This is a genomic window from Pseudoduganella rivuli, assembly GCF_009674485.1.
Taxonomy (GTDB): Bacteria; Pseudomonadota; Gammaproteobacteria; order Burkholderiales; family Burkholderiaceae_D; genus Rugamonas; species Rugamonas rivuli_B.
Genome location: NZ_WKJJ01000023.1, coordinates 1 through 57,456, shown reverse-complemented (window position 1 = coordinate 57,456; position 57,456 = coordinate 1). Strand labels below are relative to the sequence as shown.

Sequence of the window (57,456 nt, the reverse complement as noted above, 5' to 3'; positions counted from 1 at the left end):
TGATCAGTTCTGTGTCTTGAGCGGTCCCCTCCCGCTCACTTCCCGACGGCGCGCCGCCACCCGCGGCGCGCTGCCTCACAGGCGCCCCGGCTTCAAAAATGCCGGAGCGCCTTTTTTGTAGGCTATGTCACCGCAAACCGTGGAAAGTGTCCAATTGCCGCTTTAAGCAGACATTCCGGCGTATCGATGCGATGTGCATCAAGGATGCAGCGCCAGCCCAGGTAGTTCGGCAGGTAGCGCGTGGCGACGCCGTGGAAACGGTGCAGCCAGGCGCGGAAACGGCTGTGGTAGGCGTTGACGTTTTGCAAATGCAGCGCGCCGCGCGTGCGCGCACCGGCGCGCAGGTTGACCGCTTCATGGGTGATCCCGCTCTCGCGGGCAAAGGCGCGGTAGGCGGCGTTGGCATCGGTCACCAGCAGGATGTCGGGATCGAGCGCGGGCCGCAGGCACTGGTGCAAGGCGGTGCGGGTGAGCGCGCCGCGCCCGGTGACGAAGTCGAGCGTGCGGCCATTGCGGTCGCGCGCCACCAGGATGCACACCTGCTCATGTGAAATGCCGCGCCGGCGTGCGTGCCCGCCCCGGCGGCGCGGCGGCCGGTCCAGGTGGCGCGATCCTTTCTGCGATTCCAGCAAGAACATTTCGTCGGCCTCGGCAATGCCATGCAGCAGCGGTGCGCGGTCGGTGCGCGGCAGCGCCAGGAAGCGGTGGCGCCAGCGGAACGTGGTATTGCGGTGCACGCCGAGGCGGCTGGCGGCATGGCGCAGCGAATGCGACGCCAGCATGCCGTCGAGGTAGGCCAGCCACCGTTCCTTATAGTGGAGCCGGGCCAGCGGCGTGCCGGTCAGCGTATTGAAGGTTTTGCCGCACGTGCGGCAGCGGTAGCGCTGCAGGCCGCTTTCGCGGCCGTGCCGGTACCAGCCGGTGCCGGCGCAGCGCGGACAGCACAGTTTTTCCTGCGCCGCCTGGTCCAGCAGCCTGCCCACGTGCTGCCTGGCGTCGGCCTGCCCCAGCCGGACCTGCAGTTGGGCGTATTGCCGTGAAGTCAGTAACGCCAGTTGCGCCAACAGAGATGCGAATGCCTGCGTTTCCATGATCTGTCTCCAGTCCCGGGATGATATTGCTTGGACCGGGAGCGGAAAGCAGAGTTCCACGAAGTTTGCAGACAGCGCCTTTTTGTATGCCGTCTGTCCTGCCGGCTCGGTTAGAATGGGGGTTGCTATTGCCCAGACTATCAATAAAGATGATCACCACCCTGGATTCCGCCGCTGTTGCTCAGTACCTGACCGACCATCCGCACTTCTTTGAAGAACACGCCAGTTTGCTGGGTGAATTTAAACTGTCCAGCCCGCTGACTGGCCGCGCCGTCTCGCTGCAAGAGCGCCAGATGGAAGTCATGCGCGACAAATACAAGGCGCTGGAATTGCGCATGGCCGAACTGGTGCGCCATGCCAATGAAAATGCCGCCATTGCCAACCGTTTCCATGGCTGGACCCAGGCGCTGCTGCAAGTGCGCGACGACGCCGACATGCCGCGCGTGCTGGTCGACAGCCTGAAATCGAATTTCCACGTGCCGCAAGTCACGTTGCGTCTGTGGAATGTCGCTGCCGCGTTTGGCGACAGCTGGTTTACCAGCGGCGTGTCCGACGATGCCCGCATCTTTGCCAACAGCCTGCAAGCGCCGTACTGCGGCAGCAATAACGATTTCGAAGCCGTGCGCTGGCTCGACGATGCGGCGGCAATCCAGTCGACCGTCATCATCCCGCTGCGCAAGCCGGGGACCAAGACCGGCACGTTCGGCCTGCTGATCCTCGGTTCGCCGGATTCCGAACGCTTCACGTCGCTGATGGCCACCGACTTCCTCGTGCACATCGGCGAAACCGCCGGCACGGCGCTGCAACCGCTGCTGGCCTGATGTGATGGACAGCGTGCGCGGCAAGGACGGGTGGCTGGATGCTTACCTGGACTGCCTGCGCACGCAACGCCAGCTGTCGCAGCACACGGTCGACGCGTACCGCCGCGACCTGACGGAATTGCTGGCCCTGTCCGGCGACAAGGCCTGGCCGGCGCTCACGCATGCCGACGTGCGCCGCTATGCCGCGCAATTGCATTCCAAAGACCTCGATCCCCGCTCGATCGCCCGCAAACTGTCCGGCTGGCGCGGCTTTTTCACGTGGCTGAGCGGACAAATTCCGCTGGCCGCCAATCCGGTCGACGGCGTGCGCGCCCCCAAGCGCGGCAAACCGTTGCCCAAGGCGTTGTCGGTGGACGACGCCGTGCACCTGGTGGCCAGCCATGCCCGCACGGCTGCGGCCGGCGATGAGCCCGCCGAACTGTGCAACCGCGCCATGTTTGAATTGCTGTATTCCAGCGGGCTGCGCGTGTCGGAACTGGCGGGCCTGGACGCGGCGCCCTCCAGGGCAGCGCTGGGCTGGCTGGAAGCGGACAACGCCGAAGTCATCGTCACCGGCAAGGGCAACAAGCAGCGCCGCGTGCCGGTGGGCCGCGCCGCGCTCGACGCGATCGCCGCCTGGCTGGCGGTGCGCCCCGCGCCCACCGACGGCTCGAACGCCCTGTTCGTCAGCACGCGCGGCACGCGGATTTCTCCCCGCGTGGTGCAATTGCGCCTGAAAGCCCACGGCCTGAAGGCAGGAACCCCGGCCAATGTGCACCCGCACATGCTGCGCCACTCGTTCGCGTCCCACGTGCTGCAATCGTCGGGCGACTTGCGCGCCGTGCAGGATATGCTGGGCCACGCCAGCATCACATCGACCCAGGTATATACGGCGCTGGATTTCCAGCACCTGTCCAAGGTATACGATGCGGCCCATCCGCGTGCCAAACTTAAATAGTTTTCGAAATTCCGGCATAATCCCCCGATTCCCGGGCCCGCCTGGCGGGCCCCAACCCTTACCGGCACGCTGACGACCATGAACCTGATCCCGACCACCATCCTCACTGGCTTCCTCGGCGCGGGCAAAACCACGCTGTTGAACCGCATCCTGCAGGAAAACCACGGCATGAAGATTGCCGTCATCGAAAACGAATTCGGCCAGGAAAACATCGACAACGAAATCCTCGTCCAGGACAGCAAAGAGCAGATCGTTGAAATGAACAATGGCTGCATCTGCTGCACCGTGCGCGGCGACCTGATCGTCGCCCTGGACAGCCTGGCATCGAAGCGGGAAGCCGGTGAAATCGCCTTCGACCGCGTGGTGATTGAAACCACGGGCCTGGCCAATCCAGGCCCCGTCGCCCAGACTTTCTTTGTCGATGAAAAAGTCGGCGCCGCCTATATGCTGGACGCCGTCGTCACCGTGGTCGACGCGCGCCACGCCATGCAGCAACTGGACGACAATGAGGAAGCGCAGCGCCAGGTGGGCTTTGCCGACAAGCTGCTGCTGTCCAAGACCGACCTGGTGCAGCCAGACGAACTGGAAGCGCTGACGGCCCGCATCAAGCGCATCAATCCCCGCGCGCCGATCACCAAATCCGACTTCGGCAAGGTCGATATCCGGGAAGTGCTGGATTTGAAAGGCTTCAACCTCAATGAAAAGCTGGAAATCGACCCGGATTTCCTCGCCGCGGAAGAACATGAGCACGACCATGACCACGATCATGGGCACTGCGATCACGACCACGAACATGGCGAACATTGCAATCATGCGCACGACCATCACCATTCGCACCATACTGACGAGATAGCGGCATTTGTATTCAAGAGCGACCGTCCGTTCGATAGCGCCAAACTGGACGAATTCCTGGGCGGCCTGATCAACGTGTACGGTCCTCGCATGTTGCGCTACAAAGGCGTATTGTTCATGGAAGGGGCTGATCGGAAGGTAGTTTTCCAGGGCGTGCACCAGATTATGGGCAGCGACCTGGGCGCAAAATGGGGTCCAAACGACACTCGTGGCAGCAAAATGGTGTTTATTGGCAAAAATCTACCAAAAGACGTATTTGTTCGCGGTTTGGAACAATGTTTGGTATAAACTAACCGGGTTTTGTGGGGTGCCGGTTAGCAATTAACGTGCCGGTACAGTTGTTGGCAAGGCCGCATCAACTGAAATTTGAAAACTTGTCGTATCGAAGGTAAGCGAAGTGATGACTAAAACTAATAAAACCCCTGCCGCCAGCGAAGAACGTATCCTCACCGAAGAAGAAATTCTGAAGATGAGCGACGCCGACTACATGAACCCGGCGCAAATGGCGTTCTTCAAGGCCAAGTTGCAGGCATTGGAGAAAGAGTTGCTGAAGAATGCCGGCGAAACGACCGAACACTTGCGCGAAACCGTGCTGGTGCCCGATCCGGCTGACCGTGCGACCATCGAGGAAGAACATGCACTGGAATTGCGTACGCGCGACCGCGAACGCAAACTGCTGAAGAAAGTGCAACAGTCCATCGTGGCCATCGACAATAACGAGTATGGCTATTGCGAAGAAACGGGCGAGCCTATCGGCATTCCCCGCCTGATCGCACGCCCGACCGCTACCCTGTCGCTGGAAGCACAGCAGCGCCGCGAACTGAAGCAAAAGCTGTACGGCGACTGACCGCCGCCACAGCGTCACCGTTCCCCGGCCTCGCGCCGGACTGGGACCTACTCACCAAAAAAAAGCATGCGGACCGCGTGCTTTTTTTGTTTCTGCGTACGGCAAGACACAGAATAAGCTTGCTCCTGGGCTACACTAGCAGACACTAAGCGAGGGGCAAAGTGGGACTGTTTTCACTATTCAAAAAAGGCAAGGATGCCGCCACTGCCGACAGCGATGACGCTGCCGCACGGCTGGCTGCCGACAGTGAAATGCAGCGCCAGCAAGCCCATGCCAAGCTGCAGCGCGACCTGGCCCGCGCCACGGCGCTGAAGATCGACGCCATCGAAGCGGCCATGGAAGCGGATATCTTCAACGATGCCGAACCCGCCTGGGCGCCGCCACCCCGCCCCCGCCTGCCCGACACGGATACCGACAATCCCGCCACGCTGCCGCTGCTGGACGCTCCCACCACCTTGCTGCTGGCCGACGATGAAATGCCGGTCCCGGCGCCCGCCGCCGCCAGCGCGCCAGCCATCGATGAAAGCGCGATCCTGTACGCCAATGGCCAGGCCGACGTAGCCGGCCATGTGCTGGCAGGCGCCATTGCCGAGGCCGCCGGCGAAGGCGCGCAGCAAGACCGCACGGCCTGGTGGCTGCTGTTCGACCTGTACCAGGCCACGGGGCAGCAGGATGCGTTCGACAACCTGTCGATCGATTACGCCAGCTTGTTTGAAACGTCGCCGCCGCCATGGCGCGACATGCTGCCGGCCGCCGCGCACGTGGAACCCGCCTACAGTGGCGTGACGCCCACCCATATTTTCAGCGCGACGCTCGATGCGCGCAGCGAGCCTGCGCTGGCCCAGTGGCGCAGCCAGGCCGGCGACGCGCCGGTATTGCGCCTGGATTTCAGCCGCATCGCGGCCTGCGACGATGCGGGTTGCGCCGTGCTGCTGGAACACTTGCAGGCGCTGGTGGCGGCCAGACGCGAACTGATCGTGGTGGCGGCGGACGAACTGGTGAAATTGCTGCGCTCGTGCACCTGCGTGGGCCGCAAGGAAGATGGCGCCGCCACCTGGCTGCTGTTGCTGGAATTGCTGCAATTGCTGAACCGCGAAAAAGAATTCGAAGAAACCAGCATGGATTACTGCGTGACCTTCGAAGTATCGCCGCCCTCCTTCACCGCCCCGTACAAGGTGGAGACGGCGGCGCGGCAACTCCTGTCCGCCGCGTCCGACCGTTTCATGCTGCCGCCTGTCATCGAGGGCAATGTGGCGCCGCTGCTGGCCGCCGTCACCGCCTATGCGGAACAGTACGACGCGCTGGTGTTCGATTGCACGCACCTGGCGCGCATGGACTTTGCTGCCGCCGGCCAGTTGCTGTCGCACCTGCAAAGCCTGGCCCAACGCGAACCGCCGGAAGCGGGACAACAGCGGGAACGCCGGCGCGTGGAGTTTCGCGAAGTCAACCACCTGGTGGCGGCGCTGATGCGGCTGTTGGGCTACACTGGTCTGGGACGCATCTTCGCCCACAAATATTAGCTGCCGTTGTTGTTGTGCATTAAGTGTCTTGCAATTTCCTGCTTAAACCCCATTTGGGCGGCTGGCGCGCAAATCGATACGGTATTCGTGCGCCCTTACTTTGAGGTCTACAATGGAACAATTTCACGGCACCACCATCCTGAGCGTGCGCCGCGGCAATCAGGTTGCGCTGGGCGGCGATGGCCAGGTTACGCTGGGCAATATCGTCATGAAGGGCTCCGCGCGCAAAGTGCGCAAGCTGTACCAGGGCAAAGTGTTGTGCGGCTTTGCCGGCGGCACCGCCGACGCTTTCACCCTGCTGGACCGCTTCGAAGCGAAGCTGGAAAAACACCAGGGTAACTTGCTGCGCGCCTCCGTCGAACTGGCCAAGGACTGGCGCACCGACCGCGTGCTGCGCCGCCTGGAAGCCATGCTGCTGGTGGCCGACGCGCAATCGACCCTGGTCATCACGGGCAATGGCGACGTGCTGGAACCGGAAGATGGCATCGGCGCCATCGGTTCCGGCGGCACCTATGCACAATCGGCCGCCAAGGCGCTGCAGGAAAACACGGACCTGAGCCCCGCCGACATCGTGAAAAAATCGCTGACCATCGCCGGCGAACTGTGCATCTATACCAATCTGTCGCACATCATTGAAACGCTGGACGGAACCGCATCATGAACATGACCCCACAAGAAATCGTCGGCGAACTGGACAAACACGTGGTCGGCCAGGGCAAAGCCAAGCGCGCCGTCGCCATTGCCCTGCGCAACCGCTGGCGCCGCCAGCAGGTGGCCGAACCGCTGCGCCATGAAATCACGCCGAAAAACATCCTCATGATCGGCCCGACCGGCGTCGGCAAGACGGAAATCGCGCGCCGCCTGGCCAAACTGGCCGATGCGCCCTTCATCAAGATCGAAGCCACCAAATTCACCGAAGTCGGTTACGTGGGCCGCGACGTCGACACCATCATCCGCGACTTGATCGACATCGGCGTCAAGCAGACGCGCCAGTCGGAAATGGCGAAAGTGCGGGCCCGCGCGGAAGACGCCGCGGAAGACCGCGTGCTCGACATCCTGTTGCCGCCGCCGCGCGACTTCGGTTTTGCCGCCGCCAACAGCGACGACAAGCCGGACACCACGCGCCAGACGTTCCGCAAGCGCCTGCGCCAGGGCGAGCTGGACGACAAGGAAATCGAGATCGAACTGGCGGACAGCCTGCCGCAAATGGAAATCATGGCCCCGCCCGGCATGGAAGAAATGACGGAGCAGATCAAGTCGATGTTTTCCGGCATGGGCGGTGCGCGCAAGAAGTCGCGCAAGGTCAAGATCAAGGAAGCCATGAAGATCTTGCTGGACGAGGAAGCCGCCAAGCTGGTCAACGAAGACGAGATGAAGCAAAAGGCGATTCAAAACGTCGAGCAGAACGGCATCGTGTTCCTCGATGAGATCGACAAGATCGCATCCCGTTCCGAAGTGGGCGGCGCCGACGTGTCGCGCGCCGGCGTACAGCGCGACTTGCTGCCGCTGGTGGAAGGCACCACTGTCAACACCAAGTACGGCATGATCCGCACCGACCACATCCTGTTCATCGCATCGGGCGCGTTCCACCTGGCGAAACCATCGGATTTGATCCCGGAATTGCAGGGCCGCTTCCCGATCCGCGTGGAACTGGAATCGCTGTCGATCGCCGACTTCGAACGCATCCTGACCAGTACCGACGCGTGCCTGACCAAGCAATACCAGGCGCTGCTGGCAACCGAAGACATCGTGGTGGAATTCACGCCGGAAGGCATCACGCGCCTGGCGGAAATCTCTTACCAGGTCAACGAGCGCACGGAAAACATCGGTGCACGCCGCCTGTACACGGTGATGGAAAAGCTGCTGGAAGAAATTTCGTACTCGGCCACCGAGACCACGGAAAAGACGCTGACCATCGACGCGGCCTACGTCAATGCGCGCCTCGATGCGCTGGCCGTCAACGAAGACTTGTCGCGCTACGTGCTGTAAGCGGGACGACGGGGCGCAGGTCATGGCAAATAAGGCATTGGCGACGCGGCAAAAGATGCAATTCCGCGTCACGCCCTCCAAACCCCGCAATCCCTATGCGGCGCTGGCCAAGAACAGGTCGGCCGGCCCGCATGTCAAAAGCCAGTCGGCACAGCGCCAGGCCGCCAAGGTGGCGCTGAAAAAAGCCGACCCGGAAAAACCCGAAGAATAATCCCCGGAATACGGACTCATATTGCGTAGGGCGGTTTCGCGCCAGCGAAGCCGCCATTGCGCGCGGGCCTGGTACTGTAAGCGCCGGTGGCGGCGCATGCATGGCGGCTTTGCTATCGCAAAACCGCCCTACGGGACATGGCCGCTGGCCGTATCGAACGTCGTAGCCTTCCGTGTTGTTTACTGCCGCGGTGGCGGCATTGCACCGCCACCCGTCATCGGGGTTTGCGGTGGCGGCATGTTTTGCGGGACCGGCATCGGCGGCGCCGGCTGCATGGCCGGTGGCGTAGCTGGCGCTGGAGCCTGCGACGGCAGCGGCGGCAGCATGGCGGCCGCACCGCCACCGGACGATGGCGCATCCGCCGGCAAATCGATCCGTTTCGGTATGCCGCCCTCGCTGAGCATCACGTGGCGCGGCGCCACTTCCTGCACTTTCACGCCGGGCGCCACTTCCGCGCCCACCGGATACGCTTTCGGCGGCTGGCCATCGGCGGCAATGATGGCCACGCTGTGGCGGCCATTGATGGCGGCCACCACGCCCTTCAGCTGGTAATTGCTGGCCACGGCCACCGCGACGTCGCCGCCGAACAAGCCCTTGGCCGCTTCGATCGATGGGACCAAAGGCGCCTGGTGCACCACGGCGGCGATCGGTCGCTGCTGTTCTTTGAACAGCTGCATCCCCCAGTAAGCCATCGAAGCCGACAACGCGGCAATGGCGCCAAACGTGGCGGCAGTCACAGGTACAGGCAAACGCTTCATAAACTCTTCCCGGCGCGGCTCAGCGCACCAGCTGGTTGATTTCAATAATAGGCATCAGCACCGCGAGCACGATCAGCAGCACCACCACGCCCATGGCCAGGATCAGCGCCGGCTCCAGCAGGCCGGCAATGCGCAACGTGCGGCGCTCCAGGTCCGCTTCCTGCGCGCTTGCCGCCCGTTCCAGCATGGCCGGCAATTCCCCCGTGATTTCGCCCGCGCGGATCATGTGGATCAGCATGGGCGGGAACAGCTTTTGCGCCGACAGCGCCCGCGCCAGGCTCACGCCTTCGCGCACCGCATCGGCCGCCTCGTCCACCAGGTGCTGCATGGCCACGTTGTTCAGCGTATCGCGGCTGGTCTGCAGCGCGCGCAGGATCGGCACGCCGGAACCGGTGGTGATCGCCAGCGTGCTGGCAAAACGCGCCGTGTTCAGGCTGCGCTCGAAGCGTCCATACAAGGGCGCCGTCAGCAGCCACGTGTGCCAGCGGGTTTTCAGCGCCGGATTTTCCAGCGCGCGGCGCCAGGCGAACCACGCGCCGACCAGCAGTATCGCCACCACCACGCCATAGGCGCGCACAAAGTCCGACACGGCCAGCATGATGACGGTCAGCAGCGGCAGCTTTTGCTTGGTGTTGGCGAATACGGACACGATCTGCGGCACCACGTAGGTCAGCAGGAAAATCACGATGGAAAACGCCACCACCGTGACGATGGCCGGATAGGTGAACGCCAGCTTGACCTTGTCGATCAGCGCATTGCGGCGCTCGATGTAATCGGCCAGCCGCGACAGCACGCGCGACAGATGGCCGATCTGTTCACCCGACGCCACCAGTGCGCGGTAAATTTCCTGGAAGTCGCGCGGATGGCGCGACAGCACGTCCGACAGCGCGGCGCCGCCGATGATCTCGGAACGGATCGATGCGATCAGGTCGCGCACGTACGGGCGCTCGGCCTGTTCCAGCAGCGCCGTGAACGATTGCTCCAGCGGCAGCCCGGCTTCCAGCAGACTGGCCAATTGGCGCGTGAACAGCGCCAGTTCCGTCGACGACAGCTTTTCACCGAAGCCGCTCCGGCGCGTCGCCTTGCCGCTGGCGTCCACCTGCGCGGCAATCGCGTCGACTTTTAACGGCGTCAATCCCTGCGAACGCAGGTCGGCGCGGGCGGCGCGGGGACTGTCGGCATTGACCACGCCTTTTTTGGTGGAGCCGCCCGCATCGACGGCTTCATAGCGAAACGCTGGCATGCTTGGTCCTTAATCCTTGGCCACGCGCAGCAATTCCGCGCGCGTGGTGATGCCGGCCTTCAGCCAGCGCTCGCCATCTTCGCGCATGGTCACCATGCCGTCGGCCTGCGCCGCGGTGCGGATCGACGCTTCGGAAGCCTGGTCGTGGATTTGCGCATTGATTTGCGGCGTGGTCTGCAACAGCTCATAAATACCGACCCGGCCGTGGTAGCCCGTGTTGCCGCACGCTTCGCAGCCCACCGCATGCCACTCGCCCTGCTCGTCCACGCGCTTGCATTCGACGCACAGCTTGCGCACCAGCCGCTGCGCCAGCACGCCCAGCAGCGACGACGACAGCAGGAAGGGTTCGATGCCCATGTCCAGCAAACGGGTGACGGCGGCGGCCGAATCGTTGGTGTGCAAGGTCGCCAGCACCAGGTGGCCCGTCAGCGACGCCTGCACGGCGATCTGCGCGGTTTCCAGGTCGCGGATCTCGCCGATCATGATGACGTCGGGATCCTGGCGCAGGATGGCCCGCAGCGCCTTCGCAAATGTCATGTCGATCTTCGCGTTGACCTGGGTTTGGCCCACGCCGTGCAAGTCATATTCGACCGGGTCTTCCACCGTCATGATGTTGGTGGTGGACGCGTTCAGCATCGACAGCGCCGCATACAGCGTGGTGGTTTTACCGGAACCGGTGGGTCCCGTGACCAGCACGATGCCGTGCGGCTGGTTGATCAGCTTGTCGAACTGCGCCAGCATGTCGCCGCTCATGCCCAGGTGATTCAGGTCGAGGCGGCCCGCTTCCTTGTCCAGCAAACGCAGCACGGCCCGCTCGCCATGGCCGGTCGGCAGGGTCGACACCCGCACGTCGACCGGCTTGCCGCCCACGCGCAACGTGATGCGGCCATCCTGCGGCAATCGCTTTTCCGCGATGTCCAGCTGCGCCATGATCTTGATACGGGAAATCAGCGAACCGTGGATCGCCTTGCGGGGACGCACGATGTCGCGCAGCGCGCCGTCGACGCGGAAGCGCACCACGGACGTCTGCTCGAACGGTTCGATGTGGATGTCCGATGCGCCTTCGCGCAGCGCCTGCGTCAGCAGCGCATTGATCATGCGGATCACGGGCGCGTCGTCGGACGATTCCAGCAAGTCTTCAATGGCCGGGACATCCTGCAGCAACTTGGTCAAATCCAGGTCCGCATCGAATTCATCGGCCACCTGCGACGCATCGTTGCCGCCACCCGCATAGGCCGCCGCAATCGCTTCTTCCAGGTCGGCGCGGCCCATGTGCTTCAGGTTGATGCGGCCAAAGCGCCGCGACACTTCCGCTATCGCGGCCGGCGTCGTTGCGCCGGACACGAACACATCGACCGCCGGGCCATCCGATGGCTTGGCCAGCACCGCGTAATCGCGGGCGAAAGCGTAGGGCAACAGGTTGCTCATTGCTTTTCCGCCGGAGCAGGTGCGATCGGCGTCACGGGACGCGCCAGCTGGCCCACGCCCGGCGCCGGCTGGCCATTGATCAGCTGTGGCAGCATCGGCTGGCCCAGGTCCTTCAACAGGATCGTGTCGTCGGGCTTGACGGCTTGCTGGGTGGCGCGCATGTAGTCATAGCGGTCGGCCGCCAGTTCGTTGTTCTGGTCGCGGCTGCGCATCACCACCGGACGCAGGAACACCATCAGGTTGGTTTTCTTGCGCTGGCGCTTCTGGTACTTGAACAGGTTGCCCAACACGGGAATGTCGGCCAGGCCGCGCACCTTGTCCGCGCTGTCGTTGGCATCGTCGGAAATCAGGCCGCCCAGCACGATCACCTGGCCATCGTCGGCAATCACGTTGGTTTCAATCACGCGCGTCTTCAGGATGATGCCGGAAGTCGAGCTGACGGAATCGTCGATGCTGGAACTCTCGTTATAAATCGCCAGCTTGATGGTGCCGCCTTCGGAAATCTGCGGACGCACTTTCAGGGTCAGGCCCACGTCCTTGCGGTCGATGGTCTGGAATGGATTCGAGTTGGTGCCGGACGTGGTGGTGAACTGGCCGGTCAGGATCGGCACGTTCTGGCCGACGCGGATCTGCGCGACTTCATTGTCCAGGGTGACCATGTTCGGCGTCGACAGGATGTTGGTGCCGCCATCGGTTTCCAGCGCATGCGCCACGGCGCCCAGGCCCAGCGCGCCGCTGGCCAGTTGCTTGAACACGCCGATCGTCAGGCCGTTACCCACCGACGGGGTGCCGGCCGCCATGCCCTTGTAAATATTGGCGAGGTTGTTGGAACCGTTGCTCAGCGATTGCAGGCCGCCCACGCGGTACGTGCTGTTTTCATTGCCGGTCGCGCCCACCCACTGCACGCCGAATTCCGACACCTTGTCGGACGCCACTTCGACCACCAGCGATTCGATGTACACCTGCGCGCGGCGCACGTCGAGCTGGTCGATGACGGCGCGCAGGTTGCGGTAGACGGATTCCGGCGCCGTGATGATCAGCGTGTTGGTCGATGCGTCGGCCTGGATAAAGCCGCCCGCGCCGCCCGCGTTCAATTGCTGGCCGCTGCTGCTGCCGGCATTGAGCAGCGGGTTGGTCGAGCCCGTGCCGGCCGGGTTCATACCGCCCTGCTGTTGCTGGCCGCCCGCCAGGCTGCCGCCGCTCTGGCCCTGGCCCAGGCTCGAGTTCGAGCCGGAACCGCCCAGCGCCGCGCCGGTGACCGAGCTGTCGCCCGACACCACGGCGCGCAGGGTTTGCGCCAGCTTGGTGGCTTCCGCGTTTTTCAGGTACACCACGTGCACATTGCCCAGTTGCTGCGTGGGCTGATCCAGCTTGGCAATCAGCGACTTGGCCAGGTTGGCGCGCGCTGCCGACGGTGCGCGCAGCACCAGCGAATTGGTGCGGGGATCGGCCAGCACGGAGACGCGGCCAGAATCACCGCCACCGCCCGCGCCGGGTTCCAGCAGCTTGTTCATCATCGTGGCCAGGTCGCTGGCGATCGCGTAACGCACCGGGATAACGTCCACGTCCACGTGCGACGGCGCATCCAGCGCGGCCACGATCTTGCCCAGGCGTTTCAGGTTGTCCGCGTAATCCGTCACCACCAGCGTGTTGTTGCCGGGGTTGGCGTTGATGGTGTTGTTCGGCGTGATCAGCGGGCGCAGCACCGTCACCAGGTTGGCGGCCGATTCGTAATTGAGCTGGAATACCTGCGTGGCGATCTGGTCGCCCTTCAGCGTCGAGCCGCCCACCTGGGTCGGCGTGGCTTGCAGCTTCGCTTCCGCTTCCGGCACCACTTTCGCGTAACCGTCGCCGCTGACGATGGCGAAGCCTTGCAGGCGCAGCGCGGACGTCAGCAGGGCAAAGGCCTGGCTCTTGGTCAGCGGACCTTCCGACACGAGGGTCAGCTGGCCCTTGACGCGCGGGTCGATCAGGAACGTGATGTTGGTGTAGTGGCCGACCGCCTTGATGACGGCTTCGATATCGGCGCCGACAAAATTCAGGACGGTGTCATCGCCGGCGGCCGCCCATGCCGGGGGTTGACTGGTCACCATCGCGCAGCACAGCAAAGCTGCAGCACCGATGCGGCGCAACTGGAAATTCGATTTGTTCACAGACTGTTTTTTCATTATCTGAACTCTAAAGCGATGATGTTTTTGCCGTCATTGGTAGGACGGCGCTGGCCCAGCAAATTCAACAAATTGCCCAGCGACTGCTCGTAGCCGTCGGCGGCCTGGGCTTGCCCTGAAAACTGCAGGCGGCCGTTGTTCAGGCTGCCTTTCCCGCTCAACAGCAGCGGGCCCTTCACGGAATTCAAATCCAGTTGCGCCTGCTGGCCGCGCCAGTCCAGCGCCAGCTGGTAACTGCCAAGCGGCTTGATGGGCGACAGCTTGGACGACATGTCCGTCATTTCCAGCGTGGTGCGGCCATTGATCGCGACGGTCTGGTCTTGCGCGGCCAGTTCCAGCGCGCTCCACGACAGGCGCATCACACCGGATGGCGCCAGGGTATTCAACGGTGCGCCCAGCCCGGCCAGGCCATCGGCAGGCAACAGCAGCGCGGACGGGCTCAATTGCCACTGCTTCCAACTGCCCCGGAAATTCACCGGTTGCGCCAGCGCTTCCGGATTGCCCAACTCCAGGTCGACCATGCCGAACACCACCAGCGGCGACAGCTTCCACGTGAAGCGCCCCGGCAGCAACGGCGTCACGGCGCCGCCGCTGCTGGCCGCGCCGCCAATGAAGGCGGAACCGCGCCACAGCGTACCCTGCGCATCGCCCAAGGTCAAACGGCCGCCAGTCTGCTTTTCCACCATCCCCGCCATCCACGTGGCGGGGAAGAACAGCAATACCGTGACCAGCGCGCCCAGCAGCGCGGCCAGCAGCCATAAGCCCAGACGTTTCACTGCGCCGCTCCCGCTGCGCGCTGCTGCAACGTGAAGGTCGCATCAACCATACCCGGCGTCGCCGTGGCCGTGATGTTGGCGTCCTGCACGGCAATCGCGTCCGTCCGGCGCTGCGTATCGAGCCAGGTGGCGATGGCGGCAAACGGCGCGCCTTTCAATTCCAGTTTGACATAGTCGCCCGTGATGGCCAGCGATTGCGCCTTCAAGCCGGTGGCGGCCAGGCTGGCGTTCAACGTGTCGTTACTGAGGCGGTTGGGCTGAATCGGCGTACGCGCCTTGTATTCCATCGCGGTGCGGCCCAGCGCCTGCAATTCGGCAGCCTGCTGTCGCTGCACCGGCAAGTCCTTGCGCAATTTCGCGCGGCCTTCCAGTGCCGGGTCGATCAATACGCCATAAAACAGGCCCAGGCCCACCACCACGCCGCCAATGGTCAGCATGCGGCGCTCCTGCTCCGTGCGCTCTTGCCAGAACGCTTGCGCAGTCGCCTGCAGCTTCTGCATTTTTGCAGTGAATTCGCTCACGATTTACCTCCAGCCATGCGAATTTGCCAGGCCCCGCCGTCCACTTCCGACAGCGCCAGGTTGCGCTGCGCCAGCAGCGTTTTCACCTGGCCCACCGCGCCGGCGTCGACCGTATTGGGTTTGAGTTTGACGGTCAGCACGCGGTCCTTGTAGCCGAGCCCCGCGACCACGTCGCGCTTGCCGGTGGCGGCCAGTACTTCGCCCAGCGCGGCCGCCAGCGCCGTGAATTCGTCCGCCACCATTTCACCGCTGCTGGCTTTGGCCTGCGCGATATTCCTGCGCATTTGCGCCACCGGATCGAGCATGGCTTCCTGTGGATACGCGGCGCGGAACGTCTGTTCCATGCCCTTGCGGATATCGGCCGACTCGCGCTTCAGGCGCAGCCATTCGATATTCAGCCCCGCGACGTTGACGGCCACGGCCAGCACCGCCAGCACGGCAGGCCAGCGCCAGCGGCGCCATGCGCGCGCCTGCGTGCCTGTCGCCATGCCGGCGGCCAGGTCCGGCCCCGCCGTGCGGGCGGCTGCCACCCAGTGCGTCCAATTGTCGTGCTCCACCGAGACGCCCACCATGTTGGCGGCCACCGGCTGGTATTGCGGCGCCAGCGCGGCCGGCAGGTACACGGTCAGCGGCGCTTCGCCCGCCAGCGCGCGCAGCGTATGCAGCGCCGCTTCCGGTTCCGGCGCCACCGTCAGGCCCAGGCCCGCATGGTGGCCCGTGCGCAGGGTCAGTTCCAGGCCCGCATCGTCCAGCGCAATGGCGGCCGACGCGCCGCCCGGTTGCAGCGGCAGGCACAGTTGCGCCGGCACGGCCGACACCGAATGCGCGCCCTGCGCCACCAGCGCCTTGACCAGCACTTCCAGCCACGCACGCTGCACCACGGCCACCGTGCGTTCGCCTTCCGGTTCGTCCGGGCCCGGCAATGCCAGCGCCAGGATGCAGTCGGCGGGATCGCCCAGCAACTGGTCTTCCACCAGCGCCGGCAAGGCTGCTTTAAGGCGCGCGGCGGACAGCGGCGGCGTTTTCACGCGCAGCAGGGTGACGTCGGCGGCGGCCAGCAACAGCACCACGCGGCGCGCGGAAGCCACCAGCTCGGCCATGTTGCCCAGCGCGGAAGCGCCCTGCTGCATGACATTGCCGCTGTCGCCCAGCAGCGCGAAGTGGCACTGCTGGATGGCGCCACTGTCGGCCGCGGCCCGGGCAGGATACCGGATGTATAGCGTCGTCAAAGCATCTCTCTTTCGTTATTTCTTTTCAGTTTTCCCTGATCCACACCACATTGGCGCTCTTGCCGCCGCGCTTGACCAGCGCTTCCGCATCCAGCGCCGCCCTGCCCAGGCGGATGTGGCTCTCCACCAGGAAGTAGTTGCTCATGACGCCGTAGGGGACTTTGACACCGCGGCCGGCGCCGATGTAAGTCGTGAAACCCTGCTTGTCGTAGAACGGCGTGCGCTTGCGGTACTGCACCAGATTGGCCGCTTCCGACACGGAAAAATTGTCGATCATGGCCGCCAGCAATTCCGGCGCCGCCATGTTGACATTGATTTCCGTGTATTCCTGCTCCGGCGGCAGCACGATCACGAAGGGGCGCAGCTTTTCCACCGCATCCTGCGAAAAACCCGCCACGGCCAGCAAGTCTTCCACCCGCTGCGGCGGCAGCGGTTCGCGTCCATCCATCGCGAGCGCCGTCGACGGCGGCTTTTGTCCGCCACCACCGCCCGGCGGGTTGGCCGGCGGCGCTTCGACTTTCGGCGCCTGGCCGCGCGCCACTTCTTCCGCCACGCCCTTGGCCAGCGTACCGTTCAGGCGCAAGCCTTCCAGCAAGCGCTGGAATACCCGCAACTGGTCCGGATTGATGTCGCGGTTCCTGGCCAAATTGCCAAGATTGTATCGCGACTGCGCATCCATAATCCGCCCCGACAGGGTGGCATCGTATTTTTCGTTGTCATTGCGCTCGCGCTCCACGTAATCGTCGAGCCGCGTTTCCGCCAGCGCCGTGGCCCACACGCTGGTTTCCGCCGTCACCTTGCTGTCGACCGCATCTTGCTGCAGGATCAGCCGCGCCCAATCCAGCGCGCCGCGCAAGATCCAGCGCGTCTGCAAGTGCATACGCTGGTTTTCAATCGAACGCACCTGCACCTGCTGTTGCCAGAACAGGCTGGCCACGATGGTGACTGCCAGTGTCGTCAACAGCAGCGCCGTGACGATGGCCACGCCGCGCTGGCGCACCCGCGAACGTAATGGTGCATGGCGGCGTGTCACTGCGCCCCCACCATGAAGAATTTCACGAGGCTTTGCTGCGGGCTTTCACCCTGGCTTTGCAATTGCAGCGTCCACTCGATGCCCGTAAAACCCGTCTGTTGCAGCGGCGCCTGCGGCGCGGCCACGGCGCCGGGGCCGCCGGTGAGGCCTGCGCCGGTGCCGGCATTGGCCGGCACCGGCGCAGGCTGCCAGCCGCCCGCTTCCCACACGCGCGACGTCATTTTCGCCACGCCGTTTTGCAGCGCCACGGCCGGCGCGGGCCCGGTATCGGCCAGCGCCGCCTGCCACAACATGTCGAGCTGGCGCAGGTCGCGCGTGGCGACGGATTCCTTGCGGATCAACACGCTGTCGCGGATGCGGTACGACACGGTTTGCACCCGGCTCGGTTCTCCTTCGGCCAGCACATTGCGGATGAACACCATGCTGGTTTCGTCGGCCACCAGGCGCGGACGATCGCCGATCACGGTCTTGTCGGATAATTGTTCGAGGTCGTTTTGCAGCTGGGCGAACGCCAGCTGCGCGCCGCGGGTCTGGTCCATCTGCGCCGTCAGCGCCTGGCGCGAACGGACGATGCCATCCAATCCCCGCCAGCTCATCACGGCAATAAAGGCCAGGATGGTAATCGCCACCAGCAATTCCACCAGCGTGAAGCCATGCGGCCTGTCCTGTACTGGCCGCATCATCATTCCTGCAGCACCAGCTGGACCAGCTTGATGATCAGCCGCTCCGGCTGGTTCTGGTCATAGACACTGACTTCCACGCGGCGCAGGCGCGGGTTCGGCGTGGCGATGACGTCTTCCATGCAGGTCAGCTTCAAGTCTCCCTGCGGACAGTCGAAATTGCTTTTCCCCAGCGGCGGGAAGCGCTTGGCCAGCCGCACTTCGACCAGCCGGTTTTCCGCCGACCACGTTGCCATCATGGTGGCGCGCAAGCCATCGCTGTTTTGCGTCAGGCTGCCGATCGCGCGCAGCGACGCGCCCAGCGCGGTGCCGACGATCATCAGCGCAACCAGCACTTCCAGCAGGGTGAAGCCAGGGGAACGATGGGATTGAATGCGGCGCATGGCTTATTCCACCGTGAAATGGCCGATGCCATCGGCATGGATGGCGACGGAGACGTCGCCGTTGACCATGGTCAGCGTGAACGGACGGTCGACCGGTTCGCGGCCGAAGACCACGCGCAGCTTGTCGCCGGGAACCGTCGAGGCGGGGTCCAGCAACAGGGACACGGGAGCGTTCTTGAAAGGGCGCTCGCGCAGCAAATCGTCCTGCGTTACCGGTTCCCACACGCGCTGTTCGCCGCGCACGAAGAAACGGTACGCCTCGGAGTCTGCTTCGAACGCCACCGGACGGTTGCGCACGATGGCTTCGTCGCGCGCCAGTTGCAGCAGCATAGCGATGCGCTGCGCTTCCTGCTGCATGCCCTGGCGCCGGCTGGGCGCCATGTTGACCGAGACCACCCCCAGCAAGATGCCGAGGATGACCAGCACTACCAGCAGCTCGATCAGCGTGAAGCCGCGCTGGCGGCTGGCAGCAAACATGGCAGCCCGGTCCGGAACAGCTTAGTTGTCCCAGGAACCGATGTCGGCGTCGTCGCCCGTGCCGCCAGCCTGGCCATCGGCGCCAAACGAGAACACGTCGATTTCACCGCGCACGCCCGGCGCCAGGTACTGGTAAGGGTTGCCCCACGGGTCTTTCGGCATCTTTTCCAGGTAGCCGCCGGCTTTCCAGCCATTGGCTGCCGGACCGGTGGTCGGCTTTTCCATCAGCGCCTTCAGGCCCTGCTCCGTGGTCGGATAGCGCTGGTTGTCCAGCTTGTACAGCTTCAGCGACTGCACGATGTTGGCGATGTCGACCTTGGCGGCCGCGACTTTCGCCTCGCCGGTACGGTTAAGCAGCTTGGGCACCACCAGCGCAGCCAGCACGCCCATGATGACGACCACCACCATGATTTCAATCAGGGTGAAACCGCGTGCGCGGCGTTGGGAAATCACTTTCTGCATGAAAACCTGTCCAAATAGCTAATTTAACAATGGGGTCCTGAAGTATAAGCGCTAAGCGCCTGCCAGCATAGCTGCATTGCAGCGGAAGTGCCATGGTCTGTAACACTTGGACATCCTTGTTAAGACCATGGGCACCCGTGCGCGTGACGTTAGTCGCGTTCGCGGGCGCTCAACCCCACGCGCTGCAACACACCGTCATTGCTGCCCGCGATATTCGACGACACCGGTTCCAGCGCCTTCACCTGTGGCGCGGCAGACACAAACGGCTTCACGCCCAGCGCCTGGTCCACTTCGTGCGGGTAGACCAGGTAGCCGCGCGTGATCACGGCCGCCACTTTGCGAATGTCAGCGATATTGTTCGTCGGGTCGCCGTCGACCAGCACCAGGTCGGCCAGTTTGCCCGGTGTGATGCTGCCCCGCTCGTGGGCGGTGCGGGTATACAGTGCGCCGTTGCGGGTCGCCACCTGGATCGCCTGGGCCGGGGTCAAGCCCGCCTGCACCAGCAATTCCAGTTCCGCCTGCAAGGTAAAGCCCGCCAGTTCATCGGTACCCGCCACGATCGGCACGCCCGCCTTGTACAGGCGGCCAACGAAATCCACCATCTTCGCGTATGATTTTTCGTAACGCTTCAAAGTCGCGTCATCCGCGATCTTCATCGTGCCGACGTGGAAGCCGCGCCGCACGTCCGGCGGCATATGGCCGGCAATCGGGGCGAACGGCGTATTGATGTCGCCATCCTTTTGCTTCAGGAACGCAAACGTGGCCAGGGTCGGGTCGACCACGGTTTTCTGCTTCGCCAGGCGGGCGATGAAGTCCTTGACGCGCTGCGAATTGAAGTCCAGGTTGGCCGTCTTGTCGGCCGGCAGGATGAAGCGTTCCAGCGTGCGGGTTTCCGTTTGCGGCGTGGCCAGGAAGTTCAGCATCACCTGATTGATGTGCTGGATTTCATCGTAGCCCGCGTCGAGCGCTTCGAATGCGCGCAAGCCGGCCGGAACGTGGCCCGACACGCGCAAGCCGCGCAGGTGGGCGTACGCCACGGTCTCCTTGAGGATCTCTTTCGGGAACGAGTTGTAAATCTTCAGTTGCGGATAGCCGTGCTGCGCATACCAGTCGATGGCGTTCTTCGCTTCCGCCAGCGTCTTGACGACGAAGCCGCCGTTCGACGAATACGGGCTTTCGCCTTCCAGGAAGCCGGCCGGCACCACCTGCGGCGACAGCAGCTTGCCTGCCGCGGTTTCTTCCATGATCAGTTGCAGCTGGGCGTTGTCGTTGCCCAGGTCGCGCACCGTGGTGACGCCGGCCGCGAGATTCAGGCCGCCTTCCCAGCGGCCCACGTGGCCATGCATGTCGAACAGGCCCGGCAACAGCACGCGGCCGGCCGCATCGATTTCATTGACGGCGCCGCGCACGGGGGAACCTGCCGGCAGCACGGCGGTGATGCGGCCACGCAGCACGTACACGTCGGACGGCGCGCCCAGCACGGCCTTGTCGCTGTCGAACACGCGCGCGTTTTTCACCACCGTCAGGCCGTTCAACGGATGCTGCAAGGTCGCGGCCAGGTCGGCCAGCATTTTTTGTTCCGCATCCTTTTGCAGCGCGGCCAGCGTCTTGCCATTGCCTTCCCAACCCTCTTCCACGGCCACGAAGGCGCCCGGCGCGACGACTGCAAACAGGCGGGCGGGCTTGCCGTTGGCGCCCGTCGTGGCCCAGAAGAATTGCGGCGACAGGCCCAGGCCGGTCTGCGCCAGCAGTTGCACGGTTTGCGCAGTTTTCCCTTCCCCTGTGCCCCGTGTGACGACGGTTTCCGCCAGCTTGCGGTGCGTCAGCGTGCCCGATGGCAGCAGCGCCAGCTTGTTGTCGGGCGTCGCGGCCAGTGCGGCAATCGCGGCCGACGCGGTCTCGAAGGAACTGTTCAGCGGCACGTACATGGCCGGACCGTTGACGGGTTGTTCGCCTTTTTCCGTGGTGGACTTCCACACGGCCTTGCCGTTGGTCATGTCGAACTGTTCGTCCACCACGGCGCCAAAGGTGGAATTACCCTTGACCGCATAGCTGGCAATGGTGCCGTCCGGCGCATAACGGATTTTCTCCGTCAATTCCGGGCCGCGGCCATTGTCCTTGTAGATGAAACGCACGCTGGTCTGGCCGTCATCGGAGCGCTCGACCACCTGTTCGCCGGCCTGTTTGCCGTTTTCCGACATGATCACGTAGCGGGTGGTCGTGGTGACGGCGTAGGCAGGCGCGGAAGAAGCGGCGGAAAATGCGGCGGCGATCGCCAGCGCCATGACGGTGGTAATGCGTTTCATCGGATTGTGTCTCCAGAGGTTTTTCAGGCTGCGCTTGTGGCGCAGACGGGGCATGAATCGTTGCGGGTAATTGCAATACTGGTCCATTCCATGCGCAAGCCATCGAGCAGCAACAGGCGCCCGGCCAGCGTTTCACCAATGCCCATCAAGACCTTCAGCGCTTCGGCCGCCTGCATGGCGCCGACCACGCCCACCAGCGGCGCAAACACGCCCATGGTGGAACAGGCCACGTCTTCGAAGTGCTGGTCTTGCGGGAACAGGCAGGAATAGCAGGGCTGATCGCCGCTGCGGGTATCAAATACGCTGACCTGGCCGTCAAAGCGGATCACGGCGCCCGACACCAGCGGCACCTTGTGGGCGACGCACGCGCGGTTGACGGCATGGCGGGTGGCGAAATTATCGGTGCAGTCCAGCACCACGTCGGCCTGGCTCACGAGCGCTGCAAGGCGGGCGTCGTCGGCCCGCTCCACCAGCGCTTCGATGGCGATGGTGGGATTGATCGCGGCCATCGTGGCTTTCGCGGATTGCGCCTTGGGCTGGCCCACGCGGGCCATGTCGTGCGCGATCTGGCGCTGCAAATTGGTCAGGTCAACCGTGTCATTGTCGACCAGCGTGATGTGGCCGACGCCGGCCGATGCCAAAAACATGGCGGCCGGGGAACCGAGGCCGCCGGCGCCGATGATCAGCGCGCGCGCGTCGAGCAGCTTTTGCTGGCCCTCGATACCGATTTCATCAAGCAGGATATGGCGCGAGTAGCGCAACAGCTGGGAGTCATCCATTGAATCTTACTTCTTTTGATTATTTTTTGGATTTCTCGGTCTTGCCGGCAGCAGGTTTATCGTCAGCTTTGTCCGCTTTGGCGGCCGCTTCGAAATCGCGCACCACTTCGGTTTTCGACAGCTTGACGGGCAAGCCCTTGAAATGATTGATGGCCTGCGCCAGCTGGAAATCGTCCTTGCCGCCGAATTCCACCGGCTTCTGGTTTTTCGCCAGTGCCGCCAGGCGCAGTTCTTCTTCCAGTTCGTCGACCTTGGCCGACGGCGCCTCGTCGCCATCCTTGTTGTGCAAGTGGCGCGCCAGGTCCGCTTCGCGCAGGCGCAAGCCGTTCAAGCCTTCGCCGTCGGCGGTTTCGTCGACCAGCATGTCGGGGACAATGCCGCGCGCCTGGATCGAGCGGCCATTCGGCGTGTAATAGCGGGCCGTCGTGAGTTTGACGGCGGTGTCGGCGGTCAGCTGGCGCAGGGTTTGCACCGAACCTTTACCGAACGTCTGCGAGCCCATGATGATGGCGCGCTTGTGGTCTTGCAGGGCGCCCGCCACGATTTCCGAGGCGGAAGCGGAACCGGAATTGACCAGCACCACCATCGGCACGTTTTTCAGGCCGGCCGGCATTTTTGCCAGCGGGTCGCCATGGCTGCGGCTGGAATAAAACTCGGGACGGCCATAATAGGTTTGCTTGGAATCCGGCAACTGTCCGTTGGTCGACACCACCACCGCATCTTTCGGCAGGAAGGCGGCCGACACGCCGATGGCGCCCGGCACCACGCCGCCCGGGTCATTGCGCAAATCCAGCACCAGGCCCTTGATGCCCGGGTTCTGTGCATACAGCGCGGACAGCTTGCGCGCCATGTCGTCCACCGTCGGTTCCTGGAATTGCGCAATGCGCAGCCACGCGTAACCCGGCTCCACCATTTTCGCCTTGACGCTTTGCACGCGGATTTCTTCGCGCACGATGGGCACGATGACGGGCTTGTCTTCGCCCTTGCGCGACAGGGTCAGCACGATTTTCGAATGGGGTTCGCCGCGCATTTTCTTGATCGCGTCGTCCAGCGACAGGCCACGGATCGGCTCGTTGTCCAGGCGGGTAATCAAGTCGCCGGCCTTGATGCCGGCCTTGAAGGCGGGCGAATCTTCGATCGGCGACACGACTTTGACATAGCCGTCTTCCATGCCCACTTCGATCCCGATGCCGACAAACTTGCCCAGCATGGTTTCGCGCATTTCCTTGAAGGCTTTTTTATCGAGGTAGACCGAATGGGGATCGAGCGACGCCACCATGCCGGAAATCGCGTCCGTCACGAGTTTCTTGTCGTCGACGTCTTCCACGTAATCGGTCTTGATCAAGCCGAAGACGTCGGATAACTGGCGCAACTCTTCCAGTGGCAGCGGCGTGCCCATGGGCTTTTGCGCGATAGCGGAAAACTGCATGGAAGCGGCGATGCCGGCCACCATACCCAGGCCGACCAGGCCGAAACTCTTGATTTTATTGCCCATGATGCGCCAGCGTCTCTGTGTGGCGGGCGGGTTGCCCACCGTTTTCTTGTCCTTGCAGCAGGTAATGCCGCCCGGATCCCTTTAAAACTTTACCCAGGAAGCAGGATCGAACTCTTTACCCCGATGCCGGAGTTCAAAGTATAAACCCGATTCCTCGTTGCCACCGGTATTTCCGGCGGCGGCAATCACGTCGCCGCTTTTGACGGCATCCCCTTCGCGCCGCAGCAGCGACTGGTTGTTTCCGTAAATACTCATGTACTGGCCGCCGTGATCGACAATGATCAAATTGCCGAAGCCCCGCAGCCACTGGGCAAACACCACGCGGCCGGCGGCAATCGCATGGATTTGCGCCCCTTCCGCCGTGCGGATGAACATGCCTTTCCAGCTTGGGCCATCGCCCCGCTTGGTGCCGAAGCGGGCCCCGACCTTGCCGGCCACGGGCGGACGCAACTGGCCCTTCATGGCGGCGAACGCCCCTTCCGCGGCGGCGGGCGCCAGCGCCACGTCGGCGGCGCGCGCGGGACGGGCCGGCGGCTCGTCGTTCGGCACTTCGCGCACGGCGATCGGTTCGCGCGCGGCGACCGCGGTGTCCTTCGACGGTTCTTTGACGGGTTCCTTGACCGGGGCCTTAACGGGCTCCTTCGCCGGCTCGGCGGCAGGCACGGAGGCCACGCGCGGCTCTTCCGGCGCCGGCTTCACCGGCGTGCTGACGGGCGCCGGCGGCGCCGAAGCCACCGGCACCGACGCGCCAGGCTTGCCCTGCTTCGCCAGCCGCTCTTTCTCGGCTTGCTGCGCTTTCGCGCGCAATTGCGCCAGCTGGCGCGCTTTCGCGTCCGCTTCAGCTTTGGCTTTGGCCTTCGCTTCGGCTTCGGCCTTGGCTTTGGCGGCGGCCACCAACTCCAGGCGGCGCTTTTCCGCCGCCGCGGCCCTGGCCTGTTCTTCGATTAACTTGTTGAGGCGGTCGACCAGCGCACCCATGCGCTGTTCATCCTGCGCCATCTTGCCGGCTTCCTTGCGCTGCGCCACCAGGCGCTGCGACAGACCCGCCAGCACGGCGGCGCGCTTGGCTTTTTCCTGCTCCAGTACGGACTTCTGGTGCCGTTCTTCCTGCGCAATTTCTTCCAGTTCGTTGCGCGCGTTTTCCGCTTCGGCCTGGTTGCTTTCCACGGCTTTCAGGTTGGCGCGCAGCGATTCCAGCAGCCGCGCCTGCGCCTGCGACACGTAGGCCATCAGTTGCAGGTCGCGGTTGATGCGGTTCGGGTTATCCCCGGACAGTAATAACTTGATGCGGTCTTCGTTGCCCGCCACGTAATGCTCGCGCAACAGCTTGGCCAGCTGCTGTTTTTGCTTGTCGACGGTGGCTTGCAACCGAGCATGTTCCGCCGCCAGTTCCGCCAGCCGGGCATTGGTTTGCGCCTGCTCGTCACCCAGCTCGCGCAACGTGCGGTTGGCCTTGGAAATCGCTTCTTCGGATTCGGCCAGCGTATCGGCCGCATCTTCCCGCGCGCTTTCCGTCTTGCCGATGTCGCGCTTGAGGTTGCTGAGCTTTTGCTGCAACTCCGCGCGCTCCGCTTCAGCGGCGGCTTTTTGCTTGCTGCGCTCGGTAGGCTTGGCGGCAGCGCCGTGCGCCGCCCCCGCGGCCAGCACGGAGGACAGCAACAGGGACGCCAGCACAGGCAACCGCGCCCGCCGCGTCGTTACGCGGCGGAAAATCGAAGACCACGACATCAGGGATTACTTGGCCTTACCCTGGTTGGCAACCGCTGCTTGCGCTGCGGCAATTGCTGCCGGGTCGCCCAGGTAGTAGTGGCGGATCGGCTTGAGGTCCGCGTCCAGTTCATAGACCAGCGGCTGGCCGTTCGGGATGTTCAGGCCGACGATGTCGCTGTCGCTGATGCCGTCCAGCATCTTGATCAGCGCGCGCAGGCTGTTGCCGTGGGCGGAAATGATGATTTTCTTGCCGGCGCGGATGGCTGGCGCGATTTCCTCGTCCCAGGCCGGCATCACGCGGGCCACGGTGTCTTTCAGGCACTCGGTCAGCGGAATCGACGCTTTCGGCAGGCCGGCGTAGCGCGGATCGTTGAACGACGTGCGGTCATCGTTTTCAGCCAGGGCCGGCGGCGGCGTGTCATAGCTGCGGCGCCATACCAGCACTTGCTCGTCGCCATACTTGGCGGCGGTTTCCCCCTTGTCCAGGCCTTGCAGGGCGCCATAGTGGCGTTCATTCAGGCGCCAGTCGTGCTTGATCGGCAGATACATCATGTCCATTTCGTCCAGCGTCAGCCACAGCGTGCGGATGGCACGCTTCAGCACGGACGTGTACGCCAGGTCGAACGTAAAGCCCTCGTCCTTCAATACTTTGCCGGCGGCTTTGGCTTCCGCCACGCCCTTTTCCGTCAGATCAACATCGGTCCAGCCAGTGAAGCGGTTTTCGAGGTTCCAGGTGGATTCGCCGTGACGCATGAAAACAATTTTGTACATAGCTCTGTCTATCAAGTGTGAAAAAAGCTGCTGAAGTAGGTTTCAAGCTTCTATTTTATAATGCTCGGATACCCTTAAACCATTGGAACACCGTGAAATTCCTCATCGACCAAATCTTTCTCATTGGTATCGCCGTCCTTTCCGGCGGTGCGCTGCTGTGGCCAGTCCTCACGCAACGGGGCAAAAAAGCCTCTCCGCAGGAAGTCACGCTATTGATAAACCGGACCAAAGCCGCCATTGTGGATGTCAGGGATGCCGCCGCTTTTACGGCCGGCCACTTACCTGACGCGAAAAACATTCCGTCAGGCGAACTGGCGAACCGCACGGGCGAGCTGGAAAAATTCAAGAACCGCACCATCGTCGTCGTGTGCCAGCAAGGTTCGCGCGCATTCGGCGCCGCCAAAACCCTGGAAAAGGCGGGTTACGAAAACGTGGTCGTCCTCGAGGGCGGCCAGGCCGCCTGGGAAACCGCCGGGCTGCCATTGGCAAAGTGATAACAGGAAGGAATTGCCATGACTGCTCATGTCACGATGTACAGCACCGCCGTGTGCCCCTACTGCGTCCGGGCCGAGCGCCTGCTGGTTTCCAAAGGCGTCGATGCGATTGAAAAAATCCGTGTCGACCTCGACCCCGAACAACGCATGCTGATGATGCAAAAGACCGGCCGCCGCACGGTGCCGCAGATTTATATCGGCGACACCCACGTCGGCGGCTTCGACGACTTGTACGCGCTGGACCAGGCGGGCGGCCTGGACCCCTTGTTAAAAGGATGACCCGCCTCATATTCGTTTTGCTACAATTGCCAGCGCATTTGGGCGGCAGCTACCCGCTGCCGCTGCAACGCATGACATCGTGAGCGGCTCAGGCCGCTCTTTTCCACTCTACGAAAGCGTTCCATGTCTGAAGAAATCAAGCAACCCGTATTCCAAATCCAACGCGTCTACCTGAAAGACATGTCGCTGGAACAGCCTAACTCGCCAGCCATCTTCCTGGAGCAGGAAGCGCCGGCAATCGAAGTGGCCCTGGACGTAGGCGCTGAGCCGCTGGCGGACGGCATCTTCGAATCGACCGTGACCATCACCGTGACCGCCAAGGTCAAAGACAAAGTCGCTTTCCTGGTGGAAGGCAAGCAAGCCGGTATCTTCGAAGCACGCAACATTCCTGCTGAGCAGCTGGATCCACTGCTGGGCATCGGCTGCCCGAACATCGTTTACCCTTACCTGCGCGCCAACATCGCCGACCTGATCACCCGCGCCGGCTTCCCACCAGTACACCTGGCGGAAATCAACTTTGAAGTGTTCTACCAGCAGCGCCTGGCTGCCCTGGCTGAACAGCAAGCCGCTACCGCCGCAGCCGCTGCGCCGGAAGCCAATGGTGCAGCGCACTAATTGCACTTAAAGTAAGATAGCAGTACCCCGTCAAAGGCCGGTAACGGCCTTTGACTGTTTTCAGACTCCCCGTCCGCAACTTGCCTTGAGATGACCGTATGACCCGCACCACCACCGTTTCCCGTTTGATTGCCGGCGCCACCCTGTTATTGGCCGCCAGCGCCAGCCATGCGCTGGATTTCAAATCGGTGGGCGCGGCGCCAGCCATCCTCTACGACGCCCCGTCGACCAAAGGCAGCAAGCTGTTCGTGGCGCCACGCGGCATGCCGGTCGAAATCGTGCTCAGCTATGGCGACTGGGTCAAAGTCCGCGATGCGGGCGGCGACCTGGCCTGGGCCGAAGCCCGCGCGCTGAGTCCGAAGCGCACGGTGGTCGTCAAAACCGTCACTGCGAAAATCCGCGCCACGGCAGACGACAATTCGCCGCTGGCCTTTATCGCCGACAAAGGCGTACTGTTGGAACTGTTGGAAGTCGGCGCGGGCGGCTGGGTCAAGGTGCGCCACCGCGACGGCGCCACCGGTTATGTGAAAAGCAGCGACATCTGGGGCATTTGACGCATGCAAGACAAGAAAAAAACACGTGTCGGCGTGCTGGGCGCCGGCGCATGGGGCACGGCTGTCGCCATCGCACTGGCCCATCGCCATGACGTAATGTTGTGGGGTCGCAACACCGCGGCGATGCAGGAAATGGCCGCCGCGCGCGATAACCTCGCTTATTTGCCGGGCCACCCATTCCCCCCCGGCCTCACTGTTTCCGCGGATTTCGACACGGCGGTTGCCCATGCGGGCGACGATGGCTTGCTGATTGCCGCCAGCCCCGTGGCCGGCCTGCGTCCCCTGCTGCAACAGTTAAAGGGCCGCGCCATCCCCAATATCGTGTGGCTGTGCAAAGGTTTCGAATATGAGACCGGTTTGCTGCCGCACCAGATCGTGCAAGAGATTCTCGGCGACGCGGTTCCCGGCGGCGCCTTGTCCGGTCCGTCGTTCGCGCAGGAAGTCGCACGCGGCTTGCCATGTGCGCTGGCGATCGCTTCCAGCTCGGAAAATCTGCGTAATAAAGTTGTTTCCATAGTGCATGGAGGCAATTTACGCGTGTATTCGACCCCGGACCTCGTCGGTGTCGAGGTGGGGGGCGCCGTGAAAAACGTGCTGGCCATCGCCACCGGCGTGGCCGACGGCCTGGGCCTGGGATTGAATGCGCGCGCCGCCCTGATCACCCGGGGCCTGGCGGAAATCACGCGCCTGGGCCTTGCCCTGGGCGGCCAGGCGGAAACCTTCATGGGCCTGACGGGCATGGGCGACCTGATCCTCACGTGCACCGGCGACCTGTCGCGCAACCGCAAGGTGGGCCTCGGCCTGGCGCAAGGCAAGTCGCTGGAAACCGTGGTGAGCGAATTGGGTCACGTGGCCGAAGGCGTGCCCTGCGCCAAGGCCGTACGCGACCTGGCTGCGCGCCGGGGCGTGGACATGCCGATCACCAATGCCGTGGCCGGCGTCCTGTTCGACGGCGACCAGCCGCAAGCACTGGTGGCGCGCCTGCTGGCCCGCGATCCGCGCGACGAAACCGGCGTCAAATAAGCCCCCGGCAGTCTGACGTCCACCCCGTCCGGGGCGGCGTCTTGCCTCCGTATACTTATTAGAAGAATATTTCTGTTGACCAGGGACAATACCAAAAGTACCATACGCAGTTCACGATCTTGCGAAGATTGCAATTTAATTACGGGTTGGTCTGCACATGGCGAAATGGTATGAAGTAACGGCTGGAACGACGGCACTGCTGGCGCTGAGCGCTTGTGGCGGCAGCATGAACAGCGGCAGCGCGGACAGCGCGCCCCGCCATGCGCAGGGCGCGCCTGCGCCAGTGGCACGGGAAGCGCTGGCCGATGAAAACCGCCTGGCCGCCGGCCAGGAGAACACGGCCGGCCTGGGCGCCGATGGCAAAGTCTACGTCTGGGGCCGCAACGATGCGGGCCAGGCGGTACTGGCGCCCGTGCTGGTCAGCGGCCTGAGCGATGTGAAATCCATCAAGACGGGTGGTTCTTTGACCACCCTGGCATTGAAACAGGACGGCACCGTGTGGCTGGTCTCGTCGCGCGGCATGCAACCGGTGACCGGCTTGAGCAACGTGAAAGCCATTGCCGCCGGCCAGGCGCACATGCTGGCGCTGGCCGCGAACGGCAGTGTCTGGGGCTGGGGCAAGGGCGGCGCATCGAGCGCCACGCCAGCCATCGTCAACGGCTTGAGCAATGTGAAATCCATCGCGGCCGGCCAGGATTACAGCGTGGCGCTGGCGGCCGACGGCAAAGTCTGGACCTGGGGCGTCAACTTGTTCGGCCAGCTGGGCAACGGCTCCGCCGGCCGCTCCGCCGCTCCCGCCGCAGTGGCGGGCATCACCAATGCGACGTCCATCGCAGCCGGCATGGCGCACGTGCTGGTGCTGAAACAGGATGGCACGGTGTGGGGCTGGGGTAACAACAGCTATGGCCAGCTGGGTGGCACGGCGCCTGCGCATTACGCGCCGGTTCCCGTGAAAGGCTTGCCGGTACCGGTAGCGGGCATGAGCGGCGTGCGCTCGGTATCCGCCGGCGCCTATAACAGCGGCATCGTGAACTACAACGGTTCGGTCTGGACCTGGGGTAACAATACCTTCGGCCAGCTGGGCGATGGCACCACGCTCGTCTCGTTCGCACCGAAGAAGGTCAACGCGGTCAGCGATGCGGTGGCGATGGCCATCGGCGCCGGCCACATTGCCGTGCTGCGCGGCGATGGCGCCGTGTACGCATTCGGCCGCAATACGGCTGGCCAGCTGGGCACCAACACCACGGTCGGCAGCAACCTGCCGGTACAGACCGTGGGCGTGGGCGGCATCGGCAACCTGACCCTGGGTAAATCGGCCAACCGCTAAGCTGGCGTGCCGGCGTTTCACCATGCAAATGCCGGCCATGCCTGCTGTGTTACCTGACGTACGACTGGACGCTCGCACTGGCGACCGCTGGGCGTGCGTCATGCTGGGGCTGATGGCCAGCCTGCCCTTCCTGCAACCCTGGCACGATCTTCCCCTGACGTCTTTCCATGCCGAGTGGCTGGCCGCCGTGTGCGGCCTGTTCGGCATGCTGTTCCTCTTGCCGCGCCCGGCGGCGTCTCCCTTGCTGGTTCCCGCGATCACCGTTGCGCCGCTGGCGCTGGTGGCGCTCGCCATGCTGCAACTGGCCGCCGGCAAGTTCGCCTATGCCGCCAGCGGCGTGCTGCTGGCGCTGTACCTGCTGTGGGCCGGCGGTCTGGCGGTGGCGGGACGCACGCTGGCCGCCAGCATGGGCGCGGCGCCCTTGCTGGCGCGCCTGGCCTGGGCCATGGTGGCGGGCGGCATGGTCAGCGCGGCGTTCGGCCTGCTGCAATACAAGGGCTGGTGGAGCGCCTTCGGGGGACTGGTCAGCACGCCCCAGCCGGTTGCCGAATACGGCGTATTTGGCAACCTGTCGCAGCAAAACCATTTCGCCACGTATGAAGCGCTGGCGCTGGCGTCGTGCGCCTACCTGGCGCTGACCGGACAGCTGGCGCTGCGCCGGGCCCTCACTTGCGGCGCAGTGCTGCTGGCGGTGCTGGCGCTGTCCGGCTCGCGCAGCATGCTGCTGTACCTGGCCTGGCTGCTGGGCGCTGGCTTGCTGCTGGCCCCTGTCACGGGCCGCCTGCAGCATCTGCACCGCTGGCTGCGCATTGCGGTCTTGGTCATGGTGGCCGCCGTCATCGTGCTGGCGGTGGCGGCCCGCATCACGCCAACGGGGCTGGGCCCGCAACTGACACGACTGGTCTCGCCGCAAAACGGCGCGTTCGGTCCCCGCATGTTTTACTGGGAACACGCGTTGCACATGTTCATGTCGCACCCATGGCTGGGCGTGGGTTTCGACAGCTTTGCGCTGCAACTGGAAGCCCAGCTGACGGCGCCCGCCCGCTTCGCGGTCGACCAGTACGCGCACAATTTGCCGCTGCAATTGATGGCGGCGGCCGGCCTGCCCGGCGTGCTGGCGCTGGCCGTCCCTGTGCTGCTGTTTGCGGTCCGCCTGGGCCGCCAGCCGCGCACGATGGAACGCCTGTATCTGTGCGGCGCGCTGGGCATCCTGCTGATCCACTCGATGCTGGAACAACCGCTGCATTACGCGTACTTCCTCGGACTCGCAGCGCTGTTGGCGGGCATTGCCGATCCTTCCGGCCGGCAGCTGCGGGCCAACACGATCGCGGTGCTGGCGCTGGTGGCGCTGCTGTTCACGGCAGTCAAGACAGCGCGCGACCATGCCGCCATCCGCGAACAATTCGAACAGGGCGAAGCCGCCGCCGACCTGGCGCTGCGTGCGCGCACCCTGCACCACATCCGCGACTATTCGCTGCTGGCGCCCCTGAGTGAACTGATCGGACCGGAAGTGTTTGTGGCGGGCGATGCGCCCGTCGCCGCGCGCCGCGCACTCAATGAGCGTGTGCTGCACTTCGCACCGACCGATGAAGTGGCGTTCCGCCACGCCGCCCTGCTGGCGGAGGAAGGCCGCATGGCCGATGCACAGGCGCAGTTGCGGCGCGCCACGCTGGCGTATCCTGAATCCGCCGCCGCCTACCTGGCCCGCATCGATGCGCTGGCCGCCGCCGAACCCGCCGTCTATGGCGCGCTGGCCGCCTATGGCCGGCAACTGCAAAGCACGCGCTGATTTCGCGCCGACTTATTTGGCACTCTTCAGCCAGCGCTGGTACTGGCTGTAGTGATGGATGACGAAACCGCCAAAGGCCCGGTTGTCTTCGAAGCTGCGCTGCGCCAGCCCCAGTTCCCGCTCCATGTCCGCTTCGCGCAAGTGCTCGAACGACACCTTCTTCAATTCATTGGGCAGGGTTTCCACACCCAGCCACACGGTGCGGCCAATCGCTTTCGCGTAGGCGATTTCATCGGCGCCGTGGCTGACGATGCCGTCCGGCCCCAGCGCGTGGTCGCGGTAATCCATCAGCGCCACGTAGTCGTATACGTCCTGCACATGTTCGCTGGCGGGTTTGCGCTTGCCTTGCCATTCGAGCGCAATGCCGTCCAGCCAGAACGGGATCGCGGGACCGATCGGCAAAGTCTGGCCGGCCTGGCGCCGGGCCGCCATGATGGCGCTGCTCATGTCGAGGAAGCCGGCCAGCAGCGCCAGCCGCTGGCTGCTCCATTGCGGCAGGATATGCGGTTCGATATCGAGGTTGATGCCGTCGAAGCGCTGCTCCGGCGCCGCCTGCGCGTTATAGTCGAAAATCCGCTGTACCATGGCCAGCGCTTCTTTCCGGTGCGATGGCAGCACATAGCGTTCCGTGTGCAGGTAAGCGGAACCGAGCAATGCATAGGTCTTGATCCCGGCCCGGTGCAGGCGCTGGATCAGGCGCCCGTATAACCGCGGCTGTTCGGCAATCAGGTTGTGTCCCTGGTATGCATCCGCGTACAGGTAGACCGTCTGGATTCCTTTCTGCTGCAGGAAAGCGATGGCTGCATCCGCTTCGGATTCGCGCTGCAGCATCGCATAAGACTCGGGTTCCCAGGTCCAGATGGCGCGGGGCGCCGCCTGCGCTTGCAACATGCAGCAGGCCAGCAGCGTGGCGATCAACGCCCTCACAGCTGCACCGGCACGTGGTATTGCCCCGTGCCGACCGGCTTGCCCGTATCCGGGTGCGACGGGATCACCGACACGAAGTATTGTCCCGGCTTCAGCGCGGACGTCTTGATCTGCAAGGTGACGGGCAATTCCTGTGCGCCATCGAGCGCACCGGCTTTGCCATAGGCTTCGCCCAGTTCCCTGCCCTGCGCATCGGTCAGCACCAGCAGCGGCACGAAGGTGGCTGAGCGGCCCTGCGCATGGTTGGCAAAGCGCGCATCGACTTGCAGCATGGCGCCATCGCGGCGCATGTGCGTATTGTCGACCACCACGCCACCAAGGCCGGATGCCACCGGTGCGGTTTGCAACGAGCGGCCTTCTTCGCGGAACGCCAGCTGCGGCGCAACCGATTCCGGCGGCGCCAGCTTGCCGCTGTTTGCCATCGCATCGTTGCTGGCGATGAAGCTATCGAATTGCGCGCGCACTTGCGCCTTCGCCTGCGCATCGTCGACAGGCGCCAGGCGCATGTTGTCAGACAGCGTGTACAACTGGTTCTGCCCCAGGTACAACGGGCCGGACACGTAATCGCTCAGTTCCGTCTTGGTCTGCTTCAGCGGCAGCGCGTGCAGGTTGCGGAACCCGGTGTCCATATCCAGGCCGCTGCCCAGCCAGGTGACAGCGGCCGGCGTCTTGATGCCGTGATGGTGCGACAGGAATGCCAGCAGGGACGGCGCCAGGTCGAATTGCGACGACACGGCCTTGATTGCACGCGGCCCTTTCAGCAGCGGAGAGCAGACCAGCAGCGGCACGTGATAACGCTCGAGGCGCGTTTCCATCGGAATTTCCGGCAAGCGGTGGTCGCCGGTCACGATATAAATCGTATTGGCGTGGCCGGGCAATTGCGCGGCCTGTTCGAAGTAGTGGCGCAATGCGTCGTCCGTGTACAGGATGCTGGCATAGATGTCGCGCTGCGCGCGGTACGGCCCGCGCCGCTCTTCCGCCACGTTCAGCTGCGCCAGCCGCTGTTCCACTTTCCTGCGGTAGTCATCCTGGCTGGGGAACACAAACGGCGTATGCATGCTGTTGGTCTGCAGGATGGCGGCAAACGGCTGCCGCGTTTCACTCTTTTCCCGCGCCAGAACGAAATCGACCAGCGCACGGTCCGCATAGCCCCAGTCATTGCTGCGCTGGTAAGCCGGGCCGTAATCGCGTTCGCTGTACAGCTTATCCACGCCCGCGCTGCGCAGGTACTGGCCCTGGTTGTCGAATTCCAGGTTGGAGCCCGTATAGAACCGGGTGTGATAGCCCTGTGCCTGCAGCACGGCGGGTAAGGCCGCGTGCGGCGGCATGGCGGGCAGCGCGGCAAAACCGTTCGGGCCGTAGGGTACGGAACCCAATAGCGACGGCAGCACGGCGAACGTGCGCCCCTGCGTCGCCAGGAAGTTTTCCCAATACAGGCTGCGCTGCGCCAGTTCATCGAGGAACGGCGTGAAGCTGCCCAGCCGCGCGTTGGGGCCGGAAAAACTGCGTCCCAATCCTTCGACGACGATCAGCACGAGATTGGGCCTCTGGGCTGCATTGATGGTGAAATAGGGACCCAGCGTATCGGGCGTGCGTTCGCTGTGCAGGAAAGGATAATCGGGGCGGCTGGCCGGATCGGCCGCATGTTGCGCGGTCGCTGGCGTGGTGGCTGGCGTGGTGGCTTGCACTGCGACCGGCTTGGCGGGCGCTTCGTGCGTGCGCCAGTGATGCACGTTATCGTCAAGGAACCAGGCAGCCTTGTTGGCGGCCAGCGTGGCGGAACCTGTCGCGGCAGGCAATACGTTATCGAGCCGGGTCGGCATCAGCAACAGGCTGGCGGCCGCCATCGCGGCAAACGCCAGGCCCGCGCGCGCAGACCACCGCGGCTTGCCGCTGCGCGCATGGAAAACCAGCCAGCCCCACAACGCCGCGTGCGCAAGCGCCAGGCCGGCCAGCAACGGCGCGCCCAATGCCGGTCCGCCGGCCACGGTGGTACGGATCTCTTGCCACGAATAGGCAAACAAGTCCGCCCCCAGCGGCACGCCGGCCGATGCGTGATAGTGCATCAGCGCCGCCTGGCCCCACAGCACAATGGTCCAGCCGATGCCCAGGCCCGCCACGTGCACCCGGCGCGATGACGAACGCAGGAAAGGCCACGCCAGCAGCAACAGCGGCAAGCCATAGCGCAGCAGTGCGCTGGCGTCATAGGCAATGGCGGACCCCAGCACGCTCGATGACGCGCCAGCCCGCGCGCCCTGCGCCACTTCCGCGATACGCAAACACGCCATGGCCAGCACCAGCCCCGGCAAATAGCCGAGAAAAGATGCGGCTATCGCGCCGAACCCCTGCGGCGGCGCCGCCGCATGTGTGGGTGCGGGTTCGGCAGCGGTTACCATCGCCGGTACAGGGCCGCTGAAACGCCCTTCTCCTTGCCGCCCGTGGATTCACGCGAATAGCTGGCGCCCAGTTTGAAGCCCCAGCGCGGTGTCACGTAATGCACCCAGTTGATGCCGGTGGCGCCGGAATGCGTGCGCCCGCCCACCAGCGACAGCGTATCGTCGCTGCGCCCGCGGCTGCGCGCCAGTTCCACGTAACTGTCGCCGTCACCCCGGTAGTAATAGCGGCCCAGCAGGCGGTCGCCCGTGCCATGCGACGTCGCCGTCAGCACATTGGTATGCCGCAGCAGCAGGTAATAGTTGCCGATGTATTTGGCGATGCCGAGGCCATAGATATCGACACGCGATGCGAACAGCATGGTGTCATTGCTGGCCGACAGTTCCCAGCCACCACCGACGCTCTGGTACACCTCCGCACGCCACGAACGGTGCGGGAACAGCCGCTGTTGCGGCGCCTGCTGGTAGCGCACGTTGGCATACGCGCCGCTCCACAGGTTGGCATAGCCGTCGAGCGCCCACGCCACGTCGTGGTCGTCGAAGCGGTGCACCCGCAGGGTTTCAAACGCCAGCGAGCCGCGCGCCCAATAGCGGCGCACGGCAAAGGTCTGGTCGGCCCAGCGCTGGTCGCGCGGATCGACCCTGGTGGCGCTGCCGGACAGGCTGGCCTGCCAGTCAAAGCCGGCCGGCGCCACGGCGCCCGGCGCGGCCAATGCCAGCGCGGTGATTTTCGGCTGCATCGAATCGCGCACATCGGTAATGGCTTGCCGGTCGCCATTCAATTCCGCCGCCTTGTCCAGGTCGGCCCATGCGGGACCGGGCTGGCTGGCGTCGCGGTACGCCTTGGCGCGTGCCACGTACAGCGCGGCATCAGTCGGTTTCTGCGCAATCAGCCTGTCGTAGACCGCGATGGCTTTCGCGGGACGGTCGGTCCACATATAGATATCGGCCAGCGATGACCAGACATCGGTATAGGCCGGCGCGGCATTGGCCGCGGCCAGCATGTCCTTTTCCGCGCTCTCCCACTGCTGCATCCGGCTGTACGCCAGGCCACGGCCATACAGCACATCCACGTTATTCGGCGAAGCAGCCAGCAGACGGGTATATATCTCGACGGCCATGGCGGGCTGGCCATTATTGGCGGCATTGCGGGCTTGTTCGAACTGCTGTTCGTAACTGGCGGCAGGCGCGACGGCGGCCTGCGCGGGCGGGGCTTGATCTACGGGAGCGTAGAAAACTGGGAGCATGGAATCTCGCAGGGAAGTCGTCGGAGGGGCTGCTTTGTTTTGTACAAAAGGTAACTTAGGGCTTGGGGGGCGTCAAGGATGGCACGATTGGCGTGCGGGAGCCTGGTGATGGCGGGGAAATGGCGCGATTTGCACTTTCAGGATGGAATCGCGCCAAATTAGAGGAAATGGTCAAAATGAAATAATTGAATAGATTTCAAGCTTCTAGCATATGTAAAGTGCGTTTCTTTTTGATTAACATCCTCAGGAGAAACTGATGCACCGCATGAAGCTGTTCATTACCACCGCAATCTGTGCAATTGCCCTGTCCGCATGTGGTGGCGGCAGTGGCACGGCAGAGGCGCCGGTCGCCAAGACTTTGCAGGCGGGCCAGTCATTGACGTTGAGCGCGGGACAAAGCGTCAATGTCCCGGCCGGGACGACTGTGCAGTCCGGTACCAATACCGTTAACGTTTATGGCCATAACAATACGATCAATACGTTTGCCGGGGCCGTGGTGACGGTTTCCCCCAATGCGACCGGGCCGGCGGATAATGTGGTGACGGCGAAGTAATTTCAGGGTGCGGTGGACGTAATGCCAATGGCTAAAGAAGCGATAGCTGCCTTGCGGCTAAAATGCGTCCATGCCAAGCAAACCACCCAAATTCCCCGGCCCGCTGACTTCCAGGGGCGCCGTGCTGGCCGTGCTGCTGTCGAACGACGACCAGACCGGCGCCGAACCGCTGCAAGGCCGCGTTACGCTCGCCGCCATCGTCAAGACCCTCAAGCGCAAGTATCACTGGCCCATTGAGGCCAGCAGCTTTCCGGCCAATGCTGCTGATGGGCGCGCTACTTGGGCCACGGTGTATAGTTTGCCGCCGGCTGTCATCGCTGCGGCACTCGATGCTGGCGGCCGGGAGTGGCTGGAACGGCGTACCGTCGCCAAGGGCGCGCCGCGTGGCGCTGGTTGATGCCGCTGACACAGCGGCTACATGGCAAGCAACCCTACAAGGCAACAAGGGCTTACATTGCGGCTGCCGGAACCACACTACAGAGCTAGATTGCTGTCCTTTTTTGAAGAAATACCGCCAAAACGAAAAGTGCTGCGCGGCTGGCGCTCTTGGCCAACGCACTTCTTAACCGCGTGCACCGCAAAAGCGATCCGGTGCAAACGGATCGCTTGCAAACGCCGGTGCTGGACATAGAATGAAAGCCTCATATTTGGGAATCGCTCCCACGAGGGCATGCATCGCGCATGTCCCTATGCACTCAGCGGCATAGGCGTTGCGGTCGTCACCCGCCTGCATATTGAGCGCTGAAACGCGCTTCCGTAAGTCGATCAAGCTGGTGTTGCACGGCAACGTGGCCAGCGACTAGAAAAAGCCACCGGAATCCGGTGGCATGTTTTACCGGTCAGCGCCCTTGCGGCGCTATATGGCAAGGAAATTTCTTGCATCGATAGGCCCGCACGTCCCTTGCGTGCGTTTGCGGGCCGCATCAAGCCCTGGGTTGCGTTCTGCGCGACTGGCATGCTCCAGTAGCGGTATCGCTGGAAGCCAGCACACGCATGAGTCGCCAACGCTGGCGCTTCCGACTCCCGGTGACCGTCGCACACCATGCGACGCCAATATCACCAAGAACTGTTGTCTCGGATGCGAGCACGCGCGTCATTACTGGCGGCGTGCTACCAGTGACGACGCGCCGCATGGGGCTTAAACCCAGGCGGCAAGCGGCTTTTTTCCACGTGATGGTGGTCAGTGACGGGGCCAAGCGCCCCACTTCGCCAGCAAGCCTTGCGAAGTCCTTTGCCCGCTTCGGGCTGGTTAGTTGTTTCGATACGTGCACGAGGTGCACTCCATGGACCCTGGGTGATTGGTCCCCGCTGCGGCAGTTCCCTCCGGGAACGCGCAGCGGTGCCACACGCGCATGCGGCGCGGGCAGGCAGTACAGCAACCGCAAACACGGGGGTGGTGCCCCGAGGCCTTTATACAAACCTGTCCTGCTGCGGCAGTACGGGCGGCCAGAAACACTGACCAGACTGACTTACACCACGCAGCATCGTTGTTCATTGAAACCGAAAGATCGGAAGGAGGACTTTGCCATGCAGGACTTGAACCATCAGCTTAAGCAACTGTGCCACCGCAACCGGGACGGCAGCTTTGCGACGCAGGCCGACCGCGAGCGTTTATTGACCTTGTGCGCGAACGACCTGGCCGCACGCGGCTTCCAGCATTTGCATGCCGACAGCCTGAAGCCGAAGCATGTGGCGGCGCTGCTCAACAAGTGGAAGCAGGACGGCGTCAGCACCGGGACGATTAAAAACCGCATGAGCGCTTTGCGATGGTGGGCCGAGAAGGTCGGCAAGGACAACGTCATTGCGCGCTCCAACGCCGCTTACGGCATCGCGGAGCGGATGTTTGTCACCAATGTCTCGAAGGCCAAGGTGCTGGACGCCGATATGCTGGCCCGCGTGACCGATCCCTATACGCGGATGTCCTTGCAGTTGCAGGCGGCGTTTGGCCTGCGGCGAGAGGAAAGCATCAAGATCAAGCCGGGGTGGGCGGACTGCGGGAGCTTCTTGCGGTTGCAGGATAGCTGGACCAAGGGTGGCAAATATCGTGAGGTGCCGATTACGACCGCGCAGCAGCGCGCCGTGCTGGATGCGGCCCAGGCACTGGCCGGCAAAGGCAGCTTGATTCCGGCGCAGATGCAGTATCGGGATCAGTTGAACCGCTTTCGGGCGCAGTGCGATAAGGCGGGCATCCATGGGGTGCATGGGCTGCGGCACGAGTATGCGCAGCGGCGGTATGCGGAATTGACCAGCTGGCAGTGTCCCGCAAATGGCGGCAGCACATCGAAGCAACTAGCAGCCGCCGATAAGCAAGCCGATCAGGATGCGCGGCTCACGTTATCGAAGGAGATGGGCCATTTTCGCGAGCAGGTCACCTCGATTTACTTGGGCAGATGACAGATCAATTCAAGCACTACTTTTTCCTAGCCAACTTCTTTTCAAGAACGACAGGAACAATCATGACTACGACCAGAAAATTCCTCCGCTTGCCAGCGGTGATCGAAGCCACCGGATGGTCTCGCGCCACGATTTGGCGGAAAGTAAAGGCAGGTGTGTTGCCCGCACCGATTCCCATTGGCCCTAAGTCAATCGCTTGGGATGCAGAGGAAATTGCCCAATGGCAGCAGCGCTGCATTCATGCCAGCCGTGGTAGCAGTTGACCGCCCTCATAGCATCACATCACAGTTAAGACTCAACAGACGACCGTCAGCGCCCGTTTGAAAGGGCGCTCCCGCCATCGCCTCCGCATTATGAATCTCGAGTACAAATCTCGAGTACAGCCCCCTCAGTCGCAGTTCCAGAGCCGAACAATATCGCCGCCTCCTGCTCTATGCCTGAGGTAAACATGAGCAAAAGTCTTTGAGATGGCTGGACGCCCTCTTCCGGTCCATTCCTCCTCGATCTCATCGATCGTCCCAGCATCAAGCCAAGGCGATTCGAGGCTTACGACCAAAATTCCCGGCCCATAGCGTTTCAGCAATGGCTGATACGATACCTTCCCGGCCTTTTGCTGGAGTAGATCGCAGAAGTTCACGGCGAACTGCTTGTCCATGCCCATGTATAGCCCTGACTCCATGGGTATGTGCCCCTTTATCGAATTGTAACTACTTAGGTCTTTCGCCCACTCGTTGGAAAAAAACGCAGCAGTGACCTCCATCCACGTGATCATCGAGCCGTCTGAAAGAATTGCATCTGGCGGCTCGGGACGCGAGATCACTTCCAATTTGAGGGCATGGAGTCTGTTGTGCTCAGTCAGTCCAGCGCGCAAAACAGCGTCTTCATGGGCTTTTTTGATCTCAGCGCGGCTCTTCACAATCTACCCCATGCTATTTCATAAATTAGAAATATAACATAAAATTACTTACAGGAACTCTTTTCGCCGAATTCGAACTTATTGTCATTTCATCATCCGTTTCGTGGTATTCGGGTAAGCTATTCCTATTATCATAGGAGTATCAAATAAACTCACTGGGTACGTACACTATGACTTATCGGTCAACCCATTCCTAGGTTTTTTACTTTAAATCACTCATTTCGTCTATGGACTCGGTAAAAGTCAACTACCCCAACAAAAAAACGATGAGAGTTCATATAAACAAGAATAGTTACGGGAAAACCAATTGGCAGATTTAAAATTAGTCAAGAAATCAAGGTTACCAACGCGATTGAATGTTATCTTTATTCATGGACTGAATGGCGACCCAGTTTCAACTTGGCAAAGCTCGGAAACTATACCGCAATTTTGGCCTAGCTGGCTATATGCCGATTTCGACGACATTGCTATTTGGACCATAGGATATGAGGCTCCAAAGACGCGCTGGTTTCCTTCAAAAACCGCGATGGCGATCCAAGATCGGGCGACTAACATCCTAGAGCTATTAATGGCAAAAGAGCAGCCAATGGAAGCTGAGATAGTCTTGGTTGGTCATAGCATGGGAGGCTTGATAATTAAGCAAATGCTAAGAACCGCCGATTCCCTTTCATCTATAAGATCTGATGCCGCGAAGTTTTGCGACTTGGTACGCCATGTTGTATTTATCGCGACACCACACGCTGGTTCGGGCCAAGCAAGTCTCATGAATACCCTACGTGTTTTAACTAGGCCTTCAGCCGCAACGGAAGGTCTTGTGCGAAATAGCCCGGCCTTAAGAGATCTAAACTTGTGGTATCGAGAATGGGTTGCCAATAAAAGTATTACCCACTTAATTCTTGTCGAAACGAAGTCAACTGGATATATCGGCACCATTGTAAAAGAAGATAGCAGTGACCCAGGTTTACAAACCCGGCCAATTCCGATTGATGCAGACCACTCTTCAATATCGAAACCTGCCACAAAGCAATCGGATGTTTATATTCATATAAGAAAACTTCTTTCTCAATAAATGCTGGAAAAACGTCAACAATTTGACTGAGATACGTATTGTGGCAAATTTAAAGCTTGAGGTAAGTGGCAACCAACCAACGAGACTAAACGTCTTGTTCATTCATGGTAACGGTGGAGGCCCCAAAACGAGCTGGGAGAATGACAGTATTCCACGTGAACTGTGGATCAAATGGTTTGCTAAAGATCTGCCTGCCGTGTCGATTTGGACAGTCGGATACGAAGCAGCGAATTCTCTTTGGACCTCTGAGTCTTCTATGGCGCTACCAGATCGTGCGCTGAACATCTTAGAGCTAATTTTAGCCCATAGCGAATTGAAAGGGCCCGAGGTCGCACTGGTGGGACACAGTACAGGCGGCCTTCTCATCAAGCAAATGATGAGGACAATTAGCTCACTTGCTTCCAGTCGCGTTGATGCAGCGGAATTTCAGACTCAAGTTCGACGCGTGGCATTGATTGCAACGCCCAACTCGGGTACGGACCAAGCATCCCTTAAAGATAGGTTTCGGATTTTTACCCGGCCATCAGCGGCTGCCGTAGAGTTAGTAAGAAATAACCCTGGATTACGAGACTTAAATCACTGGTACCGAGAGTGGGCCATTACCAAAGGAATTCGTCATTTGATTCTTACGGAAACTAAACCTACTAGCTGGTTTTGGGGACTAATTTCCAAGCCAGATAGCAGTGATCCCGGACTATCAAGTCGTCCGATTCCGATCGATGCAGATCATTTTTCGATCTGCAAACCACACAGTCGTGCCAGCGAAGTATACGTCCATCTCAGAAAATTCCTTGCTGAGTCGTTCAATGCCATACATCCAGATCAAATTGTTAAAAATATTCTTGATCAAAACTCCCGCACCATAACGAGCATCGAAGAAGGCCAATCTGAGATCCTTCAAATTACCAATCTGAATCACGATTTACTGATACAGATTTCTGAAAAAACCGAAGGTCCACCTAATCCAAAAGTAGTTCCTCTAGTCGATGCCGAGATAGAATCGCGACTAAATAGGTTGAGGAAATGCAGATTCTTTCATGAATTCGACCGTGTTGCGGAGGCAAAGAAATTATATAGCGCCGTATTAACTGGCGGGTTAGTATATGGCTCAACTACTTTACGCGCCAGAGCGTTAGCTTGGTGCGCAAGAGTTCTTGCCGATCCCGAGCACCGTTGCGAGGCCCGTACGTTACTGAGATCTGCTTCAGAATTAGCCGATTGCAAAGAGACACAAGTCGCCGAAAGTATACTTTTGCGATTAGAAGGACAATATAGCCAAGCTCAAATTGCGCTTTCAAGGTCTGAAGATCCATTATCCCGTTCTGCGCGTTTCATAATTGCGCAACAGGAATTAGGATCTTCTTCAGCATTGGAGTGGGCCGCTAAGTCTGAACTAGATTTTGGCAGCTTAGACGGCGATGGAAAATTTTTCTGGGTCACTTCATTAATTGCCAGCGAAAAATGGGAAGATGCTCTGAATTTAGCAGCTACTATCCATGAAGCCGACTTTGAACAATCTCCAGTTCTTCTGTTCACTGCCGCACTGTCAAACCTGTTCCTAGCAGTACCTGCTGAACTACGGAAAGGTCTCGAGTCCCATATTCCATTTGAATTAGATACTTTTCCGCTCAATGATGATGAGCATGAAATATTACTAAGAAGAAAGGCAAGAGATTTATTCCTACGCGCTTCAATCGCCGCCAAAGACCTTTTTTGCCGTGAATTGGAACATACTGCCTCTGATTACCATTTGTGGTTAATGCTCAGAGATCCTGAGAGTAAAGATGAAGGTCTCAATTTACTCAAAAGAAGCTTGGACCACAGTGAGTATCCATTAAGACGTGTGAATTTTGCGTTCAGGTTTGGCTTAAAGTTGGATTTTGATTCTGTCGAACGTGAAATTGATAAGCAAGACGCTATTAACGGTGGTGCATCCTTAGATGCAGCCTTTGCTCGACTTGTATTGACATTAAATCAAGGCACGCCGCTAGCGGTGTTGAAATATTTGTCACAACACAGACCTCAGCTGCAGGGCCATCTTATTCCTGATTTGCTTGATAGTATTGAAATTCAAGCACTTACCTCTAGCGGTCAACTAGAACTGGCCGAAGAGAAAATTGTTAAACTCAAAGAAAGCGGCGTGCCCGAGAGCACCTTGGAAAAACTTCGACGGTTCATTGCCGGTGCAGCGGGAAGTGATGCCAGTGTAACAGCACGTATTATTCAGTACAAAGAATCGAAAAAGATATCTGACCTATCATCCCTTGTTGATGCGCTTCTTCAGAATAAAGACTGGGATCAACTGGTGCAATACTCTGGCGAACTATACACACAAACAAAATCTATCGGAGATGCCGAAACGTTGGTAATCGCGCTTGAAAATTCAGGCATGTGCGATAAGTTAGAGCAATTTCTAAGCGCACATACTGCCATTATTGAGCAGTCAGAAATTCTGATGACATCATGGAGTTGGGTATTATTTCGGGCCGGAAGGCTATACGAAGCATCAAACGTGCTGCAGCACCTTTTATCTCAAAGGGACGACCGAAGAGATAGATTGCTTGAAGTGAACATAGCCATTGCCTCTGGCGCTTGGGAGTCTTTAGCCGAGTTTGCTGAGAAGCAGTGGAAAAATAGAGAAAAGCGGAGCGCTGAGGAATTAATGCACAGCGCGCGTATTGGATTACATATCTCAGCACCACGTGCCAAAGACCTAATGCTCGCTGCGATAGAAATTTCGCCAACCAGTCCACAAATCCTGCTCGACGGCTATATGCTTGCAACGGAAGCTGACTGGGATTTGGGCGAGATTTCTTCATCTTGGCTGAACAGAGCGGCAGAATATTCAGGAGACGATGGCCCAGTTCGCAAATTATCTTTAAAAGAAGTAGTAGATTCACAACCAGACTGGAATCGCCGCGCGACTGAGACAATCAAGAATACTATCTCAGGTGAAATGCCGACATTCTTAGCTGCAAAAATGCTGAATCGTACGTTAGTTGACCTCGTGTTGGCGAACGGGATACTAAACATCAATCAGGCCGACACGCGTCGTCGAGCAATTATCTCCGCGTTTAGTGGTGCTCGAGTACCTGTAGCAATTTCGAACGGACATCTGGCGCTTGATGCCACTGCGATTTTGACACTAGGTCGACTCGGATTATTGGATAAATTAAAGTCTACATTTAAAACCATTTCGATTCCACATTCAACCTTACCATTATTCTTTAAGGAAAGAAAAAAGGTTAAATTCCACCAGCCATCACAGATAAAACGATCCATTTTCACCCTTCAATTAATTTCACTTGGTGAAATATTCATTTCATCTGAAAAAGCTCCAATTAACTCTGATCTAGCCTTTGAAATTGGCAACGAGCTTTCTGCACTGATTTCCGAAGTTTCTATGAAACGGAATGATGGCTATACCAATCACTTTGTAGCCACTTCATTCCCAGTGCATCGAGTGGGATCACTTCGTGAAGAGGAAGTAGACTTAAGCGCTTATTCCGATATTTTATGCCACGCTGGAAGCGTTCTAAATAAACTTATAACCATGGGGCATATTACGATTCGCGAGCAACAACTTGCAACCGACTATTTGAAAATGCAGGGTCAACTCACATGTTGCAACATTGAACTTCCTGACGGTGCAACTGTTTACTTCGATGATTTGACTTTCATACACTTGTATCATGCAGGGATACTGAATCACTTGCATAAATCGGGGCTAAAAGTGTATTTATCACCTGCTTCAGTAGCGCATGCTAAATCCTTGATTGACTTCGAGCACTTAGCACCTGAGCAGCTAACAGTAATTGACGATATTAAATCGTACCTAGAGACCGGGATTGCCGAGGGTGATATTGTATTATCGCCTGCGCCTAAAGATTCCGACATTTCTGATTACGAGTTGATCGCCCACCCATCTCTTTCTGTATTCCAGAATATTGAAAACATTGATATTCTTATGGTGGATGATAGGTATTTGAATCACCACACACTCCTTTCTGACAATACTACTAAGAAAGAAACTCCGATAATAACCTCCATTGACTTACTTAGCTCATGGAATTATTCCGGAGTTCTACGAAAAGAGCAATTTTATGGAGCAATGACCACATTACGGCGAGCTTGTTATGTGTTTGTTCCGATTGATCTGCTCGAGTTACAGTATTACTTTGAATTATCTACCGTTCGCGACGGCGTTATCATCGAGAATGCTGAACTTAGGGCAGTCCGTGAATATCTATTAAAGATCAGGATGTCAGATGCATTAAGAATTCCGAAGGAGGGTCCTTGGCTTGAGAGCATCATGCGGGTTTTTACTACTTCCTTGAAGAACCAATGGTTGAGTGGAGTGAGTGAAGACATTGCAGCAGCAAGATCGAACTGGCTCTGGAAGCAAATTGATGCTCTTGAATGGGCATCAATTCTTCCTGAAGATACGAGTTTTGAAAATGCAATTCACCAATATAAAATGCAAAATATGTTACTTATTTTGAATTTGACAAATGTGGATTCTCTAGAATTACGCAACAGATATTGGCGCTGGTTAGAGAGAGATGTTATCTTCAATTTAAAGAGTAATCACCCCGACGTATACGGAGATATTCTCACATGGTGCGGCAACACGATTGCGGAAATCGCCTCCAAAGACTACACACTGGAAGATAACGATGAGTTACGATGATGAAGTGAAGATGACGCTAATGGCGTTAAAATTCTACCCACCATCGATTCAGGATGACTTAATAAGACGAAAATCTTGTGGGGTCGACTTATCTGAAGCGACATCCAATTGGATATCGTTTGGATCTGATGCATTGTCTTTTCTTCGAAAAAATATTTTTGATGCTATTAGAGATCTCTATCAAAAAAAAGAACAAGTTAGCATTTCAGACAAATCCGGACGGGAGTGGGTTTTAGTTAACTCTGACTTACCAACTAGAGCTAGCATTAAATTCCAACACGCTGACATCAACTTCGTTGTTTCAGATTGCTTTGCTTTGCACCCCGACCCTGAAGTTCGGAGTGTAATATTTAAGACTTTTGCATTTAAAGTCGGCATGACCAAACCTAAGCGCCTGCACTGGCTAAATTTAGTTTTAGCGAGAGCCTTGCACGATGAAGAACTATCTCAGTTGCTAGACGAATTAGCTACTTCACCTGGAGGGATTGATCAGATAATCCTGGAACGAATGAAGAGTGGGGAGGTGGACTATCCCACGCTCATTCCTGATTTCGAGTCCTATTACGAGGACCTTGTAGGTGCTGTTGGGCAGAATGAAGATATTTTCTCATTTTCAAAGATGGTATCTAAGAGAAAATTTGATGAAATTATCGATTTTGAACGAACTGAAGGTCTGAAGAAGATTCTTCGTCAATCCGCACATTCTTCCTTAGTAGATTCGATTGCATTAAATTCGTTTCAGATTAATGAATTAGAAGACACATTTGAATGGCTATCCAATAACGCCGATGTTCTCTCAAAAATTGGCGCCGTTGAACTAGCTTTGACTTATTATAACTGCAACCTCAAGATTGCCGGCTATGCCGTTCAAATGATTAAGTCTATAGTGGATGATGATCTTTCAGCATCTGGAGAACTTTCTCAGTTTTGCGACTTAGTATTTTTGGTAGGTGGTGAGTTAGCGCGAAATGGACTTTTTATTTCCTCCCCCCCATATTGGCGACGACTAGCAATTTTTTCGCATGCGGCCTCCATAAACTGGGCGGTTTTGAAAAATAAAACCAATGTAATTCACCTTTCCGAAACTCAATGCCACAGCCGGAAGCCTCTTTTTTTTATTCAAACTTTAATTGACCTCCGTAAGGAACCTAGATGGCAATCTGATTATCTCAATCCCGCACAACTTAAGGCGGAGTTTCTTGGACGAATATTGATGACAGCCCAGCGAAACTCCACGACTTTACATGAATATCTTAGGGAATATATTCTTCAATCCTCTGAATTAAAGAATGAAGTACATTTCCCCTTTGCATATCTTCCCGGCCCACTAGAGGGGGGCATGGAATCCGCAGTGATGCTGCCTCATGATTTAAGTGAGGCAATTGAAACTGCACTTTCGTCTTTGCCACTGGAGCTTTCGTCTTTCATTCCCCTTGTAAATTCGGCGCTCGTTTTCAAGCTAAATGAAGAGCAAGCAAATTTGGCGGCAAAGGCTTTGAGGGCGGCAAATTATCAATTACGTTCGGCTAATAACACAGATAATTTCGCGGCAGTTCTGAATGGCCTTGCTACCGTCGCAGCTGCCGCCAGAAATCCAGCACTCGCAGATGAGATAATTATTTTAATGCGAGTACAAAGGAATTGCTCTGAGCAATCGTTGAGTGCTGATCAAGCTCTTACAATCGGATTAATTTCCGCTGCAGCTAGGTCGAATGAACGAGATTGGATGGACTTCATCGGAAAATTGCTTAATGAACTTAGCTTCCAAGATCTTAGCCAAGTGGAGGCGCGGACGATTCGTTTTGTATTGCTTCAGCTTTGCCGACTAAAACCCGATCTTTGGCGGTATTGCGGAGGAGCCCATGCGGCCCTTCAGTCGATTTTGCCTCAAAGCATCTAGAATTTATTGATAATTTAAAATATTTTTAAGTTAGAAGCTTGCCTTGAATCGGCGAATATCCTTGCCCACTGCCTTCCCCGCCCACTATTCTGCACTGCCATGGAGCGGAATAACTTTAGCCCCAATCCGCAACTTATCCAGATAATCAGCCCATCGCTGCATCATTTCTCGTCTGGCGGGTAAATGCGACGTCCGGTTATACGCACGTCCCAGCGGATCGCGCACCGTATGAGCAAGCTGATGCTCGATCAGGTCGGGACGTTCCCCCAGCACTTCATCCAGAATGGTCCTGGCCATGGCGCGAAAACCATGGCCGGTCATGACTTCCTTGCTATACCCCATGTAGCGTAACGCGGCATTGATGGTGTTTTCGCTCATGCAAGCCTTGCTGCGCAGGCTAGGGAACACATACCGCCCATCGCCAGTGATCGGGTGCAGATCGCGTAAGATGTCCACCGCTTGCCTGCTGAGCGGCACAAGATGCTCGATCTTCATTTTCATCTTGGCCGCAGGTATCCGCCACTCAGCCGCATCCAGATCGAATTCCGTCCACTCGGCAGCCCGCAGCTCGCCAGGGCGAACAAACACCAAGGGGGCCAGTTTGAGCGCCGCCACAGCCGCAGGAAAGCCGTGGTAATCGTAAATGGCGCGCATCAGCGCCCCGACTTGCTTCGGCTCCGTGATGGCAGAGAAATTCCGCCGCACGGTCGGCGCGAGAGCGCCACGCAAGTCAACGGTAACGTCGCGCTCCACCAAGTCGAGCGCCACAGCGAACCGGAATATCTGCCCGCAGAGCTGTTTCACCCGATGGGCAGACTCAACCGCGCCCCGCGCCTCCATTTTCTGCATGGCGGCCAATACGTCACGCGGCTTGATGTCGGCAATCGGCTTTTTCCCGATCATGGGCAAGAGATTCTGGTCCAGCCAGCGCTGCACCTTCTCTTGCGTACTGGCTGTGCGGGTCGGTGCAATTTTCACCATCCATTGCTTGGCCACCACTTCGAAGGTTTGCAGGGCGGCGGAACTTCTGGCGAGGTGCGCCTCCTGTTTTGCCAGGCTGGGATCGATGCCCTCGGCCAACAATGTGCGGGCCTCATCGCGCCGCTTGCGTGCGCTGGCCAGCGAGACAGCCGGGTAAACGCCCAGCGCCAGGGTCTTGCGCTTGCCAAGGTAGCGGTAGTCCAAGCGCCAGTATTTCCCAGCCTGCGTCACCAGCAGGTACACGCCGCCGCCATCGGCATACTTGTCGCCAGTCGGCTTGTTGGGCTTGACCAGCCGGGTGAAGGAATCGGTGAGTGCCATGGCTGCCTCCCTGACGGCATCTCACTTTTGCGCTGACGGCGTATACCGTCAGAAATGCCGGTATTTCCGTGCGCTTGCGCGCTACATCGTAAGCCTACCCGGGACAACAAAAAACCCGCGCTCCCTATGAGAGAGGCGGGTTTTCGATACTGCCTGATACAACTTGCATCAGTAACTTGGTGCCGGCTGCCGGTTTCGAACTGGCCACCTGATGATTACAAATCAACTGCTCTACCAAATGAGCTAAGCCGGCGTAAACTTTTCAGCGCGGATTATACGCTATTTGATACGCGTCAGGGTAGGACGGCCGCCCTTTTTCGGCGGTTCGCCTCCGTCGTCCGGGGCGTCCGTGCCGTTGGTGTCGGCGGGACGGGACTCGGCTGACGGCGCCGGGCTTGGCACGGGGGCCAGCGTTGGCGCCGATGGGGCTGGCGCCGGGGCGGCTGGCGGTTCGTACTGGCCCAGTTGCGGCTCGAACGCCATGCCCTGGCCGTTTTCGTTGGCATAGATGGCCATGACGTTATTCACCGGCACGAAAATTTCGCGCGACACGCCGCCGAAGCGGGCGTGGAAGCGGATGCTGTCATTGTCCATCTTCAGCCCCGAAGTGGCGCCAAAGCTGATGTTGAGCACAATTTCGCCCTTCTTCACGTATTCCATCGGTACCGTGGTGGCGGCATCGACTTTGACGGCCAGGTAAGGCGTATAGCCGCTGTCGGTGCACCACTCGTAGATGGCGCGCAGCATGTAGGGCTTGGTGGAGATATCTGCCATGGTATTAACGGCGCATGACCTTTTCAGACGGGGTCAGCGCTTCGATGTAGGCTGGACGCGAGAAGATACGCTCGGCGTATTTCATCAGCGGCGCAGCGGTTTTCGACAGTTCGATACCGTAGTGATCCAGGCGCCACAGCAGCGGAGCCACGGCCACGTCCAGCATCGAGAATTCGTCGCCCAGCATGTACTTGTTCTTCAGGAACAGCGGCGCCAAGGTGGTCAGACGGTCGCGGATTTCCGCGCGTGCCTTGTCGTGGCTCTTGTCGTTGGCCTTGGCACGCTCGGATTCCAGCGTGTGCACGTGCACGAACAGTTCTTTTTCGAAGTTGAACAGCATCAGGCGGGCACGGGCGCGCATCAGCGGGTCGGCCGGCATCAGTTGCGGGTGCGGGAAGCGCTCATCGATGTACTCATTGATGATGTTCGATTCGTACAGGATCAGTTCGCGCTCGACCAGGATCGGCACCTGGCCATACGGGTTCATGGTCGAGATGTCTTCCGGCTTGTTGAACAAGTCCACATCGCGCACTTCGAAATCCATGCCTTTTTCAAACAGGACCAGGCGGCAGCGTTGCGAGAAGGGGCAGGTCGTACCCGAGTAGAGAACCATCATTTTTGTAGTTCCTTAGAAACAAAATGGGATGTAGCCGCAAAAGCGGCTCACCCCAAGGAGCGCGCCCGCCTCGCGGGCGGCGCAAAACATAATGAAGGCCCGAACGAGCCGGGCCGCCATACTCTTATTTAACTTCCTTCCAGTACGATGCGTTCAGGCGCCACGCCAGGAGCACAAAGCAGGACAGGAACAGCAACACCCAAACGCCCAGGCGTTTGCGGGTTTGCTGGGCAGGTTCAGCCATCCACTCCATGTAGCCCACCAGGTCCGCCACGGCCGTGTCGAACTCCAGCTTGCTCATCGAGCCAGCTTTCACCTGCTCAAAACCAACGAATTTGTGCACTTTCTTGCCTGGATCGTGTGGATCCGCTTCCTCTGCAAATTTGGCGCTTTGTACGCCCTGCAATTCCCACAGGACGTGCGGCATTGCCGCGTTTTGCAGTACCAGGTTGTTCCAGCCGGTCGGCCGGTTGTCATCCTTGTAGAAAGTACGCAGATAAGTATACAGGTAGTCGCCACCCGTGCCTGCGGACGAAGCTTTGGCGCGCGAAATCACGGACAAATCCGGTGGAACGGCGCCGAACCAGGCCTTGGCATCCTTGGCCGGCATTGCCGTCGTCATCATTTCGCCCACTTTTTCAGCAGTAAACAACAGGTTGCCCTTGATCTGCTCTTCCGTCAGGCCCAGGTCTTTCAACCGGTTATAACGCATCGAAGACGCATTATGGCAGTTCAGGCAGTAGTTCACAAACAACTTGGCGCCATTTTGCAGGGCAGCCATGTTGGTCGAGCGGTCCGGCGCCTTGTCCAGCGGGTGGCCGCCCTCGTTGGCCAGCGCCAGTCCGGGGACGACCAGTGCCAGGATTGCAATTAACTTTTTAGCAAAATTCATGTACATGTCCTCTTCAGCGATGGTCGGCTATCAATGCGCGTGGTACGTGACGCGGGATGGGACCTGTTTGAACTGGCCCATTTCGCTCCACCATGGCATCAGCAGGAAGAAGGCAAAGTAGTACAGCGTGCACACTTGCGACACGACGGTGCCGATCGGGCTCGGCGGCTGGGTACCCAGGTAGCCCAGCGCGATGAACGCGATGCCGAACAGCATGTATACATATTTATGCCAGTCCGGACGGTAGCGGATCGATTTCACCTTGGAGTGGTCCAGCCATGGCAGGAAGGCCAGGATCACGACCGACGAACCGAAGAACACCACGCCCCAGAATTTCGCATCCAGCACGGAAGGCAGCATGCCGACGATAGCCACCAGCGCCACCACGGCGATGACGGTCTTGACCATGCCGGACAGGCGCGACTTCAGCCACAGGAACGCCACGTAAGCGGCCACGGCAAACATCAGCACCCACATGAAGTCGGCGGTGGTGGCGCGCAGCACCGAGTAGAACGGCGTGAAGTACCAGGTTGGCGCAATATGCAGCGGGGTCTTCAGCGAATCGCCTGGCAGGAAGTTGTTGTACTCCAGGAAATATCCGCCCATTTCCGGCGCGAAGAACACCACCGTCGAGAAGATCAGCAGGAACACCGACACGCCGAACAGGTCGTGCACGGTGTAGTACGGGTGCGATGGGATCGAATCGACCGGGTGGCCGTCCGGGCCCAGGTTTTCCTTGACTTCGATGCCGTCCGGATTGGACGAGCCCACTTCGTGCAGCGCGATCAAGTGCGCCGCCACCAGGCCCAGCAGGACCAGCGGAATCGCGATCACGTGGAACGCGAAGAAGCGGTTCAGCGTCGCGTCGGACACCACGTAGTCGCCGCGGATCCACAGCGACAGGTCTGGGCCGATCAGTGGAATCGCGCCGAACAGGTTGACGATCACCTGCGCGCCCCAGTACGACATCTGGCCCCATGGCAGCAGGTAGCCGAAGAACGCTTCGGCCATCAGGCACAGGAAGATGGCGAAACCGAACAGCCAGATCAGTTCGCGTGGCTTGCGGTACGAACCGTACAGCAGGCCGCGGGTCATGTGCAGGTAGACAATGATGAAGAACGCGGACGCGCCGGTCGAGTGCATGTAGCGCACCAGCCAGCCCCACGGCACTTCACGCATGATGTATTCAACCGAACCGAAGGCCAGGTTGGCGTCCGGCTTGTAGTGCATGGTCAGGAAAATACCGGTAACGATCTGCAGCACCAGCACCAGCATGGCCAGCGAGCCGAAGATGTACCAGAAGTTGAAGTTCTTGGGAGCGTAGTACTTGCCCCACTGGTCGTTCCACAGTTTGGTCAGCGGAAAACGGTCGTCGACCCAGCCCAGGGCCTTTTGCGCGGCCGGTGCATTGGCAGGAAACTTGGTTTCTTTAAATGCACCCATGGTTATGCCTCGCCTTTCTGGTCTTTACCAATGATCAGCTTGGTGTCGCTCAGGTACATGTGGCGTGGCACAGGCAGGTTGTCCGGCGCAGGCTTGTTCTTGAACACGCGGCCGGCCAGGTCGAAGGTGGAACCGTGGCAAGGGCACAGGAAGCCGCCAGCCCAGTCATCCGGTAGCGACGATTGCGGGCCCGGCACGAACTTGGTCGATGGCGAGCAGCCCAGGTGGGTGCAGATGCCGATCGCGACCAGGTATTCCGCTTTAATCGCGCGCGCTTCGTTGCGGCAGTATTCTGGCGTGAATTCGTCAGGATTACGTTTCGATTGGGGATCGGCCACCTGGCCGTCGGTTTTTTTCAGCGATGCGATCATTTCCGGCGTGCGGCGCAGGATCCACACCGGCTTACCACGCCATTCCACCGTCTTCATCTCGCCCGGCTGCAGAGAGCTGATGTCGACTTCAACCGGCGCGCCGGCTGCTTTCGCCCGTTCGGACGGCTGGAAGGTACTGACCAAGGCGCCCGTGGCAGACAAACCTACTACGCCGCCCGCTGCACATGTGGCAGCCAGCAAACCGCGTCGGCCGGGATCGACCTGCTTTTCGATACTCATACACAAACCCCAATCATCAAATTGCGAAATAGTTGTTATACGACTACTGAGCTTGCAGCAACCTTAAATTGTAGGACAAAAGTTTTTTGAATTAAAGGAAAACGTAGTATTTGTGTAAATTCTGCCCCACATCGTGCAACGCCGTCCATGGCTAAATTGTCCTAGCGATATCCACCCAGCAATGTGTTGTGAAAAGCAACAGATTGCAGCTATGATCGACTGGTCAATTAATCGGGAGTATGCATATGGGCATGATGCAGGAGTTCAAAGAATTTGCCATGAAGGGCAATGTGGTCGATCTCGCGGTCGGTGTGATCGTCGGTGCGGCATTCAGCAAGATCGTCGATTCGCTGGTGCAGGACATCATCATGCCGCCCATCGGCAAACTGATCGGGGGCCTGGATTTCGCCAATTACTACTTGCCCCTGAATGGCCAGGCGACGAGCTTGTCGCTGGCGGAAGCCAAAAAACTGGGCGCGGTGCTGGCGTACGGTAACTTCCTGACCATCCTGCTAAACTTCATCATATTGGCGTTCATCATCTTCCAGATGGTGCGCCTGCTGCAAAAAGCCCGTCGTGACGAGCCGCCGGCCGCGCCGGCCGAGCCGCAGCCGACCGCGGAAGATATCGTGCTGCTGCGTGAAATCCGCGACGCGCTGAAGCAGAAGTAAGCGACAATGGAAGTGTTCCCGATGGCCCGTCACCGGGGATGATCATCGGGATGACTATCATGCGACGCCTCTGGTTGTTGTTTGCGCAAACGGTGACCGTGGTCCTGGCGCTGTATTTCGTCTACAACGCGGTACGGCCCGACGCGGCCAGCCTGCCGGCTGCGGTACGGCAACTTGGCACGGGCAGTGCCCGCCCTGTCACGTTGCTGGAAGCGCCGAACGGCCCCCCTTCGCCCGGCTCGTACCGCCTGGCGGCATCGCGCGCGATGCCGGCGGTCGTCAACGTCCTGACCACCAAGGCGCCAAGGCGCAAGCATCCACTGTCGCGCGACCCGTTTTTCCGCCGCTTCTTTGAGCGCGGCGAACGGGGTGGCGAACCGGGTGAACGCGACGACGGCGACGATGACCAGTCCAGCCTGGGTTCGGGCGTCATTGTCAGTCCGGCCGGCTATATCCTCACCAACAACCACGTGGTGGACGCCGCCGACGATATCCAGGTGGTGTTGCCGGACGGCCGCAAAGGTACGGCCAAAGTCGTCGGGACGGACCCGGAAACCGACTTGGCCGTGATTAAAATCGAACTCGACAAGCTGCCCGTCATCGTGCTGGGCCATGCGGAATCCGCGAAAGTGGGCGACGTGGTGCTGGCGATCGGCAATCCGTTTGGCGTCGGCCAGACCGTCACCATGGGGATTATTTCCGCGCTGGGCCGGAATAACCTGCGCATCAATAATTTCGAGAATTTCATCCAAACCGACGCCGCCATTAATTTCGGCAATTCCGGCGGCGCGCTGATTGATACCAACGGGAATTTACTCGGCATTAATTCCGCGATTTATTCGCAAACCGGCGGTTCGGTCGGCATTGGCTTTGCCATTCCCGTGTCGACGGCAAAATCCGTCATGGATGCCATCATTGCCTCCGGCCACGTGGTGCGGGGCTGGATTGGCGTGGAATCGCAGGAAATCACGCCGGAACTGGCGGAAAGCTTCGGCTTGCAGCGCACCAGTGGCGCCATCATCGCCGGCGTGGTGCGCAATGGTCCCGCCGACAAGGCCGGCATCAAGCCGGGCGACATCCTGGTCTCGGTGGAAGGCAAGGACGTGCACGACACCAACGAGATGCTGAACCTGATCGCCGCCCTGCAGCCGGGCGGCAAGGCCACCATGCGCGTACTGCGCAAGAGCCGGGAAACCGAGCTGGCGGTCACCGTGGGCAAACGGCCGGTGGCGAAGTAATAGCGAAGTAATGGCGAAGTGAACGGGGCGACGGCATAATGGCCCGTCTCCATCCCGATATTTCGACACCCTCATGCACCTGCGCGACCTGAAAAATTACCTCACCGAGCTGGCCGACAACAACAACCGTCCCTGGTTCATCATGAACAAGCCGCGCTACGACATCCTGCGCGAAGAGTTCCTGCAACTGGTGACCCAGCTGATCGTCGAACTGGGCAAGTTCGACCCGGCCGTCAAGTTTTGCAATCCCAAGAAAGCCATGTTCCGCATCAACCGCGACGTGCGCTTCGCCAACGACAAAAGCCCGTACAAGACCCGCTTCTCGGCCGCCATCGCCCCCAACGACATGCGGCGCCCGTCGAAAGCCGGCGGTCCCACCTATTATTTCCAGCTCGACGGCGAGGGTCGCCTGCTGTTCGGCGCCGGCGAATACATGCCGCCACCGCACCGCATCAAGGCGCTGCGCCGCGCCATGGTGGAAGACGCGGCCGGATTCAGCAAGGTGCTGAAGAATAAGCACCTGAAGATGCGCTACGGCACCATCCAGAATGAAGGCAAGCTGCAGCGCCCGCCCAAGGGTTTCGACGCGGACCACGAACACATTGAATACATCAAGCTGAAAAGCTTTTTCGTGTGGACCGAGATCGATCTCGACTTGAACAAGCCGGATTTGCTGCTGCCATTGATTGCCAATGGCATGAAGGACGCCTATCCGCTGGTGCAGTGGATGCGCGCGGCGCGCGTCGATGAAGAAGAGGAGGCGGCATGACCAGTTCAAAACGCATCGCCGTCATTGCCGGCGACGGCATCGGCAAGGAAGTGATGCCGGAAGGCTTGCGCGTCCTGCGCGCGGCCGCCGCCAAATTCGGCCTGGCACTGGAGTTCACGGCATTCGACTGGGCCCACTGCGATTACTACCGGCAACACGGCAAGATGATGCCGGATGACTGGTTCGACCAGTTGAAGGGCTTTGACGCGATCTATTTCGGCGCGGTCGGCTGGCCCGATACCGTGCCGGACCATATTTCACTGTGGGGTTCGCTGATCAAGTTCCGCCGCGAGTTCGACCAGTACGTGAACTTGCGGCCCGTGCGGCTGATGCCCGGCGTGCCGTGCCCGCTGGCCAATAAAAAGGTTCTTCACGGATTGCCGGGAAACGCTGCTTTGATCTTCAGGAAGAAGAATTCCGAGTCGCGATAGCCATAGGCCATCCGTTTCATTACCTTTATCTTGTTGTTGATGCCCTCGAGCT

Annotated in this window: 55 protein-coding genes, 1 tRNA gene and 1 pseudogene (1 of these 57 only partly in view); 27 read left to right on the top strand and 30 right to left on the bottom strand. The window is 60.1% G+C overall.

What is annotated here, in order from left to right:
• A protein-coding gene (locus GJ700_RS28970; protein WP_154380588.1) for a porin crosses the window boundary here: on the top strand, window positions 1–3 show its end. 1,293 nt of this gene lie to the left of the window's left edge; the window shows 3 of its 1,296 coding nt (coding positions 1,294–1,296); its start codon lies beyond the left edge, outside the window; it ends in the stop codon at window positions 1–3.
• A gap of 119 nt (window positions 4–122) precedes the next feature.
• Here GJ700_RS28970 and GJ700_RS28965 read toward each other — a convergent pair whose 3' ends face one another.
• Window positions 123–1,091, bottom strand: coding sequence for an IS1595 family transposase (locus GJ700_RS28965; RefSeq protein ID WP_154380586.1), 969 nt, complete (start codon window positions 1,089–1,091; stop codon window positions 123–125).
• 149 nt (window positions 1,092–1,240) lie between these two features.
• Between GJ700_RS28965 and GJ700_RS28960 the strand changes: the two genes are divergently transcribed.
• The 8 genes from GJ700_RS28960 (at window position 1,241) to GJ700_RS28925 (ending at window position 8,268) form a co-directional block, all read left to right on the top strand.
• A complete protein-coding gene (locus GJ700_RS28960) occupies window positions 1,241–1,912 on the top strand; it encodes a DUF484 family protein (protein ID WP_154380584.1) in 672 nt (223 codons plus the stop codon).
• Between the two features lie 4 nt (window positions 1,913–1,916).
• Window positions 1,917–2,849: a tyrosine recombinase XerC gene (locus tag GJ700_RS28955; protein WP_154380581.1), complete on the top strand. Its 933-nt coding sequence runs from the start codon at window positions 1,917–1,919 to the stop codon at window positions 2,847–2,849.
• Between the two features lie 78 nt (window positions 2,850–2,927).
• Complete coding sequence (locus tag GJ700_RS28950; RefSeq protein ID WP_154380579.1) at window positions 2,928–3,989, top strand: CobW family GTP-binding protein; 1,062 nt, start codon at window positions 2,928–2,930, stop codon at window positions 3,987–3,989.
• Window positions 3,990–4,101: 112 nt separating this feature from the next.
• Window positions 4,102–4,548, top strand: a complete 447-nt coding sequence (gene dksA / locus GJ700_RS28945) for an RNA polymerase-binding protein DksA (RefSeq protein ID WP_154380577.1) — start codon at window positions 4,102–4,104, stop codon at window positions 4,546–4,548.
• 161 nt (window positions 4,549–4,709) lie between these two features.
• Window positions 4,710–6,068: a hypothetical protein gene (locus GJ700_RS28940; RefSeq protein ID WP_371868186.1), complete on the top strand. Its 1,359-nt coding sequence runs from the start codon at window positions 4,710–4,712 to the stop codon at window positions 6,066–6,068.
• Window positions 6,069–6,180: 112 nt separating this feature from the next.
• Window positions 6,181–6,729 carry an ATP-dependent protease subunit HslV gene (gene hslV / locus GJ700_RS28935; RefSeq protein ID WP_154380575.1) on the top strand — a complete coding sequence of 183 codons (549 nt, stop codon included), beginning with the start codon at window positions 6,181–6,183 and terminating at the stop codon, window positions 6,727–6,729.
• Window positions 6,726–8,057, top strand: coding sequence for an ATP-dependent protease ATPase subunit HslU (gene hslU, locus GJ700_RS28930; RefSeq protein WP_195764044.1), 1,332 nt, complete (start codon window positions 6,726–6,728; stop codon window positions 8,055–8,057). Before hslV ends, hslU begins: the two co-directional genes overlap by 4 nt.
• Window positions 8,058–8,079: 22 nt before the next feature.
• Entirely contained in the window at window positions 8,080–8,268 is a 189-nt protein-coding gene (locus GJ700_RS28925) for a hypothetical protein (protein WP_154380573.1), read from the top strand.
• A 179-nt stretch (window positions 8,269–8,447) separates the two neighbouring features.
• On the opposite strand, the gene GJ700_RS28920 is transcribed toward GJ700_RS28925, so the two are convergent.
• From GJ700_RS28920 to gpmA, 17 genes are all read right to left on the bottom strand, one after another.
• The gene (locus GJ700_RS28920; protein WP_229507311.1) at window positions 8,448–9,026 is read right to left on the bottom strand and encodes a type II secretion system protein N; all 579 of its coding nucleotides are present in this window, start codon (window positions 9,024–9,026) and stop codon (window positions 8,448–8,450) included.
• Between the two features lie 19 nt (window positions 9,027–9,045).
• Window positions 9,046–10,269 (bottom strand): type II secretion system inner membrane protein GspF, encoded by a 1,224-nt coding sequence (gene gspF, locus GJ700_RS28915; protein ID WP_154380571.1) that lies wholly within the window; start codon window positions 10,267–10,269, stop codon window positions 9,046–9,048.
• A gap of 9 nt (window positions 10,270–10,278) precedes the next feature.
• Window positions 10,279–11,697, bottom strand: a complete 1,419-nt coding sequence (gspE, locus tag GJ700_RS28910; RefSeq protein ID WP_154380569.1) for a type II secretion system ATPase GspE — start codon at window positions 11,695–11,697, stop codon at window positions 10,279–10,281.
• On the bottom strand, window positions 11,694–13,865 hold the full coding sequence (gene gspD, locus GJ700_RS28905; protein WP_154380567.1) for a type II secretion system secretin GspD: 2,172 nt from the start codon (window positions 13,863–13,865) through the stop codon (window positions 11,694–11,696). Before gspD ends, gspE begins: the two co-directional genes overlap by 4 nt.
• Entirely contained in the window at window positions 13,865–14,641 is a 777-nt protein-coding gene (gene gspN, locus GJ700_RS28900; protein WP_371868185.1) for a type II secretion system protein N, read from the bottom strand. Before gspN ends, gspD begins: the two co-directional genes overlap by 1 nt.
• The gene (locus GJ700_RS28895) at window positions 14,638–15,162 is read right to left on the bottom strand and encodes a type II secretion system protein M (protein ID WP_371868184.1); all 525 of its coding nucleotides are present in this window, start codon (window positions 15,160–15,162) and stop codon (window positions 14,638–14,640) included. The genes gspN and GJ700_RS28895 overlap by 4 nt, the downstream gene beginning before the upstream one ends.
• Window positions 15,159–16,391 (bottom strand): type II secretion system protein GspL, encoded by a 1,233-nt coding sequence (gene gspL, locus GJ700_RS28890; RefSeq protein ID WP_154380565.1) that lies wholly within the window; start codon window positions 16,389–16,391, stop codon window positions 15,159–15,161. Before gspL ends, GJ700_RS28895 begins: the two co-directional genes overlap by 4 nt.
• Before the next feature lie 25 nt (window positions 16,392–16,416).
• Window positions 16,417–17,424 (bottom strand): type II secretion system minor pseudopilin GspK, encoded by a 1,008-nt coding sequence (gene gspK / locus GJ700_RS28885; RefSeq protein WP_371868183.1) that lies wholly within the window; start codon window positions 17,422–17,424, stop codon window positions 16,417–16,419.
• Window positions 17,421–18,110 (bottom strand): PulJ/GspJ family protein, encoded by a 690-nt coding sequence (locus GJ700_RS28880; RefSeq protein ID WP_154380563.1) that lies wholly within the window; start codon window positions 18,108–18,110, stop codon window positions 17,421–17,423. The genes gspK and GJ700_RS28880 overlap by 4 nt, the downstream gene beginning before the upstream one ends.
• Window positions 18,107–18,487: a type II secretion system minor pseudopilin GspI gene (gspI, locus tag GJ700_RS28875; protein ID WP_154380561.1), complete on the bottom strand. Its 381-nt coding sequence runs from the start codon at window positions 18,485–18,487 to the stop codon at window positions 18,107–18,109. Before gspI ends, GJ700_RS28880 begins: the two co-directional genes overlap by 4 nt.
• A 3-nt stretch (window positions 18,488–18,490) precedes the next feature.
• Window positions 18,491–18,964, bottom strand: a complete 474-nt coding sequence (gene gspH / locus GJ700_RS28870) for a type II secretion system minor pseudopilin GspH (RefSeq protein WP_154380559.1) — start codon at window positions 18,962–18,964, stop codon at window positions 18,491–18,493.
• Window positions 18,965–18,985: 21 nt separating this feature from the next.
• Complete coding sequence (gene gspG, locus GJ700_RS28865; protein ID WP_154380557.1) at window positions 18,986–19,426, bottom strand: type II secretion system major pseudopilin GspG; 441 nt, start codon at window positions 19,424–19,426, stop codon at window positions 18,986–18,988.
• Between the two features lie 149 nt (window positions 19,427–19,575).
• Window positions 19,576–21,732 carry an amidohydrolase family protein gene (locus GJ700_RS28860; RefSeq protein ID WP_154380555.1) on the bottom strand — a complete coding sequence of 719 codons (2,157 nt, stop codon included), beginning with the start codon at window positions 21,730–21,732 and terminating at the stop codon, window positions 19,576–19,578.
• Between the two features lie 23 nt (window positions 21,733–21,755).
• The gene (locus tag GJ700_RS28855; RefSeq protein WP_154380553.1) at window positions 21,756–22,511 is read right to left on the bottom strand and encodes a HesA/MoeB/ThiF family protein; all 756 of its coding nucleotides are present in this window, start codon (window positions 22,509–22,511) and stop codon (window positions 21,756–21,758) included.
• Window positions 22,512–22,530: 19 nt separating this feature from the next.
• Window positions 22,531–24,006, bottom strand: a complete 1,476-nt coding sequence (locus GJ700_RS28850) for a S41 family peptidase (protein ID WP_154380551.1) — start codon at window positions 24,004–24,006, stop codon at window positions 22,531–22,533.
• A gap of 81 nt (window positions 24,007–24,087) precedes the next feature.
• Entirely contained in the window at window positions 24,088–25,734 is a 1,647-nt protein-coding gene (locus GJ700_RS28845) for a murein hydrolase activator EnvC family protein (protein ID WP_154380550.1), read from the bottom strand.
• 6 nt (window positions 25,735–25,740) lie between these two features.
• Window positions 25,741–26,487, bottom strand: a complete 747-nt coding sequence (gene gpmA / locus GJ700_RS28840) for a 2,3-diphosphoglycerate-dependent phosphoglycerate mutase (protein WP_154380548.1) — start codon at window positions 26,485–26,487, stop codon at window positions 25,741–25,743.
• A gap of 92 nt (window positions 26,488–26,579) precedes the next feature.
• Here gpmA and GJ700_RS28835 point away from each other — a divergent pair, with 92 nt between their 5' ends.
• The 7 genes from GJ700_RS28835 (at window position 26,580) to GJ700_RS28805 (ending at window position 32,568) form a co-directional block, all read left to right on the top strand.
• A complete protein-coding gene (locus tag GJ700_RS28835; protein ID WP_371868182.1) occupies window positions 26,580–26,981 on the top strand; it encodes a rhodanese-like domain-containing protein in 402 nt (133 codons plus the stop codon).
• An 18-nt stretch (window positions 26,982–26,999) separates the two neighbouring features.
• The gene (grxC, locus tag GJ700_RS28830) at window positions 27,000–27,260 is read left to right on the top strand and encodes a glutaredoxin 3 (RefSeq protein ID WP_154380546.1); all 261 of its coding nucleotides are present in this window, start codon (window positions 27,000–27,002) and stop codon (window positions 27,258–27,260) included.
• A gap of 123 nt (window positions 27,261–27,383) precedes the next feature.
• A complete protein-coding gene (gene secB, locus GJ700_RS28825) occupies window positions 27,384–27,875 on the top strand; it encodes a protein-export chaperone SecB (RefSeq protein WP_154380544.1) in 492 nt (163 codons plus the stop codon).
• Between the two features lie 98 nt (window positions 27,876–27,973).
• Window positions 27,974–28,429: an SH3 domain-containing protein gene (locus GJ700_RS28820; protein WP_154380542.1), complete on the top strand. Its 456-nt coding sequence runs from the start codon at window positions 27,974–27,976 to the stop codon at window positions 28,427–28,429.
• 3 nt (window positions 28,430–28,432) lie between these two features.
• Entirely contained in the window at window positions 28,433–29,452 is a 1,020-nt protein-coding gene (locus tag GJ700_RS28815) for an NAD(P)H-dependent glycerol-3-phosphate dehydrogenase (protein WP_154380540.1), read from the top strand.
• Between the two features lie 157 nt (window positions 29,453–29,609).
• Entirely contained in the window at window positions 29,610–30,779 is a 1,170-nt protein-coding gene (locus GJ700_RS28810; protein WP_154380538.1) for an RCC1 domain-containing protein, read from the top strand.
• Between the two features lie 100 nt (window positions 30,780–30,879).
• Complete coding sequence (locus tag GJ700_RS28805; RefSeq protein WP_195764043.1) at window positions 30,880–32,568, top strand: PglL family O-oligosaccharyltransferase; 1,689 nt, start codon at window positions 30,880–30,882, stop codon at window positions 32,566–32,568.
• Between the two features lie 12 nt (window positions 32,569–32,580).
• Here the strand turns inward: GJ700_RS28805 and GJ700_RS28800 are convergent, their stop codons facing one another.
• The 3 genes from GJ700_RS28800 to GJ700_RS28790 are packed head-to-tail and all read right to left on the bottom strand — an operon-like array spanning window position 32,581 to window position 37,135.
• On the bottom strand, window positions 32,581–33,495 hold the full coding sequence (locus GJ700_RS28800; RefSeq protein WP_371868181.1) for a hypothetical protein: 915 nt from the start codon (window positions 33,493–33,495) through the stop codon (window positions 32,581–32,583).
• Window positions 33,492–35,891: an LTA synthase family protein gene (locus tag GJ700_RS28795; RefSeq protein ID WP_154380535.1), complete on the bottom strand. Its 2,400-nt coding sequence runs from the start codon at window positions 35,889–35,891 to the stop codon at window positions 33,492–33,494. Before GJ700_RS28795 ends, GJ700_RS28800 begins: the two co-directional genes overlap by 4 nt.
• A complete protein-coding gene (locus GJ700_RS28790; RefSeq protein ID WP_154380534.1) occupies window positions 35,885–37,135 on the bottom strand; it encodes a YaiO family outer membrane beta-barrel protein in 1,251 nt (416 codons plus the stop codon). The genes GJ700_RS28795 and GJ700_RS28790 overlap by 7 nt, the downstream gene beginning before the upstream one ends.
• Window positions 37,136–37,400: 265 nt before the next feature.
• On the opposite strand from GJ700_RS28790, the gene GJ700_RS28785 reads away from it, so the two are divergent.
• From GJ700_RS28785 to GJ700_RS28770, 4 genes are all read left to right on the top strand, one after another.
• On the top strand, window positions 37,401–37,688 hold the full coding sequence (locus GJ700_RS28785; protein WP_154380533.1) for a hypothetical protein: 288 nt from the start codon (window positions 37,401–37,403) through the stop codon (window positions 37,686–37,688).
• 70 nt (window positions 37,689–37,758) lie between these two features.
• Entirely contained in the window at window positions 37,759–38,085 is a 327-nt protein-coding gene (locus tag GJ700_RS28780) for a hypothetical protein (RefSeq protein ID WP_154380532.1), read from the top strand.
• Window positions 38,086–39,215: 1,130 nt separating this feature from the next.
• Window positions 39,216–40,082 (top strand): phage integrase N-terminal domain-containing protein, encoded by an 867-nt coding sequence (locus GJ700_RS28775; RefSeq protein ID WP_154380531.1) that lies wholly within the window; start codon window positions 39,216–39,218, stop codon window positions 40,080–40,082.
• Window positions 40,083–40,144: 62 nt separating this feature from the next.
• Window positions 40,145–40,345, top strand: a complete 201-nt coding sequence (locus GJ700_RS28770; protein ID WP_154380530.1) for a helix-turn-helix transcriptional regulator — start codon at window positions 40,145–40,147, stop codon at window positions 40,343–40,345.
• Window positions 40,346–40,470: 125 nt separating this feature from the next.
• On the opposite strand, the gene GJ700_RS28765 is transcribed toward GJ700_RS28770, so the two are convergent.
• On the bottom strand, window positions 40,471–40,998 hold the full coding sequence (locus GJ700_RS28765; RefSeq protein ID WP_154380529.1) for a hypothetical protein: 528 nt from the start codon (window positions 40,996–40,998) through the stop codon (window positions 40,471–40,473).
• Window positions 40,999–41,305: 307 nt separating this feature from the next.
• On the opposite strand from GJ700_RS28765, the gene GJ700_RS28760 reads away from it, so the two are divergent.
• The 3 genes from GJ700_RS28760 (at window position 41,306) to GJ700_RS28750 (ending at window position 48,657) form a co-directional block, all read left to right on the top strand.
• Window positions 41,306–42,067 carry an esterase/lipase family protein gene (locus GJ700_RS28760; RefSeq protein ID WP_154380528.1) on the top strand — a complete coding sequence of 254 codons (762 nt, stop codon included), beginning with the start codon at window positions 41,306–41,308 and terminating at the stop codon, window positions 42,065–42,067.
• A gap of 256 nt (window positions 42,068–42,323) precedes the next feature.
• Entirely contained in the window at window positions 42,324–46,757 is a 4,434-nt protein-coding gene (locus tag GJ700_RS28755) for an HTH domain-containing protein (protein ID WP_154380527.1), read from the top strand.
• Entirely contained in the window at window positions 46,744–48,657 is a 1,914-nt protein-coding gene (locus GJ700_RS28750; RefSeq protein ID WP_154380526.1) for a hypothetical protein, read from the top strand. Before GJ700_RS28755 ends, GJ700_RS28750 begins: the two co-directional genes overlap by 14 nt.
• An 84-nt stretch (window positions 48,658–48,741) precedes the next feature.
• Here the strand turns inward: GJ700_RS28750 and GJ700_RS28745 are convergent, their stop codons facing one another.
• The 7 genes from GJ700_RS28745 to petA all read right to left on the bottom strand — a co-directional run bounded on the left by GJ700_RS28745 (window position 48,742) and on the right by petA (window position 54,295).
• A complete protein-coding gene (locus tag GJ700_RS28745; protein ID WP_154380525.1) occupies window positions 48,742–49,959 on the bottom strand; it encodes a tyrosine-type recombinase/integrase in 1,218 nt (405 codons plus the stop codon).
• A 177-nt stretch (window positions 49,960–50,136) separates the two neighbouring features.
• Window positions 50,137–50,212, bottom strand: a tRNA-Thr gene (locus GJ700_RS28740).
• 26 nt (window positions 50,213–50,238) lie between these two features.
• The gene (locus tag GJ700_RS28735) at window positions 50,239–50,733 is read right to left on the bottom strand and encodes a ClpXP protease specificity-enhancing factor (protein ID WP_154380524.1); all 495 of its coding nucleotides are present in this window, start codon (window positions 50,731–50,733) and stop codon (window positions 50,239–50,241) included.
• 4 nt (window positions 50,734–50,737) lie between these two features.
• Window positions 50,738–51,349 carry a glutathione S-transferase N-terminal domain-containing protein gene (locus GJ700_RS28730; RefSeq protein WP_050409980.1) on the bottom strand — a complete coding sequence of 204 codons (612 nt, stop codon included), beginning with the start codon at window positions 51,347–51,349 and terminating at the stop codon, window positions 50,738–50,740.
• 124 nt (window positions 51,350–51,473) lie between these two features.
• Window positions 51,474–52,241, bottom strand: coding sequence for a cytochrome c1 (locus GJ700_RS28725; protein WP_154380523.1), 768 nt, complete (start codon window positions 52,239–52,241; stop codon window positions 51,474–51,476).
• Between the two features lie 30 nt (window positions 52,242–52,271).
• A complete protein-coding gene (locus GJ700_RS28720) occupies window positions 52,272–53,684 on the bottom strand; it encodes a cytochrome b (protein WP_154380521.1) in 1,413 nt (470 codons plus the stop codon).
• Window positions 53,685–53,686: 2 nt separating this feature from the next.
• Complete coding sequence (gene petA / locus GJ700_RS28715) at window positions 53,687–54,295, bottom strand: ubiquinol-cytochrome c reductase iron-sulfur subunit (RefSeq protein WP_154380519.1); 609 nt, start codon at window positions 54,293–54,295, stop codon at window positions 53,687–53,689.
• Between the two features lie 245 nt (window positions 54,296–54,540).
• On the opposite strand from petA, the gene mscL reads away from it, so the two are divergent.
• The 4 genes and pseudogenes from mscL to GJ700_RS28695 form a co-directional block, all read left to right on the top strand.
• Entirely contained in the window at window positions 54,541–54,966 is a 426-nt protein-coding gene (mscL, locus tag GJ700_RS28710; protein WP_154380517.1) for a large conductance mechanosensitive channel protein MscL, read from the top strand.
• Between the two features lie 59 nt (window positions 54,967–55,025).
• Window positions 55,026–56,204 (top strand): Do family serine endopeptidase, encoded by a 1,179-nt coding sequence (locus tag GJ700_RS28705; RefSeq protein ID WP_154380516.1) that lies wholly within the window; start codon window positions 55,026–55,028, stop codon window positions 56,202–56,204.
• Window positions 56,205–56,277: 73 nt separating this feature from the next.
• Window positions 56,278–56,973, top strand: a complete 696-nt coding sequence (locus GJ700_RS28700) for a DUF2461 domain-containing protein (protein WP_154380514.1) — start codon at window positions 56,278–56,280, stop codon at window positions 56,971–56,973.
• Window positions 56,970–57,395 (top strand): annotated as a pseudogene (locus tag GJ700_RS28695) (isocitrate/isopropylmalate family dehydrogenase); the annotation flags it as partial. The gene GJ700_RS28700 and the pseudogene GJ700_RS28695, both read left to right, overlap by 4 nt.
• Here GJ700_RS28695 and GJ700_RS28690 read toward each other — a convergent pair.
• On the bottom strand, window positions 57,344–57,456 hold a 113-nt coding region (locus tag GJ700_RS28690), incomplete at its 5' end, for a transposase (protein WP_154379529.1). The pseudogene GJ700_RS28695 and the gene GJ700_RS28690 overlap by 52 nt on opposite strands.

Coding starts and splice junctions, on each gene's coding strand:
- GJ700_RS28850 (WP_154380551.1), bottom strand. CDS start 24,006: ATGGGCAATAAAATCAAGAGTTTCGGCCTGGTCGGCCTGGGTATGGTG.
- GJ700_RS28700 (WP_154380514.1), top strand. CDS start 56,278: ATGCACCTGCGCGACCTGAAAAATTACCTCACCGAGCTGGCCGACAAC.
- secB (WP_154380544.1), top strand. CDS start 27,384: ATGTCTGAAGAAATCAAGCAACCCGTATTCCAAATCCAACGCGTCTAC.
- gspG (WP_154380557.1), bottom strand. CDS start 19,426: ATGCAGAAAGTGATTTCCCAACGCCGCGCACGCGGTTTCACCCTGATT.
- gspI (WP_154380561.1), bottom strand. CDS start 18,487: ATGCGCCGCATTCAATCCCATCGTTCCCCTGGCTTCACCCTGCTGGAA.
- GJ700_RS28785 (WP_154380533.1), top strand. CDS start 37,401: ATGAAGCTGTTCATTACCACCGCAATCTGTGCAATTGCCCTGTCCGCA.
- GJ700_RS28815 (WP_154380540.1), top strand. CDS start 28,433: ATGCAAGACAAGAAAAAAACACGTGTCGGCGTGCTGGGCGCCGGCGCA.
- GJ700_RS28845 (WP_154380550.1), bottom strand. CDS start 25,734: ATGTCGTGGTCTTCGATTTTCCGCCGCGTAACGACGCGGCGGGCGCGG.
- GJ700_RS28720 (WP_154380521.1), bottom strand. CDS start 53,684: ATGGGTGCATTTAAAGAAACCAAGTTTCCTGCCAATGCACCGGCCGCG.
- gspD (WP_154380567.1), bottom strand. CDS start 13,865: ATGAAAAAACAGTCTGTGAACAAATCGAATTTCCAGTTGCGCCGCATC.
- GJ700_RS28820 (WP_154380542.1), top strand. CDS start 27,974: ATGACCCGCACCACCACCGTTTCCCGTTTGATTGCCGGCGCCACCCTG.
- mscL (WP_154380517.1), top strand. CDS start 54,541: ATGGGCATGATGCAGGAGTTCAAAGAATTTGCCATGAAGGGCAATGTG.
- GJ700_RS28950 (WP_154380579.1), top strand. CDS start 2,928: ATGAACCTGATCCCGACCACCATCCTCACTGGCTTCCTCGGCGCGGGC.
- GJ700_RS28750 (WP_154380526.1), top strand. CDS start 46,744: ATGAGTTACGATGATGAAGTGAAGATGACGCTAATGGCGTTAAAATTC.
- GJ700_RS28735 (WP_154380524.1), bottom strand. CDS start 50,733: ATGGCAGATATCTCCACCAAGCCCTACATGCTGCGCGCCATCTACGAG.
- GJ700_RS28810 (WP_154380538.1), top strand. CDS start 29,610: ATGGCGAAATGGTATGAAGTAACGGCTGGAACGACGGCACTGCTGGCG.
- GJ700_RS28755 (WP_154380527.1), top strand. CDS start 42,324: ATGGCGCTACCAGATCGTGCGCTGAACATCTTAGAGCTAATTTTAGCC.
- GJ700_RS28955 (WP_154380581.1), top strand. CDS start 1,917: ATGGACAGCGTGCGCGGCAAGGACGGGTGGCTGGATGCTTACCTGGAC.
- gpmA (WP_154380548.1), bottom strand. CDS start 26,487: ATGTACAAAATTGTTTTCATGCGTCACGGCGAATCCACCTGGAACCTC.
- GJ700_RS28960 (WP_154380584.1), top strand. CDS start 1,241: ATGATCACCACCCTGGATTCCGCCGCTGTTGCTCAGTACCTGACCGAC.
- GJ700_RS28790 (WP_154380534.1), bottom strand. CDS start 37,135: ATGCTCCCAGTTTTCTACGCTCCCGTAGATCAAGCCCCGCCCGCGCAG.
- GJ700_RS28730 (WP_050409980.1), bottom strand. CDS start 51,349: ATGATGGTTCTCTACTCGGGTACGACCTGCCCCTTCTCGCAACGCTGC.
- GJ700_RS28925 (WP_154380573.1), top strand. CDS start 8,080: ATGGCAAATAAGGCATTGGCGACGCGGCAAAAGATGCAATTCCGCGTC.
- GJ700_RS28805 (WP_195764043.1), top strand. CDS start 30,880: ATGCTGGGGCTGATGGCCAGCCTGCCCTTCCTGCAACCCTGGCACGAT.
- GJ700_RS28920 (WP_229507311.1), bottom strand. CDS start 9,026: ATGAAGCGTTTGCCTGTACCTGTGACTGCCGCCACGTTTGGCGCCATT.
- GJ700_RS28745 (WP_154380525.1), bottom strand. CDS start 49,959: ATGGCACTCACCGATTCCTTCACCCGGCTGGTCAAGCCCAACAAGCCG.
- hslV (WP_154380575.1), top strand. CDS start 6,181: ATGGAACAATTTCACGGCACCACCATCCTGAGCGTGCGCCGCGGCAAT.
- gspH (WP_154380559.1), bottom strand. CDS start 18,964: ATGTTTGCTGCCAGCCGCCAGCGCGGCTTCACGCTGATCGAGCTGCTG.
- gspF (WP_154380571.1), bottom strand. CDS start 10,269: ATGCCAGCGTTTCGCTATGAAGCCGTCGATGCGGGCGGCTCCACCAAA.
- GJ700_RS28965 (WP_154380586.1), bottom strand. CDS start 1,091: ATGGAAACGCAGGCATTCGCATCTCTGTTGGCGCAACTGGCGTTACTG.
- gspE (WP_154380569.1), bottom strand. CDS start 11,697: ATGAGCAACCTGTTGCCCTACGCTTTCGCCCGCGATTACGCGGTGCTG.
- GJ700_RS28725 (WP_154380523.1), bottom strand. CDS start 52,241: ATGAATTTTGCTAAAAAGTTAATTGCAATCCTGGCACTGGTCGTCCCC.
- GJ700_RS28770 (WP_154380530.1), top strand. CDS start 40,145: ATGACTACGACCAGAAAATTCCTCCGCTTGCCAGCGGTGATCGAAGCC.
- dksA (WP_154380577.1), top strand. CDS start 4,102: ATGACTAAAACTAATAAAACCCCTGCCGCCAGCGAAGAACGTATCCTC.
- hslU (WP_195764044.1), top strand. CDS start 6,726: ATGAACATGACCCCACAAGAAATCGTCGGCGAACTGGACAAACACGTG.
- GJ700_RS28705 (WP_154380516.1), top strand. CDS start 55,026: ATGCGACGCCTCTGGTTGTTGTTTGCGCAAACGGTGACCGTGGTCCTG.
- GJ700_RS28780 (WP_154380532.1), top strand. CDS start 37,759: ATGCCAAGCAAACCACCCAAATTCCCCGGCCCGCTGACTTCCAGGGGC.
- petA (WP_154380519.1), bottom strand. CDS start 54,295: ATGAGTATCGAAAAGCAGGTCGATCCCGGCCGACGCGGTTTGCTGGCT.
- grxC (WP_154380546.1), top strand. CDS start 27,000: ATGACTGCTCATGTCACGATGTACAGCACCGCCGTGTGCCCCTACTGC.
- GJ700_RS28860 (WP_154380555.1), bottom strand. CDS start 21,732: ATGAAACGCATTACCACCGTCATGGCGCTGGCGATCGCCGCCGCATTT.
- GJ700_RS28795 (WP_154380535.1), bottom strand. CDS start 35,891: ATGGTAACCGCTGCCGAACCCGCACCCACACATGCGGCGGCGCCGCCG.
- GJ700_RS28880 (WP_154380563.1), bottom strand. CDS start 18,110: ATGATGATGCGGCCAGTACAGGACAGGCCGCATGGCTTCACGCTGGTG.
- GJ700_RS28855 (WP_154380553.1), bottom strand. CDS start 22,511: ATGGATGACTCCCAGCTGTTGCGCTACTCGCGCCATATCCTGCTTGAT.
- GJ700_RS28775 (WP_154380531.1), top strand. CDS start 39,216: ATGCAGGACTTGAACCATCAGCTTAAGCAACTGTGCCACCGCAACCGG.